Origin of the sequence: Sphingopyxis sp. LC363 (genome assembly GCF_000756385.1) — a bacterium.
In the GTDB taxonomy this organism is placed as follows: Bacteria; Pseudomonadota; Alphaproteobacteria; order Sphingomonadales; family Sphingomonadaceae; genus Sphingopyxis.
Window position 1 is genome coordinate 1 of record NZ_JNFC01000004.1, and the last position, 56906, is coordinate 56906.

Sequence of the window (56906 nt, forward strand, 5' to 3'; positions counted from 1 at the left end):
CCCTATTCCCCCGCCCTCTCCGGCGCCCATCACGCACGCGCTTTCCTCGGTGTGCAGACGGGCTGCTCGCATAGCTGCACCTTTTGCGCGACCGTGCTGGCGCGCGGGACGGCGCGGTCGGCGAGCGTCGAAGCGGTGCTCGACGCCGCGCGCACCGCGCTGACCCGCGGACAGCGCGAGATCGTCCTGACCGGGGTCGACCTTGCGAGCTATGGCGACGATAGCGGCACCAGCCTTGCGACGCTGGTCGAGGCGCTGCTGGTGCTGCCGGTCGAGCGGCTGCGCCTCTCGTCGCTCGATCCCGACCGGATCGACGATGCGCTGTTCGCGCTGCTGACGCAGGAAAAGCGCGTGATGCCGCACGTCCACCTGTCGTTGCAGGCAGGCGACGACATGGTGCTGGCGCGGATGAAGCGCCGCCACCGCCGCGCCGACGCGGTGCGCCTGATCGAACGATTGAAGGCCGCACGCCCTGAGATCGCGATCGGCGCCGACCTGATCGCGGGCTTTCCGACCGAGGATGACGCGATGTTCGTGAACTCGCTGGCGCTGATCGACGATTGCGACATCGTTTTCGGCCATATCTTTCCTTACAGCCAGCGCGCCGGTACGCCCGCCGCGCGGATGCCGCAGGTCGGACGCACGGTCGCACGCGAACGTGCGGCGACGCTGCGCGAGGCCAATGCGCGGCGGCGGCAGGGCTGGCTCGACGCTCAGGCCGGCCGCACCGCTACGATGCTCGTCGAACGCGACGGCCTGACCGGTCACGCCGAAAATTTCGCCGCTGTGACACTGGCCGCCCCCGCGGCGCCGGGCACCATCATCGACGTGCGCCTGACGGCGCGCGACGGCGATCGGATGATCGCCACCCAAATCGAAGCAAAGGATATCGCGGCATGACCGGCCAAAGCTGGAGCGAAAGGCTGCTCGGCGGATTTCGCCGCACGTCGGAGCGGCTCGGCGAAAATCTCGCCGGGCTGACCGGCAAGGCGCGGCTCGACGAGGACGACCTCGACCGCATCGAGGAAGCGCTGATCACCGCCGACCTCGGCCCGGCGATGGCCGCGCGCATCCGCGACCGCCTCGCCGAGCGCCGCGACATCGCCGCGAACGGTACCGAGGAACTGCGCAAGGTCGTCGCGGACGAAATCGCCGCTGTGCTGCGTCCGGTCGCCGAACCGCTCGACATCGACGCCTTTCCGCGCCCACAGGTCATATTGGTGATCGGGGTCAACGGGTCGGGCAAGACCACCACCATCGCCAAGCTCGCGCACCTGTTCCAGGAACAGGATTATGGCGTGATGCTCGTCGCGGGCGACACCTTCCGCGCCGCGGCTATCGGGCAATTGAAGGTCTGGGCCGAGCGGCTCGGCGTGCCGATCATGGCAGGACCCGAGGGCGGCGACAGCGCGGGCATCGTGTTCGATGCGGTCAAGCAGGCGACTGCGACCGGCATCGACGTGCTGATCGTCGACACCGCCGGACGGCTCCAGAACAAGCGCGAGCTGATGGACGAGCTGGCCAAGATCAAGCGCGTGCTTGGCCGCCTGAACCCCGCGGCGCCGCACGACGTCGTGCTCGTGCTCGACGCGACGACGGGGCAGAATGCGCTGTCGCAGATCGACGTGTTCCGCGAGGTCGCGGGGGTCACCGGGCTTGTCATGACCAAGCTCGACGGCACCGCGCGCGGCGGCGTGCTCGTTTCGGCGGCCGAGCGCCACGGCCTTCCCATCCACGCGATCGGGATCGGCGAGACCATCGACGACCTTCGCCCGTTCGATGCCGACGAGATCGCGGGCATCATTGCAGGAAATATCCGATGAGCGATCAGCTCCCGACCGGGCCCGAAACGGTCCCGGCACCGCCGCCGGCGAAACATGGCTGGCTCAATTTCGTGATCGACTTCGGGCCGCTGCTCGTCTTTTTCCTCGCCTATAAATTTTCGTCGGGCGGCGAAGGCGCCTTCGCCGCGACGACCGCGGCGATCAAGGGCACGGTCGCCTTCATGGTCGCGATCGTCATCGCGATGGCGGTGTCGAGGTGGAAGCTCGGCAAGATTTCGCCGATGCTGTGGATGTCGAGCATTCTCGTCCTCGGCTTTGGCGCGCTGACAATCTGGTTCCACGACGAGCGTTTCATCGTGATGAAACCGACGATCATCTATGCCGCCTTCGCCGTGCTGCTGCTCGGCGGATACTGGTTCAAGCGGCCGATGCTCAAATATCTGCTCCAGTCGGCGCTCGAGGGGCTGACCGAGCGCGGCTGGCTGCTGCTGTCGCGCAACTGGGGGCTGTTCTTCGCCGCGCTCGGCATCGCCAACCATGTGATGTACGAGCTGATCCAGTCCAGCCGCATGAGCTTCGACCTGTGGCTGACGATCAAAGTCTGGGGCGTCACCGCCCTCTCCTTCCTCTTCACGCTGAGCCAGGTGCCGGTGATGCTGAAGAACGGGCTCGCGGTGGCGGAGGAAGCCGCCGACAGCTAGGGCCCGTCCCCGGAGCGGCACCGGCGCGCTCAACCCATGATGAAGGCGTTCAGTTTATTGCCGTCGGGATCGCGGAAATAGCCGGCATAGAAACCTTCGCCGCGCGGTCCCGGGGGGCCTTCGCAGGTGCCGCCGTTTGCCAGCGCGATGTCGTAGAGGCGCTGGACCTGCTCCTGATCCTTCGCCGCGAGCGCGACCATCACGCCATTGCCGACCGACGCGGCATTGCCGTCGAAGGGCTTGGTGAGGCCGATCCCCGCTCCGCCGTCCGGCTTGCCCCAGGCGATGAATGTTTCATATTCCATCATCCGCGGCGTTTCGAGTTCGGCGGCGATCGCATCGTAAAAGGCGGCGGCGCGCGCCAGATCGTTCGTCCCCAGCGTCACATATCCGATCATCATCCATCTCCCGACTCGTTGGCCTTAGAACATAATAGGAACATTAGGCCGTCCGGGCAAATGAAAAGGGCGCCGCGACCAAGGCCGCGGCGCCCTTTTCGATTCGGGTCGCGCCCGGCCTATTCGGCGATGCGGATCGCGATGAACGCCGGCGGCTGGCCGCGGCGCAGGATTTCGAGCAGCACCGCGTTACGGCCCGCCTTCTTCGCCGCCGCGAGGACGCCCGAAAGCGCCTCGCTGCTCGTAACCGCGCTGCGGTTGGCGCTGAGGATGATGTCGCCGCGACGCAGCCCCTTGCGGCCCGCGTCGCTGTTGCCGCCGACGGCGGCGATCACCAGCCCCTTGGTGTCGGCTTCGACGCCGATCGAACGCGCGATGGCGGTCGTCAGCGGCTGAACCGCCATGCCGAGCTGATCCTGGATCGCCTGATCGGCGGTGCCGGTCGGATCCTCGGGCAGCGTCTGTTCGGCCTCGGGGTCGAAATTCTCGCCGGTCAGTTCGCTTTCGGGCGGGCGCGTGCCGACGACGGCCGACAGCGATAGCGTCTTGCCTTCGCGGATGACCTCGACCGGAACGCGCGTGCCCGGTTTGATGTTGGCGACGATATAGGACAGCGTCTGCTGCGGCGTGATTTCCTTGCCGTTGATCCTGGTCACCACGTCGCCGCGCTTCAGCCCGGCTTTTGCCGCCGGCTGACCGTCCTCGATACGCTGGACGATCTCGCCGCGATCCTTGGGCAGGCCGAGCGCCGCCGCCATATCCTCGCTGACCGGTACGATGCCGATACCCAGATAGCCGCGTTGCGGCGCCTCGCCGGCGCGCAGCGCGTTGATCACCGGGATCGCGGCGTCGGCGGGAATCGCGAAGTTGACGCCGATGTTCGCGCCGACGGGCGAGATCAGCATATTGTTGATGCCGACGACATTGCCCTGCAGGTCGAACAGCGGGCCGCCCGAATTGCCGCGGTTGATCGCGGTATCGGTCTGGATATAGCGGTCATAGGCGCCGCCCTGGCCGATGTTGCGCTGGACCGCCGAGATGATCCCCGCGGTCACGGTCGAACCGAGGCCGAGCGGATTGCCGATCGCGACGACCCAGTCGCCGACGCGCGCCGGGCTGCCGTCGGCGAATTTCACAAAGGGCATGCCGGTCGCATCGATCTTGAGCAGCGCAAGGTCCGACGCGGCGTCGCGGCCGATGATCTTCGCCGTATATTCCTTCTGGTTGGTGAGCGTCACGGTGACCTGATCGACGGTCTGCTCACCGCGCGGGCCGCCGGCAATCACATGGTTGTTGGTGACGATATAGCCGTCGGCCGAGATCAGGAAACCCGAGCCGCCGCCCTGCTGTTCCTGGGTGATCGGCTCGCGCGTTCCGGCAAAGGGATTGAGCCGGACGCCGAGCGTCACCTCCTGCTTGGTCGAGATGTTGACCACCGCGGGCTGCAGCTGCTCGACGAGGTCGGCGAAGCTTTCGGGCGCGCCGGCGCGCGGAACGGCCTTGGCGATCTCGCTCTTTTCGTTCTGCGCAACCTGCGCGCCGACGGGCGACTGAGTGACCAGCGCCAGCGCGGTGCCACCCGCCAGCAAGGCCGAAGTGATGCCATAAACATAACGCACGATCGAAAAATCCTCTTCGTTCTTCAAAAAATCCAATAACCCCGGCTGCGGCGGTCTGCGGCGGGCCGGCTGAACGCTGTTTGAACATGAACGGACGCTGCAGGTTCCATTCATCGCGCCCGCCGTCCGCGGCAGGCGCCTCAACCGCCGCTGAAACGCTTCAGATATTCATTGTCGGGCGACATGATGATCGACGTCCCACCTTGATTGTTTTCGCCGAGGAAGGTCTGCCGATAGCTTTGCATCGCGCGATAGAAATCATAGAATTCGGGGTCCTTGCCAAAGCTAGCGGCATAGATGCGCGCGGCTTCGCCGTCGGCGCTGCCACGGATGATCTGCGCTTCCTTCTGCCCTTCGGCGCGGATCGCGATCGCTTCCTGCTGCCGCGCGGTGCGCATGCGGTTATACGCCGCTTCGAGCGTCGCGCCTTCGGGCAGGTCGGCGCGCTTGATGCGCACATCGATGATCTCGGCGCCATATTTCTGCGCCTCGCGATTGAGCGCGACCTGGATATTGTCCATCACCGCGCCGCGCTCGGGCGACAAGAGGGTGGCGAAGGTGCGCTTGCCGAGTTCGTTGCGCAACGACGAGCCAAGGATCGTCGCAAGCTGCGTCTGCAATTTATCCTCGGTGCGGATCGCGGTGTACATGCGCACCGGATTGGTGATGCGGAAGCGCGCGAACGCGTCGACCTGCAAGCGCTGCTGGTCGGTCGACAGCACCTGCTGGCGCTCCATGTTGATGCCAAGGATGCGCTTGTCGATATATTGGATGCCGTCGGTGAACGGCACGCGCAGGACGAGCCCGGCGCCCGAGCGGCCGAAATCCTCGTTCGGTTTGTAGCGGTTCACCGTGCGCTCGATCTCGCCGAAGCGCAGGATCAGCGCCTGCTTGTCCTCGGGCACGATCGCCAGCGACTGCGACAGGATGACGAGCAGCGCGACCGCGACGACGAGCAGACGGATCGGGTTCCGGAACAGCGAGCCGAACATCATTCGCCTCCCTTCTGGGCGGCGTCGGGCGCCTTCAGCCGCTTCTGCACTTCGTTGAGCGGCAAATAGGGCGTCACCCCGCGCGCTTCGACAATCGTCTTGTCGACGTTCGACAACACCGTCTCCATCGTTTCATAATAAAGGCGCTGACGCGTCACTTCGGGGGCCAGCTGATATTGGGCGTAAATCTGGTCGAATGCTGAGGTGTCGCCGCGCGCGCGCTCGAGCACCTGCTGCTCATAGGCGCGCGCGAGGTTGATCGCCGCTTCGCGTTCCTGGCGCGCCGCGGTGACCTCCTTGAACGCCTCGTCGACCTGGCTCGGCGGATCGACCTGGCGGATCGCGATGCCCTGGATCATCACGCCCGCGCGATACTGGTCGAGCAGTTCCTGCATCCGCTGCTGAACTTGTGCTTCGATTTCGACGCGGCCCGGGCCGATCGCCTGGACGAGGTCGAAATTGGCGACCGTCGCGCGCATCGCGCTTTCGGCGACTTCGCGGATCGTGCCTTCGGGATCGGCGAGCTGGAAGAAGAACAGCTCGGGATCGCGCACCGACCAGCGGACCTCATAGGCGAGATCGACGATGCTCTGGTCGCGGGTCAGCACGAAATTCTCGTCGGTGGCGTTGGGCGAACCGATCGCCATCGTGCGGATCGCGCGGACGTCTTCCATCCGGATGCGCTCGATCGGCGCAGGCCAAGTAAATTTGACGCCCGGTCCGACGGTGCGCGAATAGCTGCCGAGGCGCGTTACCACACCTTCCTTTTCGGGCGGAACGATGTGGAAGGAGGAGAAGACCACCCACGCGACGACCACCGCGAGCACGGCCCATTTCCAGAACTTCGCCGAATCGCCCAGATTGAACTGCCCGCCGCTGCCCCCCGATCCGCCGCCGCCGAAACCGCCGCGTCCCTTGCGCAGCAGCTCGTCGAGCGCCGAGGGGCCGCGCGGCTTTGGGCCGCGCCGCTGGTCGGCGGGATCGGGGGTCACCCAGGGGTTGCGCGGCCCGGGGCGCTTGCCGTCACCTTTGCCATCGTCGCCGTCTTTGGGGCCATTGCCCCACGGGCTGTTCGCCATCTGGCTGATCTGCTGGAGAAATTGCCGCAATCCCCCCGGACGGCGGCCGGCCATGCTGGCGTCATTTTCGTTGCTCATGCTGCTTTTATAGGGGCGGCGGGCGCGATTAACAGGGGGTGCGCGCGAAAATGGCTGGCAATCGGCTTCGGCATGCCTATCTGCCGCGAGCATGACCGACACCGCTCCCCTCGCCAGCATCGCCGCCGACCTCACCGGCGGCCGCACTTCGGGCCTTCGCTTTCTCGACGACAAGGGGACGCTCGCGATGGTTCTCGACGTCACCGGGCTGGCGACCGAAGCGCGAAAACCGCTCGAGGACAAGCTGCGCGCCGGCCTGCTCGACCAGCCGGGTGTGAACGAGGTGCGCGTCGCGATGACCGCCGAGAAAAGGGCGATGACGATCATCGCGGTCGGCAGCGGCAAGGGCGGGGTCGGCAAATCGACGCTCGCCGCGAACCTCGCGGTCGCGCTGCGCCGGCTCGGCGTCAAGGTCGGGCTGGTCGACGCCGACATCTATGGCCCGTCGCAGCCCCGCCTGATGGACAGCGAAAACGTGAAGCCCGAGGCGCGCGGATCGAAGCTCGCGCCGGTCGAAAGCGCCTATGGCGTGCCGATGCTGTCGACCGGGCAGATCGCGGCCCCCGGGCAGGCGATCGCGTGGCGCGGGCCGATGGCGGGACGCGCGCTCGAACAGCTCGTCGATGCGAGCTGGGGCGACATCGACACGCTCGTCGTCGACCTGCCGCCGGGCACCGGCGACGTCCAGCTGACGATGATCCAGAAGCACAAGCCCGCGGGCGCGGTGATCGTGTCGACCCCGCAGGACCTCGCGCTGATGGACGCGACGCGCGCGATCAGCCTGTTCGAACAGGCCGACGTGCCGATCATCGGGCTGGTCGAGAATATGGCGGGTTACGCCTGCCCGCATTGCGGCGAGGTCAGCGACCCGTTCGGCAGCGGCGGCGCCGAAGCCGCGGCGGGGACGATGGGGCTCGACTTCCTCGGCCGGGTGCCGCTGTCGATGGGCATCCGCCTTGCGAGCGACGGCGGCGTCCCGCCGGCGGCGGGAACCGATCCCGCGGGTGAACCATTCCACGCGATAGCGGCGAAAGTCGCCGACTGGCTGAACGCGCGCAAGAAAGGAGGCTGACATGGCGATCAACGACGAAGGCGAAATCCGCGAACTGCTCGGCCGGCCGCGCCGCATCGCGGTGGTCGGCGCCTCGCCCAACCCGGCACGCCCGTCGAACGGCGTCCTCGCCTTTCTGGTGCGGCAGGGCCATGACGTGATCGCGGTCAATCCCGGCCACGCCGGGTCGACGATCCACGGCGCGCCCGTCGTCGCGACACTCGCCAATGTCGAGCCGCCGGCCGAGATCGTCGACATCTTTCGCAACAGCGAAGGCGCCGGCGCCGCGGTCGACGAGGCGATCGTCCATGGCGCGAAGGCGGTGTGGATGCAGATAGGCGTGATCAACGAGGCGGCCGCCAAGCGCGCCGAAGCCGCGGGGCTGGTCGTCGTGATGGACCGCTGCCCCAAGGTCGAGATTCCGCGCCTCGGCCTGCTCAAGTGAAGCCTGCGCTATCGTTGGCCGCCGCAGCCGGGCTCGCGGGATGCGCAGCGCCGGCGCCCGCCACCGCAAATCCGCAGGACGCGTTCTTCGATGCGCTCGCAGCGCGGTGCGGCAAGGCCTATGCCGGGAAGCTCGCGAGCGATCAGGAAGCCGACGCGGACATGCGCGGCAAGGCGATGGTGATGCACCTCCGTCATTGCACGCCAGACCGGATCGAAATCCCCTTTCATATCGAGGGGCTCGACCCCGATGGCGGCTGGGACCGCTCGCGCACGTGGATTGTCACCCGGACGCCGGCCGGCCTCCGCCTGAAGCACGACCATCGCCACGCCGACGGCAGCAAGGACGAGCTGACCATGTATGGCGGCGACACCGCCGGCCCCGGCACCGCGACGCGCCAGACCTTCCCCGTCGATGCCGAATCGATCGCGCTGTTCACCCGCACCGGGCGCGGCGTGTCGAACAGCAATATCTGGTCGATCGAAACGACCGCCGATGGTTTCACCTATGGCCTCGACCGCGAGGGGCGCCATTTTCGCGTGACTTTCGATTATAGTCGGCCGGTGACCCCGCCGCCCTCACCCTGGGGCTGGTAATAGCTCGTCGCCCCCGCGAAGGCGGGGGCCGCTGGAGGCGTCGCGCAACACCGATAACGGCCCCCGCCTTCGCGGGGGCGACGATCGAGGCAAAAGCCTTTGCCCTTCAGACTCGCCCCGCTTATCAGCATCGGCGATGGCGGGCATTCGCGACACGGTTGGAAAGCGCAAATCGCGGCTGCCGCAGGTCAGCCGCCGCCAGATACTCGTCGGCGCGACCGCCGCGGGCGGCCTCGCGATCGCATGGAGCCTGTGGCCGCGCGATTACCAGCCGAACCTGACTGCCGCCCCCGACGAGCATATCTTCAACGCTTTCCTGAAGATCGGCGACGACGGCCATATCAGCGCGATCGTCCCGCAATGCGAAATGGGGCAAGGCGTCACAACGCTGCTGCCGCAGATCATGGCCGACGAACTCGGCGCCGACTGGCGGACGATCGCGGTCGAAACCGCTCCGATCAGCCCGCTCTATGCCAATACGCTGCTCGTCGACGAGGATAGCGCGGTCTTTACGCCGCGGTCGGGTGTCCCCGATTTCGTGTCCGACGTGCGGAGCTGGGCGCGCCGCGAATGGGCGGTGCGTAACGCGGTGATGCTCACCGCGAACAGCTCGTCGGTCCGCATGTTCGAAGGCCCGTGCCGCGCGGCGGCGGCGCAGGCGCGTGCGCTGTTGATGATGGCGGCCGCCGATCGCTGGGACGCCGACTGGGAAGAATGCGACACACAGGACGGTTTCGTCCTTCACGGCAAGAAAAGGCTGCGTTTCGGCGAGGTCGCGGCGGCGGCGGCGCTGCTCGACCCGCCTGCCGAGCCCGTCTATCGCGCACCCGCCGCCGACCCGCTCTATGGCAAGGAATTGACGCGGCTCGACCTGCCGGCAAAGATCGACGGGTCGGCCAATTATGCCGGCGACATCCGCCTTCCCGACATGGTCTTTGCCGCGATCCGGCAGGGGCCGCTCGGCGCGACGCGGCTGAAGGGCATCGACCGCAAGCGCGGGATGGCGTCGCCCGGTCTGCTGCATGTCGTCACGCACGACCGCTGGGTCGCGACCGTCGCGCGCAACTGGTGGGCGGCGAACAACGCGCTCGACCGCTTCGCGCCGGTGTTCGAGACCGAAGGCACGCCGATTTCGACCGCGCGTGTCGATACCGCGCTGAAGGCAGCGCTGAAGGACGATGGCTATCGCATCGCGAGCGAGGGCGACGTCGCCGAGGCGATGGACGGCCGCAAAGGGATCGCCGCCGAATATGCCGTCGCCCCCGCGCTTCACGCGGCCGTAGAAACGCGCACCGCGACCGCCGCGCCCGATCGTGACGGGCTACGCCTCTGGGTCGCGACGCAGGCGCCCGCCCAGTGCCGCGACGCGGTCGCGCGCGCGACCGGGCTTGCGCCCGCCAACGTCACCTTATTCCCGATGATGGCGGGCGGGTCGTTCGACGCCTGCCTCGACCACAGCGTCGCGGTGCAGGCGGCGATCGTCGCGTTGCAGGTGAAACGCCCGGTTCAGCTCGCCTGGTCGCGCGCCGAGGAAATCATGCGCCTGCCCCCGCGCGCGCCCGCGCGGGCCAAGCTTACCGCGACACTCAACGCCGCGGGCGGGATCGACGCGCTGGTGACGCGTATCGCGGTGCCCGCGACCAATCACGAGGTGCGCGCACGGCTGTTCGACAATAGCCCCGCCGACGAGGCGCAACGCGCCGCCGCCGGCCGCGCCGACGCCGCCGCGGTCGAGGGGGCGATGACGCGCTATGCGATCCCGCACCGCGCGGTCGACCATTGCCCCGCCGACATCGGGCTGCCGACCGGGCGCTGGCGCGGCAACGCCGACAGCTACACGGCCTTTTTCACCGAATGCTTCATCGACGAAATGGCGGCGCAGGCGGGAAGCGACGCGCTTTCCTATCGCATGGCGATGCTCGGCGACGCGCCGCTGCTCGCGCGCTGCCTGCTCACCGCGACCAGCATCGGCGGCTGGGAGGGCGGCTTGCCGGGGAGCGCGCAGGGCCTTGCCTGCCACTCGATGCGCGGCAGCCATATCGCGCTGATGGCGACCGCGCGGCAGAGCGACCGGGGCCTTCAGGTCGAACAATTGGTCGCGGTCGTCGACGCGGGGCGGATCGTCAACCCGGCGATCGCACGCCAACAGGTCGAGGGCGGGCTGATCTTCGGCCTCGCCGCTGCGGTCGGCGCGACCACCGATTATGAAGGCGGTCTCGCGACCGCGCGCAAGCTCGGCCAGCTCGGCCTGCCGCGTCTGTCGCAGACGCCGCGGATATTGGTCGAACTCGTCGAGAGCGACCGCGAACCCGGCGGGCTCGGCGAGATCGGCGTTCCGGTCGTCGCCCCCGCGATCGCCAACGCGATGTTCGCCGCGACCGGGCGGCGCATCCGCCGCATCCCGCTATCGGCGCATCCGCTATGACCCGCCCGGCCGATCATCCCGCCGTCGCGGCGCCGCTTGTCGGCGTGCTGCTCGTCAACCTCGGCACCCCCGATGCGCCCGATGCGCGCTCGGTGCGGCGTTACCTCGGCCAGTTCCTGTCCGACCGCCGCGTCGTCGAGATCCCGCAGATCCTGTGGCAGCCGATCCTGCGCGGCCTCATCCTGACCACCCGGCCGAAAAAATCGGCGCACGCCTATGCGCAGGTGTGGACCGACAAGGGATCGCCGCTCGCCGCGATCACGCGCGCGCAGGGCGAGGCGTTGCAATGCGCCTTGGGCGAAGCGGCGGTGGTCTCGCATGCGATGCGCTATGGCGAGCCCGCGATCGGTCCGGCGATCGACGCGCTGGTCGCGGCGGGATGCCGCCGCATCTTGGTCGCGCCGCTCTATCCGCAATATTGCGCCGCGACGACCGCGACCGTGGTCGATGCGGTGGGCGATCATCTGAAGACGCTGCGGTGGCAACCCACGCTGCGCTTTCTGCCGCCCTATCACGACGATCCCGCCTATCTCGACGCGCTCGGGGCGTCGGTGGCGTCGGGGCTGGCCGCGCTCGATTTCGCGCCCGACGTGCTGCTCGCGAGCTTCCACGGCATGCCCGAGCGCACTTTGCAGCTGGGCGATCCCTATCATTGCCAGTGCCAAAAGACCGCTCGCCTGCTGTCCGAAAGGCTCGGGCGCCCGGTCGAGGTCGCGTTCCAGTCGCGATTCGGCCGCGCCAAATGGCTCGAACCCGCGACCGACAGCCGGCTCGAAGCACTGGCCAAGGCGGGCAAGAGCGTCACGGTCTTCGCGCCGGGCTTCGCCGCCGACTGCCTCGAAACGCTGGAGGAGCTGGCGATTCGAGGCCGACAGCAATTTGCCGGAGCGGGGGGCGGGAATTTCGCCTATCTGCCCTGCCTCAACGCCGACGCGCCGGGCATGACGATGATCGAAACGCTGGTGCGGCGCGAACTTGCGGGGTGGCTCGCCTAGGCGTGCTTACCAACTGTTTAGGACCATGTGCTAAATTGATCCGGCGCGGCGCCAAAAGGGCGCGACCCCCTGCGCATATGGAGACAGGCGATGGACCAGATTCTGACGGCGGCATTGACGCTGGCTGGAGTCACGCTGGCTTTCGTCGGACTTGCCTATGCCCTCTGGCGGTCGCGGCATCCGCGCGCCGCCACGGCCGCCCCCGGCCCTGCCCCGCGCGCCGCGCGCGAATATCGCTTGCCGAAACTGTCGCGCCGGGCCGAAGCTCCGCCCGACGACGTCGAAATCTCACCGTCGCGGCTCGCGCGAATCCGCCGCCAGACGCCGCCGGACATGGTTGATGAGAGCGGCTATGACTCCGCGCCCGACGCGGCTGCGCCCCTGGAGGCCGCATCGCCCGCCGCGATCGAAACGACGCTCGAAACGATCGCCTCCGAAGTCGCGGAGCAGGCGCACCGGATCGAGCGCGACGAGGCCGAAACCGTCGCGCTTCGCCTCCTTCCCCAAATTCCACCGCGCGATGCGATTTCAACCAACAGCTGGCTGGGCGGCCGCCCGCGACTCGTGGCGGGCATGGCGTGGCCCCGGATCGACGACCAGCCGGTCGATTTCCTCGCGCAGATCGATTGCACCGACCTGCCCGCCGACCTGTGGGGCGGGCTGGGGCCGCGCGACGGCGCGCTCGCCTTTTTCATCCATCGCCGCAAGCCCGAGGTGCGCGTCCTGCATCTTCGCGACACCGGCATGCCGACCCAGCCCCCGTTCGCGCTCAACGATGCCGAAGGCTGGTTCGGTCCCCATGGGGGTCTCGGCCAAGGCGACCTTGCGCCCTTCGCTATCCGCGCCTTTCCCGAATGGCCCGTCGATCTGGTCGCCGTGCGCGCGGGCGATCCCGATCCGCGCGACGCGGACGATGCCCAGGTGGCGGGCGGCGAGCGCGCCGATCGCGGCTATGACATCGCCGATCCCGCCTTTCATCCTTTCGACTGGGGCAGCATGACCGCGATGGTCGCGCTCCTCGAAATGCGGCTCGGCGGGCTCGAACAGGACGCGGCGACGAACATGGACGATGACGAGGCATCGAACCAGTGCGCCGCGATCAACCGCGACGCCTGCGAACGCGCGCGCGAGATCATCGCTATCGTCCACGACAGCGCGGCGCGCGACAGCTTCTCGCCCGGCGACGCGACCGCGGTGATGGCAGCGCTGCACGCGATCCGCTGGGCCAAGGCGGTTCGCACCGTCGATCCCGAAACCGGCGCCGAGCGGATCGAGATGATCACGCTGCCGCTGACGACGCATCGCCCCGACGCCGATCTTTGGGTTCAGGATTATCGGACGATCCTGTTTGACCGCGCCAAGCACGCCTGGTGCGCCAACCCCGACAATCTGTCGGCGCCGGCGCGCGCATTCTATGAACCCCGGTGGCGCGCGATGGCGGCGTCCGAGATGGCGGCGATGGGCGGCGAACCGGTTCGCCCCCTGCCCGGTTTTGACGCCGGCCGCGACGTGGTGTTGCTCGAACTGCCGAGCAGCGGACTGATGAGCCGGAAATTCGGCGAAGACGCCGATCTGGTCGTGACCATCGACCGGGCCGATTTGGCGATCGGGAATTTTTCGAAGGTGCGGGCGCAGCTCGGCAGCTAGGTCAATCTTCTTCCGGAATAGCTTTGCGATTGACGTTCCGGTCAACTTGCAGCGCTCCGTGCCGCAGCCTAATCATGATGCGATAACGCAGTGGGAGAGCTTGATTTATGGCACGCATCGCAATCGTCACCGGCGGCAGCCGCGGCATCGGGGAAGCGATTTCGCTGAAACTGAAGGAACAGGGCGTCACCGTCGTCGCCAACTATGCCGGCAATGACGAAAAGGCGCGCGAATTCACCGACCGCACCGGCATCGCCGCGCGCAAATGGGACGTCGGCGACCATCAGGCGTGCCTCGACAATTGCGCCGCCATCGCCGGGGAATTCGGCGCGATCGACATCGTCGTCAACAACGCCGGCATCACCCGCGACGGCACGCTTGCGCGCATGAGCTACGACGATTGGGACGATGTGATGCGCGTCAACCTCGGCGGCTGTTTCAACATGGCGAAGGCGACCTTTGCCGGCATGGTCGAGCGCGGCTGGGGCCGCATCGTCAACATCGGGTCGATCAACGGGCAGGCGGGCCAATATGGCCAGGTCAATTATGCCGCCGCCAAGTCGGGCATCCACGGCTTCACCAAGGCGCTCGCGCAGGAAGGCGCGAAGAAGGGCGTCACGGTGAACGCGATCGCGCCGGGCTATATCGACACCGACATGGTCGCCGCGGTGCCGGCGCCGGTGCTCGAAAAGATCGTCGCCAAGATTCCGGTCGGGCGTCTGGGGCAGGCCGACGAGATCGCGCGCGGGGTAGCGTTCCTGTGCAGCGAGGATGCGGGCTTCGTCACCGGATCGACGATGTCGATCAATGGCGGGCAGCATATGTATTGACGGGCCGAGGGCGGCGATCCGAAAGATCGCCGCCCCGTCTGACGTCTTGGCGGCGGCTTTGCCGTCGCCGCTCACTCTACCCCGTAACGCGTTCGCCCCTGGTTCCTTCTTTGCGACGTCGAAAGGAAGAACGGCGCTTCGACAAGCTCGGCACGAACGGAACAAGAGGGTGGTCTCAAATCTCTGGCCCACCCTCTCCAACCCTCACTCCACCGTCACCCCGACCACGCGCCAGCTTCCGCCCTCGCGCACCAGCGACAGCGTCTCGATCGCGCCCGTCTTGTTCGCATAGTCGGTGCGGAACTTGACCATCTGATAGCCATAGGGCGGCGCGGGCACCGACTCGTCGCTCATCAGAACCCGCGACTTAACCGGCCCCAGCGGCCTCTGCACCTGTTGCGCGACCCGCGCCCAGGTCTCGACCGAGTTGAGCGCCTTGAACGATTGGCCGGTCGCCTCCCAGCTGCCGTTCCAGTCGCCCTTCTCGACCAGCGCGAGCCAGTCGCGCGCCGCCGCGACCGCAGGGCTTTCGGCGGGCGCGGTCGACGGCATCGCCGCGGGCGTGTCGGCGGTGCCGGTCATCGAGGAAAAAGCGAACAGGGCCAAGCTAAGCGACATCAGAAGACCTCCAACGAGCCAGCCGAGCGGCCGCACCATGCGGGGCGCCTCGGCGGGTGTCGTCCGGTCTTCCACATCGGGTAGGGCAGCGGCTTCTCCCAAAGCCTTGTCCGCCAATATTTGAGGGGTCCGGTGCTCGATCTCGCGCAGCTGGCGCGCCGCCTCGCGACTGCTCGACACCGCCATCTTGCGCCGCGCGTCGCGCAGCCTTTCGTTGATCGTATGGACCGACAGCCCGAGATGCCGCGCCATCGACTTGGCGTCATAGCCGCTGACAAGCAGCCGCAGCGTCTCTTTCTCCTTTTCGGTGAGAGTGTGGATTCCAGCGGTCATCGGCGTGCCTGTTTCGCTTCCATTCGCGCGCCAATCTAGGCGCCGCCCGAATCGCGGTCACCCCCAAATAAATCGTACCCCTCGCCGGACAGGCGTTATAAATCCGGACCATGGCGCCGCCGCTTCATCCCCCGGTCAAACGTTCGGTGACGATCGCCGGCCATCCGACCTCGATCAGCCTCGAGCCCGTCTTCTGGGACGCGCTCGAAGCCGAAGCGGTGCGGCAGGCGCTGCCGGTCAACGCGCTCGTCGCGCGGATCGATGTCGAACGGATGGAGGCGGAGGACCCGCCGAACCTGACCTCGGCGATCCGGCAATGGCTGTGGCGGGGGCGACCCGATCAGATGGCGCCGTAAAGCGCCAGCCCGAACGCCGCGCCCTTGTCGGGGGCGTGATGCAGGAAGAGCGACGGCTCGATCAACTCGAGTTCCATGATGTGGAGCGTTCCCGCCGCATCGCCGACCATGTCGACGCGCGCATAGACCGGCGGTGCGGGCGCGGCCGCCCGCGCGGCGGCGGCGGGGCGCCGCGCTGCGTCGCCCGCGTCCCACACCGTCTCGCGCCCGCCGAACTGTTCCTGCACGCGAAAGTCGCCCGATGCCGGGCGCTTGACGATCGCGTGGCTGAATTTGCCGGCGAAGAAGAAGAGCGAAAATTCGCCTTCGGTGAGGATGCCCTGCATCAGCGGCTGGACGAGCCGGCGCTGGCCGAGCGCGTCGGCGGGGATCGGCGTGCCGGGCGCGACGCGGTGCGTGCCGTCGGCGCCGCCCGAAATCGCGGGCTTGATCACGACTTCGTCGACCCCGAGCTCGGCCATCGCTTCGGCGAGGCGCGCGTCGTCGAGCGCATCGACCTCGACCGTCGGCACGACCGCGACGCCCTTTGCGCCGAGCTCGGCGAGATAGGCCTTGTCGCTGTTCCAGCGCAGCACCGGCACCGGATTGACCACCGGCAGGCCTTCGCTCTCTATCCGGTCGAGCAAAGCATACCAGGCCGCGACATCGCGCTGATAACCCCAGGCAAAGAGCGGCAGCACGAGGTCATAACCGGTAAGATCGCCCGGATCGGTCCACACGCGCTGCTCGACGATCAGCCCGGCCGCGGTCAGCGCCGCCGCCTTGCGGGCGAAGGCGGGCTGCCACTTTTCTTCATAATCGGGCGCCGGGATCAGGATCGCGACGCGGGGCTGGAACGGCATGGAGGGGAAGCTTTCCTGAAGCCCCTCCCCTTCAGGGGAGGGCCTTATTTGATTACCGCGCCAACAATCCGCGCGCCTGCCCGGCGATGTGCGACAGCATCGCGCCATTGGGGTTCGGAATCATCCGCGCGCGGTCGACGGTGCTGCGGAACTGTTCGACGCGCGGGGCATGGTCGGCGAGCCATTTGGTCACCGCCGCGTCGAGATCGCCCTTCGGCAGCTGGCCAAGGAAGGCCAGCCGCATCTGCTGGAAATCGCGCGCGAGGCTGTTGACGAGCAGGCGTTCCCACGGATCGGCGGGGCTCATATGCGCCGCGAGCGTTTGCGCCCAGTCGAGCCCGAGCGCTTCGCCCAGATGGGTGAAGGCGCGCGTCACCGCGACCTCGTCGTCGCCGCGGCGTTCGGCGAGGTCGACGATGCCGATCGCGCCGTCGGTCTTGAACAGCCGGACGACCGCGGCGGTCAGCGTCTCGGGCGCCCCGGCGTCGAGCAATTGCTGCGCGAGCATATCCCACTGGCGCTTGACCGACGGGCTGAGCAGCGCGTCGACGCCCGCGGTCAGGCGATCGACGCCCGGCTCGAGCCGCGCGACGACAGGGCCCGGCTGCGACAGGCTCTGGGTGACGCGGAGGAGATCGGCCATCTGCGAGGTCATCGCCGACGACGCTTGCGCGAAGAGCGACAGGCGGACGCCCTCGTCGATCTTGGCTTCGTCGAGCGCCTCCCAGATCGCCGGCATGTCGAGCAGGCGTTCGACCGCAACGAACGCTGCGGCGATGTCGCCGAGCGCGCAGCCTTCTTCCTCGACCAGCTCGAACGGATGGACGATGCCCATGCGGTTGATGATGCGGTTCGCGATCTTGGTCGCGATGATTTCGCGGCGCAGCTGGTGATCGGCGATCGCCGGCGCGAAGTCGCGCTGCATCTCGTCAGGGAAGGCCGCAGCGAGGTCGCCGCCAAGCGCCGGATCGTCGGGCAGGTCGCTGTTCTCGATCGCGTCCTGCAGCGCGAGCTTCGCGGTCGAGAGCAGCACCGCGAGTTCGGGGCGCGTCAGCCCGCGCCCTTCGCCCGCGCGGCGGAGGAGCTCGTCGTTCGCGGCGAGCCCCTCGACCTTGCGGTCGAGCCGGCCGGCGCCCTCGAACGTCTCCATGATCCGCACCAGCGACGGCACCGCCGCAGAGCCGCCCTTTTCGGCGATCGACAGCGCGAGTGCCTGGAGCCGGTTATCCTCGAGCACGAGATCCGACACATTGTCGGTCATGCGCACGAGGAGCGCGTCGCGGTCGTCCTGGCTGAGGCGCCCTTCGGCCATCTCGCGATTGAGCGCGATCTTGATATTGACCTCGTTATCCGAGCAGTCGACGCCCGCGCTGTTGTCGATGAAGTCGGTGTTGATCCGCCCGCCCTTCGCCGCGAAGGCGATGCGCGCGGCCTGCGTCACGCCGAGGTTCGCGCCCTCGCCGACCGCCTTGACGCGCAGATCCTCGGCATCGACGCGCAACGCGTCGTTCGCGGGATCGCCGACCTCGGCATTATTCTGGCTCGCGGCCTTCACATAGGTGCCGATACCGCCGAACCAGAGCAGGTCGACTGGCGCCTTCAGGATAGCCGAGATCAGCGAGCCCGGGTCGATTTCGCTGACCGACAGGCCGAGCAGCGCCTGCACCTCGGGGGAGAGCGGTATGCTCTTCTGGCTGCGCGGGAAGACGCCGCCGCCCTTCGAGATCAGCTTCTTGTCATAATCGTCCCAGCTCGAACGCGGCAGGTTGAACATCCGGTCGCGTTCTTTCCAGCTTTTCGCCGGATCGGGATCGGGGTCGAGGAAGATATGGCGGTGGTCGAAGGCAGCGGTGAGCTGGATCGCCTTCGACAGCAGCATGCCGTTGCCGAATACGTCGCCCGACATGTCGCCGCAACCGGCGACGCGGATCGTGTCGGTCTGCACGTCGACGCCCATTTCGGCGAAGTGGCGCTGGACCGAAATCCACGCGCCCTTGGCGGTGATGCCCATCGCCTTGTGGTCATAACCCTTCGACCCGCCGCTCGCGAACGCATCGCCGAGCCAGAAATCGCGCTCCATCGCGAGCGCATTGGCGACGTCGGAGAAGGTCGCGGTCCCCTTGTCGGCGGCGACGACAAAATAAGGATCGTCGCCGTCGAGGATTGCCACGCCCTTCGGATGCACGACCTTGCCGCCGACCAGATTGTCGGTGATCGACAGGAGCGAGCGGATGAAGATGCGATAGCATTCGGTGCCCTCGGCGAACCAGGCGTCGCGGTCGAGCGACACGTCGGGCAGCGCCTTGGGATAGAAGCCGCCCTTCGCGCCGGTCGGCACGATGACGGCGTTCTTGACGCGCTGCGCCTTCATCAGGCCGAGAATTTCGGTGCGGAAGTCGTCGCGGCGATCGGACCAGCGCAGCCCGCCGCGCGCGACCGGGCCGGCGCGCAGATGGACGCCCTCGACGCGCGGCGAATAGACCCACACCTCGCGCCACGGCAGCGGCTTGGGCAGGCCGGGGACGAGGCTCGAATCGATCTTGAACGCCAGCGCTTCCTCGGCCGCAGGGGCGAAGGCGTTGGTGCGCAGCGTCGCACCGATCACCGCGTGGAACAGGCGCAGGATGCGATCCTCGTCGATCGACTTGATGTCGGCGAAGTCGGCGAGGATCTCGGCTTCGAGCGCCTCGGCGCGCTTGGCATCGCGCGCCTTGGGGTCGTGGAGAGCACGGAAACGCTCGATCAGCGCCGCCGTCAGCTTGGGCGCATGGCGCAGCGCGCTGACCACCGTGTCCATGCCATAGGCCGAGCCGCCCTGCCGCAAATAGCGGAACCAGGCGCGCAGCCACACGATCGCGCGCGGGTCGGTCTGGTTGGTGAGCACCAATTCGTTGAACGCGTCATTCTCGGCGCGGCCTCCCAGCACCGCCGTGATCGCGCCTTCGAGCACCTCGGCATAAGGAAGCAGCGCGAGCTCGTCGACATTGGCGGGCAGCCGCAGCGTGAAATCGTGGATGACGATCGCCGACTCGTCTTCGTCCTCGGCGCCCGGCGTGCGGCCTTGCAGCGTGGTCGGGATTTCCTCGAGCACTTCGAAGCCGAAATGTTCGAGCGCGGGAACGACGTCGGACAGCGCCAGCGGGCCGGCGGCGCTGTAGACCTTGAGCCGCAGCCGGTCGTCGCCGTCGAGGCTCTTCCGCGCGAGCCGCACGCTGCGCGGATTGCCCGCGTCGAGATCGCGCAGGCGCAGGATGTCGCGCGCGGCTTCCTCGGGGTTATAGAGGTTGCGGTAGTTGGGCGGGAAAGTCGGCGCAAAGCGCGCCGCGAGCGCCGCCGCGCGGCCCGGGTCGCCGCGCTTCGCCAGCGCCGCCTCGACCTCGGGCTGCCAGCCGCGCACCATCTGTTCGAGCTGCGCGTTGAGCGCCTCGGTATCGGGAACGACGCCGCCGCTCCTGAGGTCGAGCGTATAGCGCAGCAGTGCCGCACCGCCGTCTTCGAGCACCATCGTCCAGCCGATGACTCCCGCTTTGGCCTCGCGCACCAACAGGCTCTCGACCGCGAGGCGGCGGCCGGTCGAGACTTCGTCGCGCGGCAGCCAGACGAAGGCGAACAGGTGGCGGCCGAGCGCGCTCTGCACCGTCACCAGCTTGGGCCGCGGCCGATCGGTGATCGACATCGAGGTCAGCACCAAGGCTTCGAGCGAAGCCGAGTCGAACGCGATCAGCAAATCATGCGGAAGCGCGGTGAGCGCATGGGCGAGCGCCTTGCCCGCATGGCCCGTCGGATCGAAGCCGAATTTCGCCATCAGTGCTTCGAGCTGCGCGCGCAGCACCGGCACCTTTGCCGGCGGCGACGACAAGGCCTGACTGGTCCACAGGCCGGCGTGGATCGACAGGCGTTCGACCTTATTTCCCTTCAATTCTGGGACAACGACGAGGTCAAGCAGCACGCGGCGATGGACCGCCGACAGCCGGTTCGACTTGATCAGCAGCGGCGCGTGGCCTCCCCCCGCTTTTTCCCGGGCGTCGAACCAGGCAAAGGCGGCTTCGAGCGCCGCGGGCGACAGGAGCTGGCTGTCGCTGCTCTCGCTGATGCCCAGCGGATCCTGTGCCTTGCCATCGCGCGTGCGCCATTCGTGGCCGAGCTGGGTCATCGATCCGCCCTCGAACCAGCGCAGCAGCTCGGCGCCTTCGCCGTCGACGCGCATCGCGGCGTCGGCGAGCATCGCGGCGCGCATCGCTCGCCAGTCGCGCACCGCGGCGCGCACGTCGCGCAGCGCCGCTTCGAGGCCGTCGAGCAGGCGCCGACGCGCGCGCGCGTCGCCGCGCTCGAGTTCCATATAAATGACCGACTCACGCGTTCCGCCTTCGCCGGCTTCCTGCAGATGCCCCTTCGCATCGCGCTTCACCGCGACGACGGGGTGAAGGATGCGGTGAACGGCGAGCCCCTGCGCCGCGACCGCCTGCGAAGTCGAATCGACGAGGAAGGGCATGTCGTCGTTGATGATGGCAAGCCGCATCCGGCGATCGGTGCCGTCGGCGGCGATCGGTTCGAGCAGCAGCGACGGCGTTTCGGCGGTGCGGTCGAGCGCGGCGCGCGCTGCGAACTGGCTCGCGTCGGCCAGTGCGGCCTCGTCCATATCGTCGCCCTCGCCCGGCAGCGCGCTGCCGGCGAGCGCGGCCAGATAGGCGGCGGAGACTTTTGGGGGGATTTTGACGGTGGAGGGGGTCGGCGTGTCCGTTTCCGGCGTATCGGACAGTTTCTGAGACATAAAATGCAGCATCCCGAACCAAAGAGGGGGATCCCAGCCGACGATCGGCGGGGGTCCGTTCGCTGCGCCTCCTATGCGCCCGAGCGGCGCGCGGCTCAAGGCCTCGTTCGCGGCCCCGCGTAAAAATATTTCAATTTTGGGATTGTCTGTTGCGTGAACGCTATCAAGCGCCGTTCAGCCGCCGGGGGTAATCGCGACCGCCTTTTTCGCGAGTTTCGCGACCAGCGCCGGATCGTCGGCCGCCTTGGCGACGATCCCGATATGGCCGCCGGGCATCGCACGCGCGATCAGCACGACGAATTCGGCGTCGCCGGCATCATGTTCGAGGATCAGTGCGGGCTGCGCGCGGCGCAGCGCTTCGAGCTTCGCGTTCGCCCGCTCGCCGCTCTCAGCCGGCTTGCGGCGCGCACGCGCGTCCTTGACGAGACCCTTGAGCCCGCCCGGATAGCGATCGAGATAGGCGGCGAGTTCGCCGCGACCGACCGCCTGATCCTTTGCGTGGCCGAGCACGCAGGCATATTCGGCGACCCGCGTCTTGTCATAGGCGGCGCCGAAGACCAGCTTCACGATCGGCGTCATCGGCGCGCGATCCTGCACCGTCAGCCCGGCGTCGTCGAGCAGCGCGGCGAAGGCTTCGGGCTGCGCGTCGGCCGCCAGCGCGAAATCCCATGCCTTGCCGACCGCCTGATAGAGCGCACCACGGCTCCGGCTGTCGGCGGCGACGGCCCGCTCGGCGGTTTCGCGCGCGAGCGCGAGCCAGTCGGCGAGTTCGGCGTCCGCGCCCGGATCGGCCGCGACATCGTCGTCGACCGACAGGTCGACAGAAAAATCACCCTCGCCCTGCAGCGCGGCAAAGCCGGGAGCGGCGTCGACATCGTCGCCCAGATGCCCCGAGTCGGGGCCGTCGGCCCACACCGGCACCGGCGCGGTCAGCGGTGCGGCGCTGCGCAGCGCTTGTTCGACCGACAATTGCAGTTCCTCGGCCTGATCGGCGGGGGCCGCTTCCTTCCAGTTGATCACCCCCATGATGAAATCGATCGTGTCGTCGTCGGACGAAAAGGGCAGCAATATGCCGCGGTACATGATCGTGACGCCGCGATCGCTCTCATACTCGGCCTCGAAGCCGATCGGCGCGCGGTTGGCGATGATCTGCAGATAATGGTCGGTCAGGCGTGACAGCAGCGAACGGCCGGGAATCTGGCTGATATAATGGACATCCTCGTCGATCTGCGACTCGGTACGAAGGGTCTCGCCGATATAGGCCAAGCCCGGATTTTCGACGCCCGCGGTAAAGTCGAGCAGCACCGAATAAGGCCCGAAATCGGCGCTCTCGAGATCGAGGTCCTCGACCGAAGGATAAGCGCGATCGCCGAGCAGCGACGCCCAGTAATTATAGGCCCTGACCTGCATCCGCCGTTCATCGACGCCGACCGACGCGGGCGCATCGATCGCCCCATCCTCCTGGTCGTGGCTGCCCGAAAGCAGGCCGCGCATGCTGTCCATCATTTATCCCCAGCCATAAATATCGGTAAACCTTATGCACCGGGACTGGTAAAAGCGGCGTAAACGATGGTGGGGGCGCGGCGCCGGGCCCGCGCAGCCTTAACTCGACCAGCCCCCTGCAAGCGCGCGGAACAGCGCGACTTGGCGCCGCGAGATCTGTCCGTCCTGCGCCGCGAGCACCGCTTCGGTTTCGGCGAAGGTGCGTTCGGCGTCGAGCCATTCGAGCGAATCCGACGCGCCTTCCTGCCGCTTCGCGCGCACGATCCGCGCCGCGCGTTCGGCCTGGTCGCGCGCGGCGCGCAGCGCCTGCCTTTGTTCGAGCGACCGTGCGTAGGACGAGAGCGCCGTCTCGGTCTCCTCGAGCGCGCGCAGCACGGTGCCGTCGAATTCGGCGAGGGACGCCTGCGTGTCGGCCTCGGCCGCCGCGATTCGCGCCCGCGCGGGTTCCTGATTCGGGAAGGCCCAGTTGAGCAAAGGGCCGAGCAGCCAGCGCAGCGGCCCTCCGCCGAACACGTCGCCGAAACCGGTACCGGTCGAGCCCGCCGAAGCGCCGAGCGTGATGCGCGGATAGAGATCCGCCGTCGCGACGCCGATGCGCGCGGTGTCGGCGGCGAGGCGGCGCTCGGCGGCGCGAATGTCGGGACGGCGCTTCAATAGCGCCGCCCCATCACCGACCGGGATGGGATCGGTGATTTCGAGGCTGATGTTGCGGTCGCCCGCGATGGCGGGGAGCGCAGCGGGCGCGCGACCGGTCAGAGTCGCGAGGCGGAAAAGTGCAGCCTGCCGCTCGGCCTCGATGGAGGGAATGTCCGCGGCGCGCTGGTCGCGGAGCGTCGTGATGCGCGCAACGTCGAGCCCGGTCGCCATGCCGACCTCCTTGCGCCGCTCGGTGAGTTTCACCTGCTGATCGAGCAGGTCAACGATCCGCCGCGCGACGTCGAGCCGCGCGGCGCCCGATGCGGCGTCCGCATAGGCTTGCGTCGTATCGGCGGCGACGATCACGCGCACCGCGTCGGCGTTGGCTTCGGCGGCTTCGGCGTCGCCGCGCGCGGCCTCGACCGAACGGCTCACGCGGCCGAACAGGTCGGCCTCATAGGAAATATTGGCGCCGACATCGACGGTCCAATCCTCGCGGTCGGCGCCCGGAAGGCGCTGGCCCGCGGGGTTGCGGCCGTAATTGGCACCCGCGCCGATCTCGCCCTGCGGCAGCCGGTCGGCGCGCGCGCCGCGCAGCGCCGCGCGCGCCCTGGCGATGTTCGCGACCGCAACACGCACATCCGTATTGTTGGCGAGCGCATCGGCAACGAGCCCGTCGAGCACGGGATCGTCATAGAGGCGCCACCAGTCGGCCGCGACGGGCGCGAGCGACACCGCGGGACTGTTCGCCGAAACGAAGGCCCCCGTCGCGGCGGGCGCCGCCGCCGATTGCGGCGCCTTGTAATCGGGGCCGACCGCGCAGGCGGCGAGCGCGAGCGCCGAAGCGGCGGTGACGAGATTGCGGAGCGTCATTGTTTTTCTCCTTATTCCGCGGGCACGGGCAGCGCCGTGCCATGGTCGTCATCTCCGCGCTTGCGCCGCGCGGCGAACCAGTCGCCGAGCGCGCGGCAGACGACGTAGAAGGTCGGCGTGAAGATAAGGCCGAACGCCGTCACCCCGAGCATGCCGAAGAACACCGCAGTGCCGAGCGCTTGGCGCAGTTCCGCGCCCGCCCCGCTCGCGATGAGCAGCGGTACCGCGCCGAGGATGAAGGCAAAGCTCGTCATCAGGATCGGGCGCAGACGGTCGCGCGCGGCGCGCACCGCGGCGTCGATCGGCGACAGCCCGTCCTGTTCCTCGGCCTGCTTGGCGAATTCGACGATCAGGATCGCATTTTTCGCCGCAAGCGCGATGAGCACGACGAGCCCGATCTGCGTCAGGACGTTGTTGTCCATGCCGCGCAGATTCACCCCGATCATCGCCGCGAGCAGACACATCGGCACGATCAGGATGATCGCCAATGGCAGCACGAGGCTTTCATACTGGGCGGCGAGCACGAGGAAGACGAACAGCACCGCGAGCGCGAAGACGATCCCCGCGGTGTTCGCGGCCGCCTTTTGCTGGAAGGCAATGCCCGTCCATTCGGTGCCGTAACCCGCCGGGAGCGACTCGCTCGCGAGCTTTTCCATCGTCGTCAGCGATGCGCCCGACGACGAACCCGGGGCGGTGTCGCCGTCGATCTCGACCGCGGGGAAGAGGTTGTAGCGCGTGACGCGGTACGGCCCCGTGCGGTCCTCGAAGTTCGCGACCGACCCGATCGGCACCATCGCGCCCGAATCGGACCGCGTGCGCAGGTTCGCGATATCGGAGACGCTCTGGCGGAACGGTGCATCGGCCTGCGCGGTGACGCGGTAGGTGCGGCCGAGCAGGTTGAAGTCGTTCACGAAAGCCGAGCCGAGATAGACCTGCAAGGCCTCGAACACCCGCTCGGGCGGGACGCCGAGCGCATTCGCCTTCGCCCGGTCGATGTCGGCGAAAACGCGCGGATTGGTCGGGTCGAAGAAGGTGAAGACGTTCGCAAGGCCGGGGGTCTGGTTCGCCTTGCCGATCAGATTGTTCACCTTGTTCGCAAGCGCCGCATAGCCGTGGCCGCCGCGATCCTGCACGACCATCCGGTAGCCGCCCGCCGAGCCGATGCCTTGGATCAGCGGCGGCGGGATGATCACGATCTGCGCCTCGGTGATGTCGGCGGTGCGCTTGCGCGCCTCGTTGATGATGTCGTCGAACTTGACGCCCAGCTTCTTGCGCTCCTCGAAGGATTTGAGCGGGAAGTAAGCGGCGGCCGAGTTCGGCGCGAGCGTCTGTGACGGGCCGTCGAAGCCCGCGAGCATCACCGACCCGAGCACACCGTCGACGGGCAGCACGCGCCGCGCGACCTTTTGCAGCACTTCGTCGGTGCGTTCGACCGAAGCGCCCGAAGGCAGCTTGGCGACGACGAGGAAATAGCCCTGGTCCTGCGCCGGAATGAACCCTGTCGGCGTCGCCCAGAACAGCCCGGCGGTTGCGGCGATGAGGCCCGCATAGGTGACCATCATCTTTTTGGGCGCGCGCACCAGCCGTGCGGTGAGCCGCGCATAGCCGTCGCTCATCCGCTCGAACGCGCGGTTGAACGCGTCTCCCGCGCGGCGGAGCATCTGCATGCCCCTGCCCTCGTTCGCCGGCGCCGAATGGCCGCGCAGCAGGATCGCCGCGAGTGCCGGCGACAGGGTCAGCGAGAGGATCAGCGAGATGATCGTCGCGGTCGAGATCGTCACCGCGAACTGCTGATAGAAGGCGCCTGACAGGCCGGTGAGGAACAGGGTCGGGACGAACACCGCGCAGAGTACGAGCACGATCGCGACCAATGCCGCCGACACCTCGTCCATTGAGGTGCGCGCGGCTTCGAGCGCCGACATGCCCTTTTCCAGATTGCGCTCGACATTCTCAACGACGACGATCGCGTCATCGACGACGATGCCGATCGCGAGCACGAGCCCGAAGAGCGACAAATTGTTGAGGCTGTAGCCGACCGCCGCGAGCACCGCGAAGGTGCCGATCAGCGACACCGGGATCGCGAGCACCGGAATGATCGCCGCGCGCCATTTCTGCAGGAAGACAAGGATCACGATCACGACGAGCACGACGGCTTCGAGCAGCGTGTCCATCACCGCGTCGATCGACTGGGCGATGAATTCGGTGGGGTTGTAGATGACGCGATATTCGAGGCCCTTGGGGAAATTCTTTGCCGAAGCCGCCATTTCGGCCTCGACCGCTTCGGCGGCGGCGAGCGCGTTCGACCCCGGGCGCTGGAACACCGCCATGATCACGGTCGGGTCGCCCGAGAGATAGGTGTTGCTGTTATAATCCGACGCGCCGAGCTCGACGCGTGCGACGTCCGACACGCGAACCTGCCGTCCGTCGGCATCGCTGCGGATGACGATATTGGCGAAATCCTTGGGATCGGAGAGGCGGCCCTGCGTTTCGACGTTGAGCTGGAAGTCGCTGCCATTGGCATAGGGGGGCTGGCCGAGCGTACCCGCGGCAACCTGCACATTCTCGCGCCGCAGCGCCGCGACGATCTCGCCCGCGGTCAGGTCGAGCGCGGCGGCGCGGCCGGGATCGATCCACACGCGCATCGCATAGTCGCGGCTGCCGAACAGCCGCACGTCGCCGACGCCGTCGATACGGCTCAAACGGTCGCGGAGCTGGGTCAGCGCGTAGTTGGAGATATAGGCGCGATCGAGCGACTTGTCGGGAGAGACGAGGTTCACGACCATCAGGAAGTCGGGCGACGTCTTGCGCGTCACGACGCCGAGGCGCTGCACCGTTTCGGGCAGGCGCGGGGTTGCGATCGCGACGCGGTTCTGCACCAGCACCTGTGCGGCATCGAGGTCGGTGCCGATCTTGAAGGTGACGGTGATCGTGACGACACCGTCGCCGGTCGACTGGCTGCTCATATAGAGCATATTGTCGACGCCGTTGATTTCCTGCTCGATCGGTGCCGCCACCGTGTCGGCGACGGTTTCGGCCGACGCGCCCGGATAGTTGGCGGTCACGGTCACCGTCGGTGGAACGATGTCGGGATATTGCGACACGGGCAGCCCGATATAGGCGACCGCACCGATGATGGTGATGATGACAGCGAGCACGGCCGCGAAGATCGGCCGGTCGATGAAGAAGCGTGATAGGCGCATGGGAGAGCCCCTGTCTGGAAAACTGTTCTGGTCACCCCTCCCGCGTGCGGGAGGGGTAGCGAGACTTGCGAGCTTGCTCGCTTAGTCGCAGCGGGGAGGGCGCGACCACAGGCCCTCCCCCAACCCCTCCCGCAAGCGGGAGGGGAGTTGAGTCACTTCGCGAACGTCGCCTGCGCCGACACCGGTTCGTTCGGACCCGCGGGCGTCTTGTCAGGCGCGTCGGCGGCGATCTTGCCCGCCTTGGTCACCGCCTTGGTACCGGGCCGTGCGAACTGATAGCCGTTGATGACGACCTGGTCGGCGGGCGTCAGGCCCGAACGGATGACGCGCAGCCCGTCGACTTCGGGGCCGATCTCGACCGGCTTCGCCGCGACCATGCCGTCCTTACCGACGACATAGACGATCTTGCGCGCCTGATCGGTCTGCACCGCGGCGGCGGGGACGAGCAGCGCGCGCGCCGTCTGGCCCGTCGACAGGCGCATGTTGCCGAACATGCCCGGGGTCAGGAACATCTCGGGATTGTCGAAGCGGCCGCGCGCACGAATCGTGCCCGAGCGTGGATCGAGGCCATTGTCGGTGAAGTCGATCCGGCCCTTCCAGCGATAGTCATTTTCGTCCTGCAGCCGGACTTCGACGTCGGCGCCCTTCTGGCCCCCTTCGCGCTTGGTCTTGAGGAACAGCGCCTCCGACCCCTGGAAGGTGAAATAGATCGGATCGAGCGCGTTGATCGTCGTGAGCAGGGTACCGCCGGCATCGCCCGCCGATACGAGGTTACCCGCGTCGATCCGGCGATCCGCGATGCGGCCGCTCAAGGGCGCGCGCACGGTGGTGAATTCGACATCGAGCGAGCGCGCCGCGATGCGGGCGTCGGCCCCCGCGAGCGCCGCGGTCGCCGCATTGACCGTTGCCCGGAGCCGGTCGATCTCGCTCTGCGACACCGCCTCGATATCGACGAGGCGGCTGGCGCGGTCGAGCTCGAGCCTTGCGAGCGCCAGGTCGCTCCGCGCGCTCGCCGCCGACGCGCGCGCTTCGGCGAGCGCGGCGCGATAGGGACGCGGGTCGATGGTGAAGAGCGGCTGGCCCTTGCGCACGATCTGGCCGTCGGTGAAGTGGATCGCGGTGATTGCGCCCGAGACGCGCGGACGCACCTCGACCGCCTTCGACGCTTCGAAGCGGCCGATATATTCATCCCAAAGGGTCACGTCGCGCGCGATCGGTGCGGCGACGGTGAGCACCGGCGCGGGCGCGGCGGCCGCCGGCGGCGCGCCGTCGCGAAGCAGCCACCAGGCGCCGACGACCAGCACGAGGAACGCGCCGATCCACGCGGCACGCCGGCCGCGCGCGGGATGGAGGAGGGTCTTGAGTTCGCGGCGGACCTTCGCATCGGCGGGGTCGAGCTTTTCGATCGGTGTGTGGACGGTCATGGATAGCCCTCTTCTTTTCGTTGGTTTCGGCTGCCTGCGCCCCGGGGGAGGGGAGAGGAGGCGCAGGCGGCCGATGCCGGAAGCGCATGCCCCCGGCTGGTGTCACACATGGTCCTTGTTGCCGGAGCGCCTCTTCGAAGAGGAGGACCGCTCCGTCCCGTCACACGCATCCCCTGCGCGCGCGGGGTCCCTGTTTATATCTTGCGGGCAAACGCCACCGGGCGTCCGGCCGGAACAGGACTCGCTCCCGGGAAAATATTCGATGGTGAAACTTCCGGCCGCCACATGGTTTTTGCCAGGCGGCGGCCGGTCCCGGGGGAGAGCCCCTTTTGTATACTGAGTGGTATATAAGTTATGTTGCGCTGCGTCAAGCGCATTCTGTACCGGGCAGTAAAATTTTTCTTTCGAAGCCTTTACCGAAGAAGTGGGTGTCGGTTTTTCGGCGGCGCAATTCTCAGATCAACGCCCCGGCCACAGCTTCAGGCTGGTTTCGACCAGCCGTTCGAGCTCGGCGCGCGTCGCGCCCGCGCCCGCCTGCACCGACATGCCCTGATTGACCGCGGTCAGAAAGGCCGCCAGCCCTTCGGCGTCGGTGTCGGGCGGAAAGTCGCCCTCTTCCTTGGCACGCGCAAAGCGTTCGAGCATCGCGCGCTTCGCCGCCGCGCCGCGTTCGAGCACCGCCTCGCGGATGCACTCCGCCTCCGCGCCGCACGCGACCGAAGTGATCACGCCGAGACACCCGTTCGGATTCTCGGGGCAGGTGTACATGTCGAGCGCGCCGTACATCAGCCGCTCCGCGACCCCGCGCGCGGTCGGCGCGTCGAGCGCGGCGCGCATATAGTCGGCCTTTTCGCGCTCATAAAGGTCAAGCGCCTTGTTGAAGAGAGCCTCCTTGTTGCCGAAGGCGGCATAGAGGCTGGGCTTGGTAATCCCCATCGCCTCGGTCAAATCGGCCATCGAGGCGCCTTCATAGCCCTTCGACCAGAAGACGCGCAGCGCCGCCGCCAGCGCCGCATCGACGCAAAATTCGCGCGGGCGACCCTTGTGCGGGGCGGCGGCAGGGGCGGTTTCGATTTCCATAACGGCTGGTATATAAGTGAGGTGGGAAAAAATGTCCAGTGCTGCGCCGGTGAGAGTCAGGATCCTAGCCGAGGCGCGTATCGATCGGCAGCCCGCCCTTCAGCGTCAGCGTCACCGGCGTCCGCTCGGCAATGTCGGCGAGCCGCGCCTTTTGCGCTTCGTCGAGTCCGGCGATCGTCAGCACGCGGTCGATCCGCAGCCCGTCCTTGCTGACGAGCTTCAGCCCGACCTCGACCGATTCGAGCGGCCACTCCTTGCGGTCGGCGTACATGCGCAGTGTAATCGCGGTGCAGGCGCCGAGTCCGGCAAGCAGAAAATCATAGGGTGCCGGACCCAGATTCTGCCCGCCGAGCCCCGGTCCCTCGTCGCCGACCAGCGCGTGGCCGCTGACCTCGATCTCGGTGCGATAATGATCCTTGCCGATGCGGGCGGTTCCGTGGGCCATGACTTGTCCTTCCGTCGAGTTCCGGGAAGCTTCTTTCCCGCCGTGAGGTACCGAGGGCAAGGCCCGCCTTTCGCCGTCTCTTGAATCGATCGCGGAAAACCCTAGATTGCAATCATCGTCAACAAGCGAAAGGAGGTGGTCGAATGTCTCATTGTCCCACGCCGCATGCGGCAGATTTGAGCATGACCGTCCTCGCGGGGGTCAAGCTCGGCTAAGCTGTCCGCGACAGGCACGACAATGGAAGGGCTGTCCCGCAAGGGGCGGCCCTTTGTCGTTGCGGCGACCGTTCCGAAACTGCGATGAAGGCCCCCGCCGTCAGCTTGCCGTCGGGAAAGACGCTATCCCCTGTACGAGGGTGCCATGATATTTTGGGGAAATGTTGTTGGAGGCCCGAGCCGGAATCGAACCGGCGTATACGGATTTGCAGTCCGCTGCGTCACCACTCCGCCATCGGGCCTCAGGCGCTTGAAATGCGTGGAGACAGCGCCCCTAGCGGTTTCATTTGGCACTGGCAATCCGCTTGTTTCGCTATTTCGAATCCATATCGCGCGCGATCCTTGGCCGATGCGGGGTTGGCGGTCCGGCGCCGGCGGGCTATGCGCGCCGCAGCGGGTCGCTCCGCTGTATTACTATTGCAATACAGCGCCGCTTCGGCTAGAGCTGCCCCGCAAAGGCTTAACCCTCAGGGAATCGGAACACGGCTGATGGCGACAAAGTTTAGCGAAATCACGGCGGCGGAGATGCGCTCCGCCATGATCGACAGCCAGCTCAGGACGAACGACGTCATCGATCCCGCGGTGATCGGCGCGATGGCCGTCGTGCCGCGCGAGGCGCATGTGCCCGCCGCGCTCGCCGGCGTCGCCTATATGGACCGCGCGATCGCGCTCGCGAACGGCCGCGCGCTGAATGCCCCGCTCGTCGCCGGCCGCATGCTCGTCGCCGCGGCGGTGCACCCCGGGATGCGCGTCCTGCTCGTCGGCAGCGCGACCGGCTATACCGCGGCGCTGCTCGCGCGCCTCGGCGCCGAAGTCCACGCCGTCGAAGAAGATGCCGAGCTGATGACGACGGCGCAGACAGCAACCGCAGACGCCAATATCCATTGGGTCCAGGGCCCGCTCGCCGCGGGTGCACCCGATGCCGGCCCGTTCGATCGCATCATCGTCGAAGGCGCGATCGAAACGCTGCCCGCCGCGCTCGTCGCGCAGCTCGCCGAGGGGGGCCGGCTCGTGGCGGCGCGCCGCGAAGGCGCGGTCACGCGGTTGGTCGAAGGCGTCAAGGTCGGCGGCACCGTCGCGCTGCGCAGCTTCGCCGACATGGACGTCGCGCCGCTGGCCGGCTTCGCCGCGCCCGCGGGCTTTCAGTTCTGACGACCGGACCCACCCTTCCTTGCTACAGGCTGACACCACGATGACCGATACCGATAAAAAACCGTCCCTTCGTCGTGCCCGCTGGCTTGCCGGCCTTTCGGCGGGCGCGCTGCTGCTGCTGCCGACGGGTGCGCATGCGGAAACATTGCAAGGAGCGCTTGCGAAGGCGTATGAGAATAATCCGACGCTGACCGCTGCGCGGGCCGGCCAGCGCGCGAACGACGAAAATGTCCCGATCCAGAAGAGCTACGGTCTTCCCGACATCGGCACGCAGGCGAGCTATGACGAGAATCTGATCGTTCCGGGCAACAGCTTCAATTCTCCCGCGCGTTCGCTGTCGGCGGGCGCGCAGCTGACGGTGCCGCTCTATCAGGGCGGCGCGGTGCGCAATGCGCTGCGCGCCGCGAAATATCGCGTCGAGGCGGGGCAGGCGGATCTGCGCGCGACCGAGGCGAGCGTCTTCTCGCAGGTGGTCGGCGCCTATATGGACGTCATCCGCGACCAGGCGATCGTCCAGCTCAATCAGAAGAATGTCGCGGTGCTGCGCACCAATTTGCAGGCGACGAGCGACCGGTTCGAGATCGGCGATTTGACGCGCACCGACGTCGCGCAGTCCGAAGCGCGGCTCGCGCTGGCCGAGGGCGATTTGCGCACCGCCGAAGCCAATCTGATCGCCAGCCGCGAGGGCTATATCCGCCTCGTCGGGGAGGCGCCGGTCGATCTGCAGCCGCCGCCGCCGCTTCCGAACCTGCCCGCGACCGCCGAGGATGCGGTCACGGTCGCGCTCACCAGCAATCCCGACATCGAATCGGCGAACGAACTGGTCAACGCGTCGAAGGCCGACATCGGCACCGCCAAGTCGAGCCGGGCGCCCAAAGTGTCGGCGATCGTCAATGGCGGCTACAATAATTACCTCGGATCGCTGAACAGCGGCGTGCCAGGGGTCAGCGTGACGCAAGAGACGTCGAGCGCGGCGGCGGGGGTGCAAGTCACGCTGCCGATCTTCACTGGTGGCCGCCGTTCGGCGCAGGTGCGCCAGGCGCAATCGCGCAGCAGCCAGGCGATCGAGCAATATATCGAGGTCGAGCGCGGCGTCATCGCGCAGACGCGCGGCGCTTATGCCGCGTGGCAGGCGAACGAACGTATCATCGCCGCGACGCGGCAGGCGGTGAGCGCGAACGCGCTGTCGCTCGAAGGCGTGCGCGCCGAAAACAGCGTCGGCACGCGGTCGATTCTCGACATTTTGAACGCCGAACAGGAATATCTGAACACGCAGGTGCAGCTCGTCTCGGCGCAGCGTAACAGCTACGTCGCCGCTTTCTCGGTGCTCGCAGCGATGGGCAAGGCCGAGGCGCGCGACCTGGGGCTCGATGGCGGCGCGCTCTATGATCCCGAGGTCAATTACAAGCGCGTGAAGGGCGAGCTGTGGGACTGGGCCGACGATCCGGCGCCGCAACAGGTCGCGAACGATACGCGCGCGGTCCCCGCGGCAAATGCCGGTGTTCCCGAAGGCCCGCCTTCGCTCTCGCCACAATAAGGCTTGGCAAAACGCGCCCTGAATCGATAAGAGAAGGGTTAACCATCCGGTAATCGCGATGGTTTAAGGGGCTTGTTATGGGCGATATGTCGCGGGAACCGTCGATGGAAGATATCTTGTCGTCGATTCGGCGCGTGATCGCTCGCGACGAAACGCCGGGTACGGTGCGCGAAGCGCGTGTCGCCGAAGCCGACGATATTCTCGACCTTCAGGAGCAGGAAGATCGCGCCGCAGCCAAGGAGGCGCCCGAGGCCCGGGAACTGGTCTCCGAAGCGAGCGCCGATGCCGCGCGCCAGTCGCTCGAGGCGTTGACCGCCGCGGTCGCTCCGGCGGCTACCGCAGCGGCGGTCGCCGCACCGCCCACCGCCCCCGGCCGCACGATGGAAGACGTCGTTCTCGACGCGCTGCGCCCGATGCTCAAGGACTGGCTCGACGCCAACCTGCCCCCGCTCGTCGAGGCGATGGTGGCCAAGGAAATCAGCCGGATCACCGGCCGCAAATTCTAGACGCCAATTCCCAACGCGTGCAGCCTTCGGATGCGATAGCCGGATTGCGGCTGCCTTTCCCTCGCGCGGAACCCCGAGAAGAAGCGCGGAAAACGACCTAGCTGCCCCCATATCGCGCCGCGTCGACGCAAGGCTTTGCCTTGGCGCGCCAGCCTTGCTATCGGCTGCGGACAATGGCCAGCACGACAGACGATCTTCCCCCTTCAGAGCCCGGTGACAGCATTGATACCCCGTTCGACAGCGCGCTGTCCGAGCGCTATCTCGTCTATGCGCTGTCGACGATCACCGCGCGCTCGCTGCCCGATCTGCGCGACGGGCTGAAGCCCGTCCACCGCCGCCTGCTGTGGGCGATGCGCGCGATGCGGCTCGACCCGAGCCAGGGCTACAAGAAGTCCGCCCGCGTCGTCGGCGACGTCATCGGCAAGTTCCACCCGCACGGCGACACCGCGGTCTATGACGCGATGGTGCGCCTCGCGCAGGATTTTTCGCTCCGCTATCCGCTCGTCGACGGTCAGGGCAATTTCGGCAATATCGACGGCGATAACGCCGCAGCGTACCGCTATACCGAGGCGCGGCTGACGCGCGTCGCGATCGACCTGATGCAGGGACTCGACGAAGGCACGGTCGATTTCCGTCCGACCTATAATGGCGAGGATGAAGAGCCCGAGATCATGCCGGGGCTGTTCCCGAACCTGCTCGCCAATGGCGCGAGCGGGATTGCGGTCGGCATGGCGACGAACATCCCGCCGCACAATGCGGCCGAGGTGATCGGTGCCGCGCTGCTCCTGATCGAGAATCAGAATGCCGAGCTTTCAGAGCTGCTAGAACATGTGAAGGGCCCCGACTTCCCGACCGGCGGCATCGTCGTCGACAGCGCGGAGACGATCGCGCACGCCTATGAAACCGGACGCGGCGGCTTTCGCGTCCGCGCGCGTTTCTCGACCGGCAAGACTGCCGGCGGCGACTGGGAAGAGAGCGGCATCGAGAAATTATCGGGCGGCACCTGGCAACTCGTCATCAGCGAAATCCCCTATGGCGTCGCCAAGGGCAAGCTGATCGAACAGATCGCGCAGCTGATCGCCGACAAGAAACTCCCGATCCTTGAGGATGTTCGCGACGAGAGCGCCGAGGATCTGCGCATCGTCCTCGAACCCAAAAGCCGCAACGTCGACCCCGAGGTGCTAAAGGAGAGCCTGTTCCGGCTGACCGACCTCGAAAGCCGCTTCGCGCTCAACCTCAACGTCCTCGACGCGACGCGCACGCCCAAGGTGATGGGGCTGAAACAGCTGCTAGCCGAATGGCTGCAGCACCAGATCATCGTCCTCGTTCGCCGCGCGCAGCACCGGATCGACAAGATCGACGACCGGCTCGAACTCGTTGCAGGCTATATTATCGCCTTCCTCAACCTCGACCGGATCATCGAGATCATCCGCACCGAGGATGAGCCCAAGCCGGTGATGATCGAAGAGTTCATCCTGACCGACCGGCAGGCCGAAGCGATCCTCAACATGCGCCTGCGCAGCTTGCGCAAGCTCGAGGAAATGGAGCTCAAGCGCGAGCAGACCGATCTGACCGCCGAGCGTGAGGAACTCGCCAAGCTGGTCGAGAGCCCGGCGCGGCAGAAGACGCGGCTGCGCAAGGACCTCGAAAAGCTCCGCGACGTCTATGGGCTCGAGACCCTGCTCGGCGCGCGGCGCACGACAATCGCCGAAGCCGCGCCGACGCGCGAAATCCCGCTCGATGCGATGATCGAGAAGGAACCGGTGACGGTGATCCTGTCGAAACGCGGCTGGATTCGTGCCCAGCGCGGTCATGTCGCGCTCGACCAGTGGGGCGAGTTCAAGTTCAAGGAAGGCGACGAGCTGCTCTTCGCCGCGCACGCGCAGACGACCGACAAGCTGCTGATCGCCGCGAGCGACGGGCGTTTCTTCACCGTCGGCGCCGACAAATTGCCCGGCGGCCGCGGATTCGGCGAGCCGCTGCGCCTGATGGTCGATATCGACCCCGAGGCGCGAATCGTCGCGATGATCCCCGCGAGCGCCGACGGGCGCTTGCTGCTCGCCTCGACGAGCGGCCACGGTTTCGTCGCGCAGATGAGCGAAGTGGTCGCCGAGACGCGCAAGGGGCGCAACGTCGTCAATCTGAAGCCGAAGGCGGCGCTCGCCGTCGTCCGCTCGATCGGCGTGCAGGACGACAGCGTCGCGGCGGTCGGCGAGAACCGCAAGCTCGTCGTCTTCCCGCTCGCCGAGGTGCCGGTGATGGCGCGCGGCCAGGGCGTCATGCTGCAACGCTATCGCGACGGCGGCCTGTCCGACGCGGTCAGCTTCACCTTTGCCGAAGGTTTGAGCTGGGCGATGGGCGGCGACACCGGCCGGACGCGGACCGAAACCGACCTCGCGCCCTGGCGCGTCGCGCGCGGCGCGGCGGGCCGGATGCCGCCGACCGGTTTTCCGCGGAACAATCGCTTCGGCTGACCGTATTTATAGGTAGCCGTAAATCCCTTCTTTACTTCCCGTGACCTAGGCATTGGGCAATGGGGAAAGGTCGCACAAAACCCTCTGTTATGCCTATTGATCGAACCGGCGAAGACCGGCCCTTGTTGTTCGTCGGCTGGATCGACGCGTTGCCCGTCCCGGCCGCGCTGATCCGACCGATGGCGCGCGGCAATTTCCGGCTTCATGCGAGCAACGCCGCCTTTGACCGGCTCAGCTTGTCGCCCGTCGGCGTCGACGCGCCGATCGAACTGCTCCGCGCGATCGAGCGCGCGTCGCAATATCCCGACGAATCGCAGGAATTCTCGTGCCAGCTCGGCGAAGGACCCGCGGCACGAGATCTGCGCGGATCGATCGGCCCGCTGCCCACCGAATCGGGCGACGACGGGCTTTTCCTGCTGACGCTGATCGACCGGACGCAGGAGATGATGACCGAGCGCAATTTGCGCCGCGAACTCGTCTCCGACAGCCTGACCGGGCTACCCAATCGCGCCGGATTCGAGGAGCTGGTCGAACAGCGCGGCCGCACCGACGGCCCGGGGGGTGACCATGCGATCCTGCTGCTCGACCTCGCCCGGTTCAGCCGCATCAACGAACATATCGGCCCGATGGCAGGCGACGAGCTGATCATCACCGTCGCGCGGCGATTGAAATCGAGTCTGCGCAGCGGCGACATATTGGCGCGCACCGGCGGCGACGAATTCGCCATTTCGACCCGCATCGCGGGCGGCCGCGCCGATGTGCGCGAAATGGCGCGGCGCATCCGCGGCTGCTTCGACCATCCGTTCCGCATCGGTGAATTGAAAGTCAGCGTCGACTGCGCGCTCGGCTGCGCGATTCAGCCCGCGATTGACACCGATATCGCCGATCAGATCCGCCATGCGCAGATCGCGCTCAAGCGCGCCAAGCAGACCGACCGCATCGAAATCTACGAACCCGAAGCCGCGATGCTGTCGGACAATCGCTTCGGACTCGAAACCGAGCTGCGCAACGCGATCGAAGAAGACCGGCTCCACCTCGCCTTTCAGCCGCTGATCGAGCTGTCGAGCGGCCGCGTCGCCGGATTCGAGGCGCTCGCGCGCTGGGACAACAGCAGTGGCCATGCGGTGTCGCCGACCGAATTCATCCCGATCGCCGAGGATTCGGGGCTGATCGTCCCGCTCGGCCAATGGGCGATCGGCAAGGCGGCCGAGGTGCTCGCCGAATGGGACAAGCAGAATGGCGCGGTCGTCGACGCCTATTTCTCGGTCAATGTTTCGGCGATTCAGCTGGTGCGCGACGATGTCGCCGGGGTCGTCCGCCAGGCGCTCGAAAAGCACAGGATCGGCGGCGAACGGCTGATGATCGAGCTCACCGAAAGCGCGATCATCGGCGACCCCGATCTCGCGTTGTCGGTGCTGAGCGAATTGAAGGCGCTCGACGCGCGCGTCGCGATGGACGATTTCGGCACCGGCTATTCGAACCTCGCCTATCTCCAGCGCCTGCCGATCGACGTGCTCAAGATCGACCGCAGCTTCGTCGAACATATGGTCGACGACCGCGACAAGGTCGCGATCGTCCGCACGATCCAGAGCCTCGCCGAAGTGCTGGGCATGCGCACCACCGCCGAGGGGGTCGAGACGACCGACCAGGCGCGGCTGCTATCGGCGCTCGGCTGCGATTTCGGGCAGGGTTTCCTGTTCGCGCGGCCGATGGATGGCAAGGCGGCGCTCGATTATTGGCGTCAGTCGCTGGTGCGCCCGATCTTCTGATCGACGAGCTCGACGACGCGCGACGCGCCGGGAAAATCTTCCGCCACCCATTCGGCCTCGACCGCTTTCAGGATGCGCGCAACCTCGGGGCCCGCGGCGATTCCGCGCGCCACGATGTCGCCCCCCTTCAGCGGCAGCGGAGGAACCGTCCATCCGGACAGGGCTCCGATAGCCGCAGGGTCGCCGGCGAGAAGGTGGACATCGCGCGCGGCTTCGACGCCGATCGCGTGCGCGAGCTGGCGGATCGGGCGCTCGATGTCGGCACGGTGGCCGCCGAGCGCGGCTAGATGCTTGCGCTGCCGCGTCGAGAGACGGAGCCGGCTCGCGACCTGTTCGGTAATCGCCGCGTCGGTCGGCAGCAGCGCCGCGAGGCGGCGGAGCGGCGCGATGGTGGCCGCCGCCGCGCGTTCGTTGGCGATAAGACGGTCGAGCGCGGCCGCGAAACCGGCATCGAGTTCGGGGAGCAGCACTTCGAAAATACCGTCAGCCGCCATCTGGCGCACGATCGCGCGCGGGTCGGGAAGCGAGAGTATCTTGAGCAGTTCGTCGGCGATCCGCTCGCGCGACAGGCTTTTCAGCGACTGGCGCGCGGTCACCACTGCGGCGTGGCTGATCGGGTCGAGGTCGCCGCGCCCGAAACGCGCCGCGAAGCGATAGAAGCGCAGGATACGCAGATGGTCCTCGGCGATGCGCGTCGCGGCATCGCCGATAAAGGCGACCCGCCCCGCGTCGAGGTCGGCCAAGCCCCCGAACCAGTCGTCGATCGCGCCGGTGTCGGGATCGGCATAGAGCGCGTTGATCGTAAAGTCGCGGCGCGCGGCGTCGTCGCGCCAGTCGTCGGCGAAGGCAATCGTCGCACGGCGACCGTCGGTTTCGACATCACGGCGCAGCGTCGTGATCTCATGATGGTCGCCGCTGGCGATCGCGGTGACCGTGCCGTGCGCGATACCCGTCGGGATGACCTTGATATCGGCGGCCGCGAGCCGCCGCGTGACCTCTTCCGGCAACAGCGGGGTCGCGAGATCGATATCGGCGACGGGCAGGCCGAGCAAAGTGTCGCGCACCGCGCCGCCGACGGCCTTGACCGCGCCGCCGCCGGCGGTCAGCGCGGCGACGATCCGGCGCAGCCCCGGACGCTCGCGCCATTCAGCGGGGGGGAGCCGCGTCACCGGTGCCATCCTGCCGGCAAGCGCCGCGCCAGATTGATGATGATTCCCGCCGTCACGCCCCAGATCCGCCGCCCCTGCCAGTCCATGTCATAATAATGGCGGTCGTGCCCCTGAAAATTCGCGTGCTGGCGCGCATAATTGTCGGGGTCGAAGAGGATGTCGAGCGGCACCTCGAACCAGTCCTCGACCTCGTCGGGATTGGGATCGAAGGCGAGGTCGGGCGGGATCACGCCGAGCACCGGGGTGATCCGATAGCCGCTGCCCGACTGGTAGGGTTCGGTCGCGCCCGCGATCATCACGTCGCGGCGATTGAGGCCAATCTCTTCTTCGGCTTCGCGCAGCGCCGCATCGATCGCGTCGCGGTCGCCCGGATCGATCTTGCCGCCCGGAAAGGCGACCTGTCCCGCGTGGCTGCGCAGCCACTGCGGGCGCTGGGTGAGGATGACGCCGGGATCGGCGCGGTCGGTGAAGGCGATGAGCACCGCGGCGTCGCGCAGCGTCGGTGTCCCGAGATAGGCCTCGTCCTCGCCCGGATCAGGCAGCAGATTGTCGAGCGCGTCGCGCAATTTCTTCGACAGCATCAGGCGTCCACCAACGGGAAGCACGTGCCGTTCGACCAGATCGCGGGCGGCTCTCCTCCCTCGGCCAGCGCCAGCTCGACGATCTCGTAATAGAGCGCGCGGTCGATCCGCGCCTCGAGCCCGTTGCCGATCGCGCCTCGGACGTGCAGCCGCGGGTCGGGATTGTCGGCGTCGCGGCCGAAGCCCAGCGGGTGGTCGGCCCCCGCCATCACAAGGTCGTCAGTATCGAGACGGAAGACGAGCTTGCGATCTTCCTCCTCGCCTTCGCTCTTCATCTCGACGGCGCGGAAAGGCGTGTCCTCGATCGCGATCGCGAGCTTTTCGGTCGGAGTGACGAGGACGTGGCCGCCATCGGGCTCGCGGCGCAGGATCGTCGAGAAGAGCCTGACCATCGCGGGCCGGTTGATCCGTCCGCCTTCATGATACCAGCTGCCGTCGGCGCGGATTTCCATCGCGCTGTCGCCGGTGCGTTCGGGATGCCAGCTTTCGACCGGCGGCAGCTTGCGCTCGGCAAGCAGCTCGGCGGCCTCGGTCAGCGAAAGCTGCGAGAAGTCTTTGGGAAGCGATGGTGGCGGTGTGACCATCCATCCGACATAGGAATGTGGGTGCGCAAGTAAAGGCACCCCATGCCGACACGCACGGGATTCGCGGCGGGGAAGACCATCAGAAAACTGCGCAACTTCATTCGCGATTGCAATTTGTATCGACTTGCTGACGTGCTCCCCCGCGAAAGCCGCGGCCCATTTTACGGCAGACGCGACCCTCTGTCCTGGACTCCGGCTTTCGCCGGGGAGCACAATCGGGCAAATTCAGGGAAATCCCAGAAAACTGCGCAACTTTACTCGCAAATCGCAGTTCGGTGGGGCAGGCGGACAGCATCCCCGAAGGCTATGCTGCCGGAATAATGTAGGACAGCGATTTTTCCGGCTTGCCTAGCGCGGCCCGATCATCCCTGCCGCCGTCGGCAATTCATGCCCGTTCACCGCCCGTGCGAGCAGGCGGCGTTTCTCGAATGGGCCGGGCAGATCCCATTCGCCCGTGGCGTCGGCCTTAAAACCGAAAAAGCGGCCATAATATTCGGGATCGCCGATCATCATCAGCGCGCTGTCGGCGCAGGTCTCGGCGGCGTCCAGCATATGCGCCATCAGCGCGCGGCCGTGACCGCCGCGCTGGACGTCGGGATGGATCGCGACCGGGCCGACCATGACGAGCGGCGTCACGGTACCATCAGCGCCGCGATGCGCGACCGGCCAGCACTGGATCGTACCGATCAGCGCGCCGTCCTCGACGAGCGCGAAGCTGAGCGCGGGCACCGCATCCACGCCTTCGCGGATGCGGTAGGCGGTTCGTCCAAAGCGATCCGTTCCGAAAGCGGCGTCGAGGAGAGCCTCGACCGCCTGCGGCTCGATGTCGGACAATGGAAGTAACTCGACCAACGCGTACCCTTTCGCTAATGCGGCGGCGCTTTAGGGTCCGACGCCGGTGATGGAAAGCCGAATGTCACGCCCGTTCGACAGGATTTTCTTGTGACCGATATATTGTGGCTGGAAGTGACCGGGCTGACCGTCGAAGTGCTCACCGGCATCTATTCCGAAGAGACGCACCTGCCGCAGCCGCTGCGCATATCGGTGCGGGCGAAGCTGGCGATGGCCGATCATTACGAGCCGACCACCCCGCTCAGCCGCTCGAAAAATTATATGCACCTGAAATTCGCGGCGACCGAGGGCATCCCGAAGGACGTCCATTTCGTGCTGATCGAAAGCGTCGCCGACCATATCATCGACACCTTGTTCCTGCAGGACGAGAAGGTCGAGGAGGTCGAGGTCAAGATCGTCAAGCTCGCGATCGCCGAGGAGGGCGAAGAGATCGGCATCACCATGCGGCGGTCGCGCAAATGACGCAGAAGCTGGCGCTCGTCACGGGTGGGCTCCACCGCGTCGGCGCCGCGATTTCGGCGCGGCTCGCGCGCGAAGGCTATGAACTCGCGCTGCACAAGCGCAGTCCGGGCGACGCCGATCCGGTGCTGGCGGAGGCACTCGCCGAGACGGGCGCGATCAGCCACCGCTTTGCCGCGGACCTTGCCGAGCCGGCCGCGGTCGATGCACTGATCCCCGCGGTGATCGAAAAATTCGGCCGCGCGCCCAACCTGCTCGTCAACAATGCCGCGCTGTTCGCCGAGGGCGAATGGGGCGATCTGTCGGCCGCCGCGCTCGCCGAAATGATGCAGATCAACCTGTCGGCGCCGGTGATGCTGGCGAAGGCACTCGTCGCCGCGAGCGAGGGCCAGCGTCCCGCGATCGTCAACATCGTCGACCAGCGCGTCGTCCATCCGGTGCCCGATCAGATCGCCTACAGCCTCTCGAAATCGGCGCTGTGGCAGGCGACAGCCACGCTGGCGGTGGCCTTCGGAAGTCGCGCACGAATCAATGCGGTTGCGCCGGGGCTGACGATGGCGACCGACGATTATTCGAGCACGCAGGTCGAGCGGCTGGCGAAGCGTATGCCGCTGGGCGCGCTGCCGACGCCGGCGCACATCGCCGACGCGGTTATCTATCTGGCGCGCGCCGACGCGGTGACGGGGCAGACGATCTTCGTCGACGGCGGCGCGCATCTGGCGCCGATGGGGCGCGATTTCGTGGCGCTGGAGCGGGATTAAAATCCTCCCTGTCGCGAAGCGATGGGGAGGTGGCAGCCCGAAGGGCTGACGGAGGGGCTTTGACGTCACCGTCGCGGCCCCTCCACCACTCGCTTCGCGAGCGGTCCCCCTCCCCATGGCTCCGCCACAGGGAGGATCTAAATCAATAAATGTGCACCGCCTTGGTGACGAGATACCCATCCAGCCCCTCGGGCCCGCTTTCGCTGCCGAAGCCCGATTCCTTGATCCCGCCGAACGGCGTGTCGAGCGCCGAGATGACGAAGCTGTTCACCCCGACCATGCCGCTTTCGATGATGTCGACGATGCGGTTGATGCGCCGGCCATTTTCGGTGAAGGCGAACGCCGCGAGGCCATAGGGCAGCCGGTTCGCCTGTTCGAGCGCCTCTTCCTCGGTGCCGAAGGGGCGGATCAGCGCCATCGGACCGAAGGGTTCGTTGTTCATCGCGTCGGCCTCGACCGGGACATCGGCGATCGCGGTCGGCTGGAAGAAATAGCCGTCGCCGGTCGCCTCGCCGCCCGCGATGACGCGCGCACCCCTGGCTTTCGCGTCGGCAACCAGCGCTTCGAGCGCGGGTACGCGACGCGCGTTGGCGAGCGGGCCCATCTGCGTGTCGGCGTCGAGGCCGCTGCCGATCTTCACCTTTTGGGTGCGTTCGGCGAAGCCTTTGACGAAGGCGTCGTAGATGCCCTGCTGGACATAGAAGCGCGTCGGCGAGATGCAGACCTGCCCCGCGTTGCGGAACTTCTGCCACACGACCCTGTCGAGCGTCGTTTCGAGATCGCAATCGTCGAAGATCAGCACCGGGGCGTGGCCGCCGAGTTCCATCGTGATGCGCTTCACGCCGTCGGCGGCGAGCTTCATGAGATGCTTGCCGACCGTGGTAGAGCCGGTGAAACTGACCTTGCGGATCACCGGGCTCGCGAGCAAATGCCGGCTGATCATGTCGGGGTCGCCATAGACGAGTTGCGCCACGTCGCCGGGGATGCCCGCATCGGCGATGCAGCGCATCACCGCGCTGGTGCAGCCCGGCGTTTCCTCCGGCGCCTTGGCTATGACGACGCAGCCCGCAGCGAGCGCGGGGGCGATCTTCTTGACCATCAGGTTGACCGGGAAGTTCCACGGGCTGAAGCCCGCGACGGGGCCGACGGGGTGCCTGGTGACCATCGCGCGCTGGCCGAGCGGGCGCTGGAGGACGCGGCCCTCAATGCGCTTGCCCTGCTCGGCGAAATAGTCAAACAGCCCCGCCGCCGAGAGCACTTCGCCGCGCGCTTCGCCGATCGGCTTGCCCTGTTCGAGCGTCAGCAAGGTCGCGATATGGTCGACGCGTTCGCGGATGATCCCCGCGGCCTTGTGCATCAGCGCCGCGCGCTCGTCGGGGGTCTTCGCACGCCACGCGGGCCAGCCACGGTCGGCGGCAGCGAGTGCCTCGTCCAGGTCGGCCGCGGTCGCGACCGGCAGGTCGGCGATCGTGCCGGCGGTCGCGGGATTATAGACCGGCCGCTCGTCGCGCCCCTCGCCGCTCCGCCAGGCACCGTCGATGAAGAGCTGGAGGTCGGCGTCGTAGGTCGCGGTCATGGAAAATCCTTGGTCAGGAAAGGGGGATGACGGCGATATAGGAGCAGCTCAGCGATAGTTAAAGCTGATGCTGATCCGCTCGCCCTTGCCCGAATGCGGCATCACCTCGTGGCGCAGCCAGCTTTCCCACAGGAACACTCGGCCAGCGGCGGGTTCGGCGTAGATGAAGGGGTGCAGATGCTCGGGTGCATCGTCGGTGCGCCCCGGCGCGGCCATCAGCATCGGTAGGCGCGGATCTTCGAGCTTGAGCGCGCCCGATCCCGCCGGGACGGCGACGTAGAAAGTGCCCGACACAATGCTGTGCGGGTGGATATGGCCGCTGTGGGTACCGCCGGGCTTCAGGATATTGACCCACAGGCTGTCGAGCTTGAGCGGCTTGGCGAGGTCGAAGTGGCAGGCCTTGGCGAAGGCCTTCACCTGCTTGTCGAGCAACTTTTTCAGGTCGTAGAAGGCCGGATCGCGCTCGGGCAGGTCGCCGAGGCTCGCATAGCTCGTATAGCCTTTATAGCCATGCTCGCGGCTCCACGCCTTTCCCGCCCCATCCTCTGCGGCGAACAGGCGGCAGCTCTCCTCCAGCTCTTTGAGCAGGTCGGGGGTGCCGATGTCGGCCTCGTAAAAATGGGTGGCGAAGAGCGTGCGAACGGGCATGATGGCCGCAAAGCATAGGATAAGAGCAAGAGCAAGGAATACACCGCCTTCGTCACCCTCGAACAAGACAAGTGGCTCGTTCGAGGGTGACGAAGATAGAAATGCACAAAGAGGGAGATGGGGATGGCCGAGTTTGAACTGATCGCCGACGGATTGCGCTTTCCCGAGGCGCCGGTCGTGATGGACGACACAAGCGTCATCGTCACCGAGATCGAGGCGAGGCGGATCACGCGCTGCTGGCCGGGCGGCAGGAAAGAGGTCATCGCGACCCCCGGCGGCGGTCCCAACGGCCTTGCGATCGGCCCTGACGGCAACCTGTATTGCTGCAACAACGGCGGGTTCAACTATGTCGAATCGAACGGCTACCTCGCCCCCCACGGCATCGCCGACGATTATTCGGGCGGGCGGATCGAGCGGATCGATATCGAGACGGGCGCAGTCGAGGTCCTCTATAAGTCGGGCGATCATGGCGTGACGCTGCGCGGCCCGAACGACCTGATGTTCGACGCGCACGGCGGCTTCTGGTTCACCGATCACGGCAAGGTCGATTATGCGGCGCGCTGCCACGATATCGTCGGCATTTTCTATGCCAAGGCCGACGGCAGCTTCATCGAGGAAGTGATCTTCCCGAGCTATAATCCCAACGGCGTCGGCCTCTCACCCGACGGGACCAAGCTCTATGCCGCCGAAACCTACACCTGCCGCCTGACGCAGTTCAACATCGTCGCGCCGGGCAAGGTCGACGATGCCGCGGGCCCCGGCGGCCCCGGCATCCCGCTTTACCGCCCTGCGGGCTATAAATTCTTCGACAGCCTCGCGATGGAAGCGAACGGCAATATCTGCGTCGCGACGATCGGCGAGTGCGGGATCAGCGTCGTCTCGCCGCAGGGCGAGCTGGTCGAATTCGTCGCGACCGACGACATCTTCACCACCAACATCGCCTTCGGCGGGCCCGACCGGCAGGATGCCTATATCACGCTGTCGGGAACCGGCCGGCTGGTGAAGACGCGCTGGGCAAGACCCGGACTGCAACTCCAATATTAGGGGCGACAAATGCACGAGGAAACCCATGCCGTCACGCGGATCGGCTGGCTGCGCGCCGCGATCCTCGGCGCCAACGACGGGATCGTATCGACCGCGAGCCTGATCGCGGGAGTCGCGGCCGCCGGCGCGTCGGAGGCATCGATCCTGATCACCGGCAGCGCGGGACTCGTCGCGGGCGCGATGTCGATGGCGGCGGGCGAATATGTGTCGGTGAGCTCGCAGGGCGATGCCGAAAAGGCCGACGTCGAGCTGGAGAAGCGCCACCTCGCCGCCGATCCCGAGTTCGAGCTCGAGGAGCTGACGCAAATCTATCAGGAACGCGGGCTCGACCGCGCGCTCGCCGAACAGGTCGCAGCGCAGCTCACCGCGCACAATGCGCTCGATACGCACCTGCGCGACGAGCTCGGGATGACCGACGCCATGGCGGCGCGGCCGGTGCAGGCGGCGGCGGCTTCGGCGGCGAGCTTCGCAACCGGCGCTGCATTGCCGCTCGCGACGGTGCTCGTCGATCGGGGCGACACCTTGCCCTTCACCGTGTCGGCGGCATCGCTCGTTTTCCTCGCGATCCTCGGCGCGCTCGGGGCGTGGGCGGGCAATGCGCCGATGCTGCGCCCGGTCGTGCGCGTGACCTTCTGGGGTGCGATGGCGATGGCGGCGACGATCGCGATCGGCTCGCTGCTCGGGACGACGGTGGGCTAGCGCCGCTCCAGCCACTCGCGGAGCGCGACGGCGTTATTCCGGTCCGCGTCCTTCGCGGCGTAGAGCAAGGTCACGGGCCCCGTCTGCGCCGCCGCGTCGAGCGTGAAAAGCGCCGCCTGCACTTCATCGCCGCCCGCGTCGAGTTCGGCGAAATAGTCGTGGCGGAAGGCGTCCCAAGCTTCATCCGATGTGGCGGTCTCGCCATGGAAGCGCTTGCGTAAGGCATCGCTCGGCGACAGCGGCTTTAGCCACGCCGCGAGCGCCGCCTTCTCCTTCGACACCCCGCGCGGCCACAGCCGGTCGACGAGGAAGCGCGTGCCGTCCCCGGGACCAGCCGGTTCGTGGATGCGTTTGACCGCGATTGTCAGGGGCGGCGCCATCTGTATGACTATCGGCCATCCCGCACTCGCGGGCAAGCCAATCGGAGGGGTCCGAACATGAGCAGAGCTGGCTGGGCGATCGACATCGATCGCGATGATATCACGCAAGCAAAATTGGTCGCCGAAACCGCCGCGCCGCTCGCGCCCGGACAGGTGCGCGTTCATCTCGACAGCTATGCGATGACCGCGAACAACATCACTTACGCAGTGTTCGGCAAGCCCGTGGGGCTGTTCGGCAACGACCAGGGCTATTGGGATTTCTTCGCCGAGCGTGATGCGCCCGGCCGCCTGCCCGTCTGGGGTTTTGCGACGGTGACCGAAAGCAACGCCGACGGCGTCGCGGCCGGCGACCGCTTCTACGGCTATTATCCGATGGCGGAGGGCGCGGTATTGACCGTCGGAAACGCTGGATCGGGTGGCTTTACCGACGTCACCCTGCGCCGCACCACGCTGCCCCCGATCTACAACCATTACCAGCGGGTCGAGGCGCTCGAAGGCTATCGCGCGGCCGACCATGATTATTGGCCGGTCTTTCGCCCGCTTTTCCTCACCGGCTGGCTGATCGCCGACCAGTTCGAGGACGAGGGCGATTATGGCGCGAGCCAGATCCTGATCGCGAGCGCGTCGAGCAAGACCGCGATCGGTCTTGGCTTTTCGCTCGCGCGGCGCGGCGACCATCGTCCCGAAACGGTCGGCCTGACCAGCAAGGCCAATGTCGCCGACCTCGATGCGCAGCGCATCTACGACCGCGTCATCGCCTATGAGGACATATTGACGCTCAATCCCGGTACGCCGTCGGCGTTCGTCGATATGGCGGGCAATGGCGCGGTCACACGCGTCGTGCACAGCCATTTCGGAAACAATCTGAAAGCCTCCATCATCGTCGGCAAGTCGCACTGGGACGCCGATGCCGGCGGGGCCGCACTCCCCGGTCCCGAACGGCAAGGCTTTTTCGCGCCCGGCCGCAGTCAGAAACGCATCGCCGACTGGGGCGGCGCGGCGTTCGGGCAGAAGATCGCCGAGGCCTGGCTCGCCTTCATGGACGTTGCGCCGCGGCTGACTTCGGTCGATAAGCGCAGCGGCGGCGACGCGGCGCTTGCCGCCTATCGGGAGATGCTCTCGGGACAGGCCGACCCCAGAAAGGGGATCGTCGTCGTCCCATGAGGGTCGCGTGGGAGCAGTTCCTTTCCTAGCCGCACGAAAGGAAAGCTTATGCTTCGCACGATTGCTTTCATCGCCTCGCTCGCGCTCCTGCTGCCGGCAGGCGCGGCGCTCGCCGAAACACCCAAGGCCGCGCCCGCGCGCAAGGCCGACCTCGCCGACCGTGTCGCGGGCACTTACAAGGGAGCGGTCGTGTCCGACGCGCGCGGATCGTCGCGCGACAATGTCACGATCACCGTGACGCGCACCGGCCCGAACAAGGTCGAGGTCAAGTCGGACTATCCGCGCATACCGACGGTGACGATCCCGCTCGAAAAGGCGATGGACGCGATTCTCGCCGCGAGCGGGCCGTCGGTGTTCCTGCTCGACACGGTGCGTTCGCCCGACCGGCTCGACCTGACGATCGACGATGCGAGCTGGTCGGGCACGCGCGCGAAATAGCGCCGCGGCGCGGTTGACGTTAACGTCAATCTGCGCTCTAGCCGCGCCATGCCCAAATACACCCACATCATCTTCGACTTCGGCGGCGTCATCACCGCCTCGCCATTCGAAGCGTTCAACCGGCTCGAGGAAGAGCGCGGGCTGCCGCGCGACTTTGTCCGCCGCGTCAACGCCGCCGATCCCGACACCAACGCTTGGGCTAAGTTCGAGCGCGCCGAAATCGACGCCGCGGCGTTCGATGCGCTGTTCGCGGCCGAGGCGAAGGCGCTGGGCCATGATCTGGAGGGCGAAGCGGTGCTCGCGGTGCTGGCGGGGGCAGTGCGCCCTGCGATGGTCGCGGCGCTCGATACGCTGAAGGCCGAGGGCTTCGGGATCGCTTGCATCACCAATAATGTCCCCAGCGGCAAAGGCGCGGGGATGGCGCGGAGCGAAGGGCTCGCCGCCGAGGTCGCGGCGATCATGGCGCGCTTCGACCATGTGATCGAATCGAGCAAGGTCGGCGTGCGTAAGCCCGACCCGCGGATTTACGAGATGATGTGCGAAAAGCTCGGCGCCCGGCCCGCGAACTGCATCTACCTCGACGACCTCGGGATCAACTGCAAACCCGCGAGCCAGCTCGGCATGCACGCGATCAAGGTGACGAGCGGTGAACAGGCGCTCGCCGACCTGTCGGCGGCGCTGGAGATGGATTTACCCTGACGCCTCGGCGAGGTTGAGCCTTGCCGCGCGCTCGAAGATTTGCGTCAGCACCGGCTCGGTGTCGGCGACGCGCATCGCGACATGAAACTCGACCGGGGCGAGCGCGGGCATGGCCTCGATCAGCACAAGCGCGCCGCTTGCCACCTCGCCGCGCACCATCGGCCGCGGAAAGATGCCGATGCCACCGCCCGCTTTCGCGATGTCGATCATCGTGCGCGCATTGTTGCAGAGGTTGAGCGATTTCTGCGCGATGCGCGACGCCGCGATCGCCTCGCGCATCCGGCCGTGGATCGGCGAATGGCTGGCGAGCGACCAGACGGGAAGCATCGCCTCGCCGTCCGCAAAAGCTGCCGCGACCGCGGGGCTGGCGAGCCACACCAGCTCGACTTCGCCGATCGAGCTGGTCTTGAGGGCGGGATGCGCGATCGGCCCCGCGGCGAAGGCCATGTCGGTGCGCCCGGTCAGCAGCTGCTGGATCAGGTTCGCGGTGAGGTCGATTTCGATCTCGAGCCCGACATTCGGCATGTCGGCCTTCAATCCCGCGACGAAGGCGGGAAGGCAGCTCGCCGCCGCGATCTCGCCCGCGCCGATGCGCACGACGCCGCTCGCCTCGCCATAGCCGCCGCTGCCGAGCAGCGCATATTGCATGTCGCGGAGCAAGGGATCGCAGTCGCGCACCAGCTTGCGCCCCGCCGCGGTGAGCGACATCGTGCGGCCTTCGCGGCGGAAGAGCGTGGTACCCAGCCGTTGCTCAAGCTCGCGCATTCGCGCCGACACCGTCGGTTGCGTCGTGTTGAGCCGCTCCGCCGCGGCCGAAAAGGTGCCGAGCCGGTCGATCCAGAGCAGGGTTTCGAGATGGTAGAGCGCGACGCGATTGATAGACATTATCTATCTATAATCCAAAAATCGAACAATTAGAATTGATGGATCAAATGCGCCAAGGTCGCGCCCGACATACCGGCAAGGAGGCCCCTTCATGGCGAACAAGCAATATTCCGATGCAGCAGCCGCGCTCGACGGCCTCCTTTTCGACGGCATGCAGATTTGCGCGGGCGGCTTCGGCCTGTGCGGCATCCCCGAGCGGCTGATCGACGCGATCCGCGACGCGGGCACGAAAGACCTCATCATCGCGAGCAACAACGCCGGGATCGACGGTGAAGGGCTCGGCAAGCTGCTCCGCACCAAGCAGGTCAGGAAGATGATCTCGTCCTACGTCGGCGAGAACAAGGAGTTCGAACGGCAATATCTCGCGGGCGAGCTCGAGGTCGAATTCTGTCCGCAGGGCACGCTCGCCGAACGCTGCCGCGCCGGCGGCGCGGGCATCCCCGGCTTCTATACCAAGACCGGCGTCGGCACGCTCGTCGCCGAGGGCAAGGAAGTGAAGAATTTCGACGGGCAGGATTATATCCTCGAACGCGGCATCTTCGCCGATCTCGCGATCATCAAGGGGTGGAAGGCCGACGAGAGCGGCAACCTCATCTTCCGCAAGACCGCGCGCAACTTCAACCAGCCGATGGCTACCGCGGCGAAGATCTGCGTCGCCGAGGTCGAGGAAATCGTGCCGGTGGGCAGCCTAGACCCCGACGCGATCCACCTCCCCGGCATCTATGTGAAACGCCTCGTCCTCGGCGCGCCTTACGACAAGAAGATCGAATTCCGCACCGTGCGCCCGCGCGAGGCGGCGTGAGCTTCGGTCGTAAAGGCATCGGGCATAAAGGCTCGATCGACGTCAGCGGCATTCCGGCGCTGGCGGGCGGCGAAGAGTTTCTGCGTATGTGGAAACAATCGAACGGCAATGTCCTGTGCGTCATCGATCCCGCCGCGTTGGGTGCCGATCCGATGCTCTTCGGCCTCGCGATCGTCGATGCCATCCGGCATGGCGCCAAGGCTTACGCACAGGCCGTCAATGTCGATGAGGAACATGCCTTTGAGCGGATCATGGAAGGCGTAAACGCCGAGCTGGCCAACCCCACCGACACGCCGCGACCGCTCGGCCCGGAAGGAACGCACTGATGAGAAAGATGCTGATCTCGGCGTCCGCGCTGCTTTTGGCAGGCGGCGCCAGCGCGCCGGCTGAGGTTGTGGCCCTCCCCGCCGCGCCGGCCGGCACCGCCAGGCCCCCGGCCCAGCTGCAATATCTTTATGGCTCGCCCGAAGCGGCCGTAGCGGTTCGTGCGACCAATACGCGGATCGCCGACTATGGCGTGTGGCGAATCAAGGAGCGTCCAAAGGACAGCGTTGTCCTAGCGGCGGGGGCCACGATGGACGCTCCGGCCTTCGAGCCGTGCGGCGACAAGCCCTTTGCTGCGGTATTCGACGCCGACGAGACCTTGATCTGGAACCTCGGCCCGATGCGTTACTTCGCCGAGAAGGGCACCGCGTTCGATCCCAAAATCTGGGACCAGTGGGAAAAGACCGGCGCGGGCAAGGCGGTCGCGATGCCCGGCAGCGTCGAGATGGTGAACAAGCTCCGCGCCGCGGGGATCACCGTGATCGCCAACACCAACCGCAGCGCCGCCAATGCCAAGGGCAGCGAGGATACGTTGCGCGCCGCGGGGCTCGGCGCGTTCAAGCACGGCGAGACTTTGTTCCTGATGGGCGACGATGGCGGCGGGTCGAGCAAGGACGGGCGCCGCGCGACGATCGTGTCGCGTTACTGCGTGATCATCCTCGCCGGCGACCAGCTCGGCGATTTCAGCCAGCAGTTCAACGTCAAGGACTTGCCCGCCGCGCAGCGCATGGCGCTTGCCACCAGCGCCGGCGCCACCGCACTCTGGGACAAGGGCTGGTTCCTTTTCCCCAACCCCGTCTATGGCCCGTGGGAAAAGCTGGGCTGGGACGATGCCTTCCCCTCCGACAAGCAATGGGAGCCCAAGTAATGGCATGGACGCGTGATGACATGGCGGCGCGCGCCGCGAAGGAACTGCAGGACGGCTATTACGTCAATCTCGGCATCGGCATCCCGACGCTCGTCGCGAACCATATCCCCGCGGGAATGACGGTGACGCTCCAGAGCGAGAACGGCATGCTCGGCATCGGGCCCTTTCCCTATGAGGGCGAAGAGGATCCCGACCTGATCAACGCGGGCAAGCAGACGATCAGCGAGCTGCCGCAATCGGCCTATTTCAGCTCGGCTGACAGCTTTGCGATGATTCGCGGCGGGCATATCGACCTCACCGTCTTGGGCGCGATGGAGATCGCCGAGAATGGCGACATCGCGAACTGGATGATCCCGGGCAAGATGATCAAAGGCATGGGCGGCGCGATGGACCTCGTCGCCGGGGTCAAGAAAATCATCGTCGTGATGGAGCATGTGGCCAAGGACGGCAGCCCCAAATTCATCCCCGCATGCACGCTGCCGCTGACCGGCAAGAACGTCGTCGACATGATCGTCACCGACCTAGCCGTATTCAAGCGCGACGATCATAACAGCCCGTTCCGGCTGATCGAGCTCGCTCCGGGGGTAACGGCCGAAGAAGTCGCCGAAAAGACGACGGCGCATTACGTTGCCTGATGTCGCGGCCAACCCCGGCTCCACCTGGCTGATCGTCGGCGGGTGGTTGTCGGTTCTGGCCGCGCTGCTTCATATCGCCTGCATCTTCGGAGGACCCGACTGGTATAGATTCTTCGGAGCGGGCGAAGCCATGGCGCGCGCCGCGGCGCGCGGCGAGTTGTGGCCGACGCTGATCACGCTCGCGATCGGCGCGGTCCTGCTGGTCTGGGCCGCCTATGCCTTTTCGGGGGCCGGTTCGCTTCCGCGCCTGCCGCTGCTGCGAACAGGGCTGATCGTCATCACCGCGATCTATCTGCTGCGCGCGTTCCTGTTCGTGCCGCTTCATTTCTGGCGGCCGCAGCATAGCGACAGTTTCGCGATCTGGTCGTCGCTGATCGTCCTTGCCTATGGCGCGGTTTATGCGGTCGGGATATTCAAGGCTTGGCCCCATCTGGCCCCCTGAACCGCGCCGGGGGTGACGGCGGTGCAAGTCGCGGCTATGACAGCGGCCAGATAAAAGGTCGCAATCCAGTCGAGTCCATGAAGCGCGTTTTTACCATTTTGATCGCTGTTGCCGCGCTGGGATCGGCCGGCTGGTTCGGTATCCATGCCCTGGGCGGCAGCGACCCCCTTGCCAGCGTCCCGATTCCTATCAAGGCCGCCGAAAATCTGCCCGACACGCCTGCCGAATGGCGCGGCCGGATCGACTATCCCGCGCTCGACCGGCAACTCGCCGACCTGTCGCAGCGTCCCGAAATGGCGGGACTGGCGGTGGCGGTGGTCGAAGACGGCAAACTCAGCTTCGTGCGCACCTATGGCGTCGCCGACGCCGCGACCGGCGCGCCGGTGACACCGCATACGCTGTTCCGCTGGGCCTCGGTTTCCAAAACCGCGGCGGGCGCGCTGGCGGGCGCGCTCGCCGCCGACGGCACCGTCGATCTCGACCGCCCGATTGCCGCCTGGAATACCTCGCTGCGGTTGCCGGGGGGCGCCGAAGCGCGCGTTACGCTGGACGACCTGCTGGCCCAGCGCACCGGCCTGACCCGACATGCCTATGACGAGAAGCTGGAGGAAGGGCGCGATCCCGCCCTGCTGCGCGCGAGCCTTGGCGCCGCACCGCTGCAATGCGACCCCGGCACCTGCTACACCTATCAGAATGTCGCGTTCGACGCCGCAAGCGAGATATTGGGTGCGGCCGCGAACGAGCCTTTCGCCGACGTCGTCGAGGCGCGATTTTTCCGTCCGCTCGGCATGGTCAGCGCAGGATACGGGATGGCGCGGCTGACGGACGCCAAGGATTGGGCGAAACCGCACCGCGGCGCGCATGTCCATCCGATCAAGGAGGCCTATTGGCGCGTCCCCGCCGCCGCGGGCGTCGAAAGCGATATCGTCGATTTCGCGACATGGATGCAGGCGATGATGGGCAGCCGTCCCGACGTGCTGTCGGCGCCCGCGTTGCAGCTTGCCCATCGGCCGCGTGTCGGCACCGGCCGGCTCTATGGCGGCGCGCTGCGCCAGGCCACAAGCGAGGCGTCCTATGGCCTCGGCTGGCGGAGCTTCACCTATGGCGGGAGCCGGCTCGAAGGCCATTCGGGAGCGGTCGAGGGCTATCGCGCGACGATGATTTTCGAACCGGCGACGCGCACGGGCGTCGTCGTGCTGTGGAACAGCGATTGGGGTTTTCCCTTCCGCATCCCCTTCGCGGCGATCGACAGCTATCACCAGCGCGAAGACGCGGGCTGGCTCGACCTTGGAGAACTGCCCCCGGTGACGAGCGCGCGCACCGCCGCCAAAGCGATCGTCGAGCCCCCGAAGGGATAAGGCTCCTTGCTCCGGCGTCCATCGCCTGTGTATCAGGCGCGCGACCACGACCGGGAGGAGAATCATCGATGCGCGTGCTGCTGACCGGATCGTCGGGCTGGCTCGGGCGCTATCTGGCTCCTTTGCTCGCTGAAAACGGTCATAAGGTCGTCGGGCTCGATGTTGTCCCCGGCACGTATACCGAGGTCGTCGGCACCGTCACCGACCGCGCGCTCATCGACCGCACGATGGGCGAGCATGGGATCGAGGCCATCATTCATGGCGGCGCGCTGCACAAGCCCGATATCGTCCGCTATCCGCGGCAGGCGTTCGTTGACGTCAACGTCACTGGCACGCTGAACCTGATCGAAGCGGCGGTCGCGGCGGGCAACGGCCGCTTCCTCTTCACCTCGACCACCTCGCTGATGGTGCGCGCCGACGTGCGGGCGGGCGCGGGTGAAGCGGGCGCCTGGTGGATGGACGAGGATTTTGGTCCGATCGAACCACGCAACATTTATGGCATCACCAAGCTCGCCGCCGAACAGGCGGTGAAGCTGGTGCATCGCGAGCACGGGATTTCGGTCGCGATCCTGCGCACCGGGCGCTTCTTCCCCGAGGATGACGATACGCTTGGCGTGCCGAGCGGCCCGAACCTCAAGGCCAACGAGCTGCTCAATCGCCGCCTGACGGTCGAGGATGCCGCCGCCGCGCACCTCGCCGCGCTCGAGGCCGCGCCGGCGATCGGCTGCGATACCTTCATCCTCTCCGCCCAGCCGCCGTTCGCGCGCGACGAAGCCGAGGAGCTCGCCCGCGACGCGCGTGCGGTGATCGCGCGCCATCATCCCGACGCGGCCGACCTCTACGCCGCCGAAGGCTGGATGCTCCCCGAGAGAATCGACCGCGTCTATGACCCGTCGCGCGCCGAGCGACGCTTCGGCTGGCGCGCGCGGACCGACTTCGGCAGCGTGCTCGCGGCGCTTCGCGACCGGACGCCGCTGCCCTTCGCGCACGACCCCGATTACACCTCTCCCATTATCGCACAGGAGCGCGACGCATGTATGTGCTGATCACCGCCAACCGCAATTATTCGAGCTGGTCGCTCCGCCCGTGGATGCTGATGAAGGGCCTCTCCATCTCCTTCGAGGACCAGATCGAACCCTTCACCAATCCGGTCAACTACGACGAATTCCGAAGCTTTTCGCCGACCGGACAGGTGCCCGCGCTGCTCGACGAAGGCCGCACGGTTTACGATTCGCTCGGCATCACCCTCTATCTCGCCGACCGGCACGACGGCGTGTGGCCGACAGGGGCCGATGCGCGCGCCTGGGCGCAGTGCGCGGTCGCGGAGATGCACAGCGGTTTTTCGGCGCTGCGTAACGATTGCACGATGAATGTCGGCGTTCGCGTGACGCCGAAGCCGCCGTCGGGCGCACTCCGGCTCGACATCACGCGTCTTCGCGAGCTGTTCGCCGAAGGGCTGTCGCGGTTCGGCGGCCCTTATCTCGCGGGCGATCGCTTCACCGCCGCCGATGCCTTCTTTGCGCCCGTCGCCTTCCGCATCCGCACCTATGGCCTCGACGTCGGCGCCGGGCATGCGTGGGTCGACCATATGCTGACGCACCCGGCGATGCAGGACTGGGAACGGCAGGCGCTGGCCGAAAGCTGGCGCGAGGAAAGCCACGAAGCGGAGTTGATGGCAGCAGGCGCGATCACCGCCGACCATCGCACCGCCTAGTCGACGAGCGCCTCGCGCACTACCGCGATCCCTGCCTCACGCTGCGCCTTCAGTTCGACCTTGAGCTTGGCGGGATCGCGCGCGAAGACGAAGCCGAAACTCACCCCGCCTTCCTTGCCGAGCGTCGCATGGTGGAGCTTGTGCGCCTGCACGAGCCGCTTCGCATAGCCGCGGCGCGGCACCCAGCGGAAATAGCGCTGGTGGACGAGCCCGTCGTGCACCAGCGTATAGATGATGCCGTAGAGGAGGATGCCGAGTCCGATCCACGTTCCCGGCTCCCATGCTTCCATACCCATGATCATCGGGCTGCCCACGACGAACATCGAGATGCTCAGCGCGGCGCCGACGAGGCCGAACAGGTCATTCTTTTCCAGCACCTTGTCGTGCGGTTCGTGATGGTCACGGTGCCACGCCCAGCCGAAGCCGTGCATGATATATTTATGGCTCGCC

General features: G+C 66.9%; 53 protein-coding genes and 1 tRNA gene (1 of these 54 running past the window's edge). 31 read left to right on the plus strand and 23 right to left on the minus strand.

Going from position 1 to position 56906, the window contains the following annotated elements; translation table 11 throughout:
- The 3 genes from FG95_RS02370 to FG95_RS02380 form a co-directional block, all read left to right on the plus strand.
- A partial coding sequence (locus tag FG95_RS02370; RefSeq protein ID WP_037553714.1) for a radical SAM protein occupies positions 1-900 on the plus strand: 900 nt, incomplete at its 5' end.
- The gene (gene ftsY, locus FG95_RS02375) at positions 897-1823 is read left to right on the plus strand and encodes a signal recognition particle-docking protein FtsY (RefSeq protein WP_037553716.1); all 927 of its coding nucleotides are present in this window, start codon (positions 897-899) and stop codon (positions 1821-1823) included. The genes FG95_RS02370 and ftsY, both read left to right, overlap by 4 nt.
- Positions 1820-2485 carry an inner membrane-spanning protein YciB gene (locus tag FG95_RS02380; protein ID WP_037553718.1) on the plus strand — a complete coding sequence of 222 codons (666 nt, stop codon included), beginning with the start codon at positions 1820-1822 and terminating at the stop codon, positions 2483-2485. Before ftsY ends, FG95_RS02380 begins: the two co-directional genes overlap by 4 nt.
- A 29-nt stretch (positions 2486-2514) precedes the next feature.
- Here FG95_RS02380 and FG95_RS02385 read toward each other — a convergent pair whose 3' ends face one another.
- The 4 genes from FG95_RS02385 to hflK form a co-directional block, all read right to left on the minus strand.
- Positions 2515-2883, minus strand: a complete 369-nt coding sequence (locus FG95_RS02385; RefSeq protein WP_037553822.1) for a VOC family protein — start codon at positions 2881-2883, stop codon at positions 2515-2517.
- A 119-nt stretch (positions 2884-3002) separates the two neighbouring features.
- Entirely contained in the window at positions 3003-4502 is a 1500-nt protein-coding gene (locus tag FG95_RS02390; RefSeq protein WP_037553823.1) for a trypsin-like peptidase domain-containing protein, read from the minus strand.
- A gap of 140 nt (positions 4503-4642) precedes the next feature.
- Positions 4643-5494: a protease modulator HflC gene (gene hflC, locus FG95_RS02395; RefSeq protein ID WP_037553720.1), complete on the minus strand. Its 852-nt coding sequence runs from the start codon at positions 5492-5494 to the stop codon at positions 4643-4645.
- Positions 5494-6651 (minus strand): protease modulator HflK, encoded by a 1158-nt coding sequence (gene hflK, locus FG95_RS02400; protein ID WP_081932969.1) that lies wholly within the window; start codon positions 6649-6651, stop codon positions 5494-5496. Before hflK ends, hflC begins: the two co-directional genes overlap by 1 nt.
- Before the next feature lie 91 nt (positions 6652-6742).
- Between hflK and FG95_RS02405 the strand changes: the two genes are divergently transcribed.
- The 7 genes from FG95_RS02405 (at position 6743) to phbB (ending at position 14640) form a co-directional block, all read left to right on the plus strand.
- Positions 6743-7723: an Mrp/NBP35 family ATP-binding protein gene (locus FG95_RS02405; RefSeq protein WP_037553722.1), complete on the plus strand. Its 981-nt coding sequence runs from the start codon at positions 6743-6745 to the stop codon at positions 7721-7723.
- A 1-nt stretch (position 7724) separates the two neighbouring features.
- Positions 7725-8147: a CoA-binding protein gene (locus FG95_RS02410; protein ID WP_037553724.1), complete on the plus strand. Its 423-nt coding sequence runs from the start codon at positions 7725-7727 to the stop codon at positions 8145-8147.
- A 14-nt stretch (positions 8148-8161) separates the two neighbouring features.
- Complete coding sequence (locus tag FG95_RS02415; RefSeq protein WP_235211428.1) at positions 8162-8743, plus strand: hypothetical protein; 582 nt, start codon at positions 8162-8164, stop codon at positions 8741-8743.
- 136 nt (positions 8744-8879) lie between these two features.
- Entirely contained in the window at positions 8880-11168 is a 2289-nt protein-coding gene (locus tag FG95_RS02420) for a xanthine dehydrogenase family protein molybdopterin-binding subunit (RefSeq protein WP_052182015.1), read from the plus strand.
- Positions 11165-12163, plus strand: coding sequence for a ferrochelatase (gene hemH / locus FG95_RS02425; RefSeq protein WP_037553726.1), 999 nt, complete (start codon positions 11165-11167; stop codon positions 12161-12163). Before FG95_RS02420 ends, hemH begins: the two co-directional genes overlap by 4 nt.
- 90 nt (positions 12164-12253) lie before the next feature.
- Positions 12254-13810 carry a DUF1963 domain-containing protein gene (locus FG95_RS02430; RefSeq protein ID WP_037553727.1) on the plus strand — a complete coding sequence of 519 codons (1557 nt, stop codon included), beginning with the start codon at positions 12254-12256 and terminating at the stop codon, positions 13808-13810.
- A gap of 107 nt (positions 13811-13917) precedes the next feature.
- A complete protein-coding gene (gene phbB, locus FG95_RS02435; protein ID WP_037553728.1) occupies positions 13918-14640 on the plus strand; it encodes an acetoacetyl-CoA reductase in 723 nt (240 codons plus the stop codon).
- A gap of 204 nt (positions 14641-14844) precedes the next feature.
- Here the strand turns inward: phbB and FG95_RS02440 are convergent, their stop codons facing one another.
- Positions 14845-15591: a helix-turn-helix domain-containing protein gene (locus tag FG95_RS02440; RefSeq protein ID WP_037553730.1), complete on the minus strand. Its 747-nt coding sequence runs from the start codon at positions 15589-15591 to the stop codon at positions 14845-14847.
- A gap of 110 nt (positions 15592-15701) precedes the next feature.
- Here FG95_RS02440 and FG95_RS02445 point away from each other — a divergent pair, with 110 nt between their 5' ends.
- Positions 15702-15947: a ribbon-helix-helix domain-containing protein gene (locus tag FG95_RS02445; RefSeq protein ID WP_052182016.1), complete on the plus strand. Its 246-nt coding sequence runs from the start codon at positions 15702-15704 to the stop codon at positions 15945-15947.
- On the opposite strand, the gene FG95_RS02450 is transcribed toward FG95_RS02445, so the two are convergent.
- The 9 genes from FG95_RS02450 to FG95_RS02490 all read right to left on the minus strand — a co-directional run bounded on the left by FG95_RS02450 (position 15932) and on the right by FG95_RS02490 (position 31178).
- Entirely contained in the window at positions 15932-16789 is an 858-nt protein-coding gene (locus FG95_RS02450) for an ATP-grasp domain-containing protein (protein ID WP_037553733.1), read from the minus strand. The two genes, FG95_RS02445 and FG95_RS02450, sit on opposite strands and share 16 nt — an antisense overlap.
- A gap of 52 nt (positions 16790-16841) precedes the next feature.
- Complete coding sequence (locus FG95_RS02455) at positions 16842-21560, minus strand: NAD-glutamate dehydrogenase (protein WP_052182025.1); 4719 nt, start codon at positions 21558-21560, stop codon at positions 16842-16844.
- Positions 21561-21734: 174 nt separating this feature from the next.
- Positions 21735-23063, minus strand: a complete 1329-nt coding sequence (locus FG95_RS02460) for a PAS domain-containing protein (RefSeq protein WP_037553734.1) — start codon at positions 23061-23063, stop codon at positions 21735-21737.
- A gap of 99 nt (positions 23064-23162) precedes the next feature.
- On the minus strand, positions 23163-24572 hold the full coding sequence (locus FG95_RS02465) for an efflux transporter outer membrane subunit (RefSeq protein WP_037553736.1): 1410 nt from the start codon (positions 24570-24572) through the stop codon (positions 23163-23165).
- An 11-nt stretch (positions 24573-24583) separates the two neighbouring features.
- Positions 24584-27772: an efflux RND transporter permease subunit gene (locus FG95_RS02470; RefSeq protein ID WP_037553737.1), complete on the minus strand. Its 3189-nt coding sequence runs from the start codon at positions 27770-27772 to the stop codon at positions 24584-24586.
- 152 nt (positions 27773-27924) lie between these two features.
- Entirely contained in the window at positions 27925-29196 is a 1272-nt protein-coding gene (locus FG95_RS02475; protein ID WP_037553738.1) for an efflux RND transporter periplasmic adaptor subunit, read from the minus strand.
- A gap of 459 nt (positions 29197-29655) precedes the next feature.
- The gene (locus tag FG95_RS02480; protein WP_052182017.1) at positions 29656-30276 is read right to left on the minus strand and encodes a TetR/AcrR family transcriptional regulator; all 621 of its coding nucleotides are present in this window, start codon (positions 30274-30276) and stop codon (positions 29656-29658) included.
- A gap of 64 nt (positions 30277-30340) precedes the next feature.
- Positions 30341-30721 (minus strand): OsmC family protein, encoded by a 381-nt coding sequence (locus tag FG95_RS02485; RefSeq protein ID WP_037553740.1) that lies wholly within the window; start codon positions 30719-30721, stop codon positions 30341-30343.
- A 383-nt stretch (positions 30722-31104) separates the two neighbouring features.
- A tRNA-Cys gene (locus tag FG95_RS02490) sits at positions 31105-31178 on the minus strand.
- 247 nt (positions 31179-31425) lie between these two features.
- Here FG95_RS02490 and FG95_RS02495 point away from each other — a divergent pair.
- From FG95_RS02495 to FG95_RS02515, 5 genes are all read left to right on the plus strand, one after another.
- Positions 31426-32088 (plus strand): protein-L-isoaspartate O-methyltransferase family protein, encoded by a 663-nt coding sequence (locus FG95_RS02495; RefSeq protein WP_037553742.1) that lies wholly within the window; start codon positions 31426-31428, stop codon positions 32086-32088.
- 40 nt (positions 32089-32128) lie between these two features.
- A complete protein-coding gene (locus FG95_RS02500) occupies positions 32129-33625 on the plus strand; it encodes a TolC family outer membrane protein (RefSeq protein ID WP_037553832.1) in 1497 nt (498 codons plus the stop codon).
- A 104-nt stretch (positions 33626-33729) separates the two neighbouring features.
- Positions 33730-34131 (plus strand): DUF2497 domain-containing protein, encoded by a 402-nt coding sequence (locus FG95_RS02505; protein WP_235211430.1) that lies wholly within the window; start codon positions 33730-33732, stop codon positions 34129-34131.
- 173 nt (positions 34132-34304) lie between these two features.
- Complete coding sequence (gene parC, locus FG95_RS02510; RefSeq protein ID WP_037553746.1) at positions 34305-36605, plus strand: DNA topoisomerase IV subunit A; 2301 nt, start codon at positions 34305-34307, stop codon at positions 36603-36605.
- An 89-nt stretch (positions 36606-36694) separates the two neighbouring features.
- A complete protein-coding gene (locus tag FG95_RS02515; RefSeq protein WP_235211431.1) occupies positions 36695-38374 on the plus strand; it encodes a putative bifunctional diguanylate cyclase/phosphodiesterase in 1680 nt (559 codons plus the stop codon).
- On the opposite strand, the gene FG95_RS02520 is transcribed toward FG95_RS02515, so the two are convergent.
- From FG95_RS02520 to FG95_RS02535, 4 genes are all read right to left on the minus strand, one after another.
- On the minus strand, positions 38347-39543 hold the full coding sequence (locus tag FG95_RS02520; RefSeq protein WP_037553836.1) for a CCA tRNA nucleotidyltransferase: 1197 nt from the start codon (positions 39541-39543) through the stop codon (positions 38347-38349). The two genes, FG95_RS02515 and FG95_RS02520, sit on opposite strands and share 28 nt — an antisense overlap.
- Complete coding sequence (locus tag FG95_RS02525) at positions 39540-40124, minus strand: CoA pyrophosphatase (protein ID WP_152567556.1); 585 nt, start codon at positions 40122-40124, stop codon at positions 39540-39542. The genes FG95_RS02520 and FG95_RS02525 overlap by 4 nt, the downstream gene beginning before the upstream one ends.
- Positions 40124-40708, minus strand: coding sequence for a DUF1285 domain-containing protein (locus FG95_RS02530; protein WP_037553748.1), 585 nt, complete (start codon positions 40706-40708; stop codon positions 40124-40126). The genes FG95_RS02525 and FG95_RS02530 overlap by 1 nt, the downstream gene beginning before the upstream one ends.
- 348 nt (positions 40709-41056) lie before the next feature.
- Positions 41057-41560, minus strand: a complete 504-nt coding sequence (locus FG95_RS02535; protein WP_037553750.1) for a GNAT family N-acetyltransferase — start codon at positions 41558-41560, stop codon at positions 41057-41059.
- A gap of 90 nt (positions 41561-41650) precedes the next feature.
- Between FG95_RS02535 and FG95_RS02540 the strand changes: the two genes are divergently transcribed.
- Together FG95_RS02540 and FG95_RS02545 are read left to right on the plus strand one after the other, a co-directional pair.
- Entirely contained in the window at positions 41651-42022 is a 372-nt protein-coding gene (locus FG95_RS02540) for a dihydroneopterin aldolase (RefSeq protein ID WP_037553752.1), read from the plus strand.
- Complete coding sequence (locus tag FG95_RS02545) at positions 42019-42780, plus strand: SDR family oxidoreductase (RefSeq protein WP_037553753.1); 762 nt, start codon at positions 42019-42021, stop codon at positions 42778-42780. Before FG95_RS02540 ends, FG95_RS02545 begins: the two co-directional genes overlap by 4 nt.
- Positions 42781-42922: 142 nt before the next feature.
- Here FG95_RS02545 and FG95_RS02550 read toward each other — a convergent pair whose 3' ends face one another.
- Both FG95_RS02550 and FG95_RS02555 read right to left on the minus strand, forming a co-directional pair.
- Positions 42923-44356 (minus strand): NAD-dependent succinate-semialdehyde dehydrogenase, encoded by a 1434-nt coding sequence (locus tag FG95_RS02550; RefSeq protein WP_037553755.1) that lies wholly within the window; start codon positions 44354-44356, stop codon positions 42923-42925.
- Between the two features lie 48 nt (positions 44357-44404).
- Complete coding sequence (locus tag FG95_RS02555; RefSeq protein ID WP_037553757.1) at positions 44405-45004, minus strand: TIGR02466 family protein; 600 nt, start codon at positions 45002-45004, stop codon at positions 44405-44407.
- A gap of 123 nt (positions 45005-45127) precedes the next feature.
- On the opposite strand from FG95_RS02555, the gene FG95_RS02560 reads away from it, so the two are divergent.
- Together FG95_RS02560 and FG95_RS02565 are read left to right on the plus strand one after the other, a co-directional pair.
- Positions 45128-46048 (plus strand): SMP-30/gluconolactonase/LRE family protein, encoded by a 921-nt coding sequence (locus tag FG95_RS02560; protein ID WP_037553760.1) that lies wholly within the window; start codon positions 45128-45130, stop codon positions 46046-46048.
- Between the two features lie 9 nt (positions 46049-46057).
- The gene (locus tag FG95_RS02565; RefSeq protein WP_037553762.1) at positions 46058-46747 is read left to right on the plus strand and encodes a VIT1/CCC1 transporter family protein; all 690 of its coding nucleotides are present in this window, start codon (positions 46058-46060) and stop codon (positions 46745-46747) included.
- Here the strand turns inward: FG95_RS02565 and FG95_RS02570 are convergent.
- Positions 46744-47127, minus strand: a complete 384-nt coding sequence (locus tag FG95_RS02570; RefSeq protein ID WP_037553764.1) for a DUF488 domain-containing protein — start codon at positions 47125-47127, stop codon at positions 46744-46746. The genes FG95_RS02565 and FG95_RS02570 overlap by 4 nt on opposite strands.
- 57 nt (positions 47128-47184) lie before the next feature.
- Here FG95_RS02570 and FG95_RS02575 point away from each other — a divergent pair, with 57 nt between their 5' ends.
- The 3 genes from FG95_RS02575 to FG95_RS02585 are packed head-to-tail and all read left to right on the plus strand — an operon-like array spanning position 47185 to position 49428.
- Positions 47185-48291, plus strand: a complete 1107-nt coding sequence (locus tag FG95_RS02575) for a DUF2855 family protein (protein ID WP_037553766.1) — start codon at positions 47185-47187, stop codon at positions 48289-48291.
- A 48-nt stretch (positions 48292-48339) separates the two neighbouring features.
- Entirely contained in the window at positions 48340-48729 is a 390-nt protein-coding gene (locus FG95_RS02580; RefSeq protein ID WP_037553767.1) for a hypothetical protein, read from the plus strand.
- Positions 48730-48777: 48 nt separating this feature from the next.
- Positions 48778-49428, plus strand: a complete 651-nt coding sequence (locus FG95_RS02585; RefSeq protein WP_037553768.1) for an HAD-IA family hydrolase — start codon at positions 48778-48780, stop codon at positions 49426-49428.
- Here the strand turns inward: FG95_RS02585 and FG95_RS02590 are convergent.
- Positions 49420-50313, minus strand: a complete 894-nt coding sequence (locus FG95_RS02590; RefSeq protein WP_037553769.1) for a LysR family transcriptional regulator — start codon at positions 50311-50313, stop codon at positions 49420-49422. The two genes, FG95_RS02585 and FG95_RS02590, sit on opposite strands and share 9 nt — an antisense overlap.
- A gap of 91 nt (positions 50314-50404) precedes the next feature.
- On the opposite strand from FG95_RS02590, the gene FG95_RS02595 reads away from it, so the two are divergent.
- The 8 genes from FG95_RS02595 (at position 50405) to FG95_RS02630 (ending at position 56456) form a co-directional block, all read left to right on the plus strand.
- Positions 50405-51115 (plus strand): CoA transferase subunit A, encoded by a 711-nt coding sequence (locus FG95_RS02595; protein ID WP_037553770.1) that lies wholly within the window; start codon positions 50405-50407, stop codon positions 51113-51115.
- Complete coding sequence (locus FG95_RS19770; protein ID WP_235211432.1) at positions 51112-51441, plus strand: DUF5076 domain-containing protein; 330 nt, start codon at positions 51112-51114, stop codon at positions 51439-51441. The genes FG95_RS02595 and FG95_RS19770 overlap by 4 nt, the downstream gene beginning before the upstream one ends.
- Positions 51441-52307, plus strand: coding sequence for an HAD family acid phosphatase (locus FG95_RS02605; RefSeq protein WP_037553771.1), 867 nt, complete (start codon positions 51441-51443; stop codon positions 52305-52307). The genes FG95_RS19770 and FG95_RS02605 overlap by 1 nt, the downstream gene beginning before the upstream one ends.
- Positions 52307-52942, plus strand: a complete 636-nt coding sequence (locus tag FG95_RS02610) for a CoA transferase subunit B (protein ID WP_037553772.1) — start codon at positions 52307-52309, stop codon at positions 52940-52942. Before FG95_RS02605 ends, FG95_RS02610 begins: the two co-directional genes overlap by 1 nt.
- The gene (locus tag FG95_RS02615) at positions 52935-53384 is read left to right on the plus strand and encodes a hypothetical protein (RefSeq protein ID WP_037553773.1); all 450 of its coding nucleotides are present in this window, start codon (positions 52935-52937) and stop codon (positions 53382-53384) included. Before FG95_RS02610 ends, FG95_RS02615 begins: the two co-directional genes overlap by 8 nt.
- Before the next feature lie 77 nt (positions 53385-53461).
- Positions 53462-54742: a serine hydrolase domain-containing protein gene (locus FG95_RS02620; protein ID WP_037553774.1), complete on the plus strand. Its 1281-nt coding sequence runs from the start codon at positions 53462-53464 to the stop codon at positions 54740-54742.
- Between the two features lie 68 nt (positions 54743-54810).
- Entirely contained in the window at positions 54811-55788 is a 978-nt protein-coding gene (locus FG95_RS02625) for an NAD-dependent epimerase/dehydratase family protein (protein WP_037553776.1), read from the plus strand.
- The gene (locus FG95_RS02630) at positions 55776-56456 is read left to right on the plus strand and encodes a glutathione S-transferase family protein (RefSeq protein WP_037553778.1); all 681 of its coding nucleotides are present in this window, start codon (positions 55776-55778) and stop codon (positions 56454-56456) included. The genes FG95_RS02625 and FG95_RS02630 overlap by 13 nt, the downstream gene beginning before the upstream one ends.
- Here the strand turns inward: FG95_RS02630 and FG95_RS02635 are convergent.
- Positions 56453-56906, minus strand: the 3' portion of a protein-coding gene (locus tag FG95_RS02635) for a sterol desaturase family protein (RefSeq protein WP_037553779.1). Its footprint extends 65 nt past the window's final position; only the last 454 of its 519 coding nucleotides appear in the window; the start codon falls outside the window, past its right edge — the gene reads right to left on this strand; it ends in the stop codon at positions 56453-56455. The two genes, FG95_RS02630 and FG95_RS02635, sit on opposite strands and share 4 nt — an antisense overlap.

Excerpts from the sequence above, each read along its gene's own strand:
- FG95_RS02595 (WP_037553770.1), top strand. The coding sequence starts at position 50,405 with ATGGCGAACAAGCAATATTCCGATGCAGCAGCCGCGCTCGACGGCCTC.
- FG95_RS02495 (WP_037553742.1), top strand. The coding sequence starts at position 31,426 with ATGGCGACAAAGTTTAGCGAAATCACGGCGGCGGAGATGCGCTCCGCC.
- FG95_RS02550 (WP_037553755.1), bottom strand. The coding sequence starts at position 44,356 with ATGACCGCGACCTACGACGCCGACCTCCAGCTCTTCATCGACGGTGCC.
- FG95_RS02385 (WP_037553822.1), bottom strand. The coding sequence starts at position 2,883 with ATGATCGGATATGTGACGCTGGGGACGAACGATCTGGCGCGCGCCGCC.
- FG95_RS02620 (WP_037553774.1), top strand. The coding sequence starts at position 53,462 with ATGAAGCGCGTTTTTACCATTTTGATCGCTGTTGCCGCGCTGGGATCG.
- parC (WP_037553746.1), top strand. The coding sequence starts at position 34,305 with ATGGCCAGCACGACAGACGATCTTCCCCCTTCAGAGCCCGGTGACAGC.
- phbB (WP_037553728.1), top strand. The coding sequence starts at position 13,918 with ATGGCACGCATCGCAATCGTCACCGGCGGCAGCCGCGGCATCGGGGAA.
- FG95_RS02525 (WP_152567556.1), bottom strand. The coding sequence starts at position 40,124 with ATGCTGTCGAAGAAATTGCGCGACGCGCTCGACAATCTGCTGCCTGAT.
- FG95_RS02475 (WP_037553738.1), bottom strand. The coding sequence starts at position 29,196 with ATGACCGTCCACACACCGATCGAAAAGCTCGACCCCGCCGATGCGAAG.
- FG95_RS02570 (WP_037553764.1), bottom strand. The coding sequence starts at position 47,127 with ATGGCGCCGCCCCTGACAATCGCGGTCAAACGCATCCACGAACCGGCT.
- FG95_RS02455 (WP_052182025.1), bottom strand. The coding sequence starts at position 21,560 with ATGTCTCAGAAACTGTCCGATACGCCGGAAACGGACACGCCGACCCCC.
- FG95_RS02605 (WP_037553771.1), top strand. The coding sequence starts at position 51,441 with ATGAGAAAGATGCTGATCTCGGCGTCCGCGCTGCTTTTGGCAGGCGGC.
- FG95_RS02530 (WP_037553748.1), bottom strand. The coding sequence starts at position 40,708 with ATGGTCACACCGCCACCATCGCTTCCCAAAGACTTCTCGCAGCTTTCG.
- FG95_RS02515 (WP_235211431.1), top strand. The coding sequence starts at position 36,695 with ATGCCTATTGATCGAACCGGCGAAGACCGGCCCTTGTTGTTCGTCGGC.
- FG95_RS02545 (WP_037553753.1), top strand. The coding sequence starts at position 42,019 with ATGACGCAGAAGCTGGCGCTCGTCACGGGTGGGCTCCACCGCGTCGGC.
- FG95_RS02630 (WP_037553778.1), top strand. The coding sequence starts at position 55,776 with ATGTATGTGCTGATCACCGCCAACCGCAATTATTCGAGCTGGTCGCTC.
- hflK (WP_081932969.1), bottom strand. The coding sequence starts at position 6,651 with ATGAGCAACGAAAATGACGCCAGCATGGCCGGCCGCCGTCCGGGGGGA.
- FG95_RS02470 (WP_037553737.1), bottom strand. The coding sequence starts at position 27,772 with ATGCGCCTATCACGCTTCTTCATCGACCGGCCGATCTTCGCGGCCGTG.
- FG95_RS02460 (WP_037553734.1), bottom strand. The coding sequence starts at position 23,063 with ATGGACAGCATGCGCGGCCTGCTTTCGGGCAGCCACGACCAGGAGGAT.
- hflC (WP_037553720.1), bottom strand. The coding sequence starts at position 5,494 with ATGTTCGGCTCGCTGTTCCGGAACCCGATCCGTCTGCTCGTCGTCGCG.
- FG95_RS02420 (WP_052182015.1), top strand. The coding sequence starts at position 8,880 with ATGGCGGGCATTCGCGACACGGTTGGAAAGCGCAAATCGCGGCTGCCG.
- FG95_RS02590 (WP_037553769.1), bottom strand. The coding sequence starts at position 50,313 with ATGTCTATCAATCGCGTCGCGCTCTACCATCTCGAAACCCTGCTCTGG.
- FG95_RS02610 (WP_037553772.1), top strand. The coding sequence starts at position 52,307 with ATGGCATGGACGCGTGATGACATGGCGGCGCGCGCCGCGAAGGAACTG.
- FG95_RS02445 (WP_052182016.1), top strand. The coding sequence starts at position 15,702 with ATGGCGCCGCCGCTTCATCCCCCGGTCAAACGTTCGGTGACGATCGCC.
- FG95_RS02430 (WP_037553727.1), top strand. The coding sequence starts at position 12,254 with ATGGACCAGATTCTGACGGCGGCATTGACGCTGGCTGGAGTCACGCTG.
- FG95_RS02560 (WP_037553760.1), top strand. The coding sequence starts at position 45,128 with ATGGCCGAGTTTGAACTGATCGCCGACGGATTGCGCTTTCCCGAGGCG.
- ftsY (WP_037553716.1), top strand. The coding sequence starts at position 897 with ATGACCGGCCAAAGCTGGAGCGAAAGGCTGCTCGGCGGATTTCGCCGC.
- FG95_RS02485 (WP_037553740.1), bottom strand. The coding sequence starts at position 30,721 with ATGGCCCACGGAACCGCCCGCATCGGCAAGGATCATTATCGCACCGAG.
- FG95_RS02480 (WP_052182017.1), bottom strand. The coding sequence starts at position 30,276 with ATGGAAATCGAAACCGCCCCTGCCGCCGCCCCGCACAAGGGTCGCCCG.
- FG95_RS02505 (WP_235211430.1), top strand. The coding sequence starts at position 33,730 with ATGGAAGATATCTTGTCGTCGATTCGGCGCGTGATCGCTCGCGACGAA.
- FG95_RS02585 (WP_037553768.1), top strand. The coding sequence starts at position 48,778 with ATGCCCAAATACACCCACATCATCTTCGACTTCGGCGGCGTCATCACC.
- FG95_RS02565 (WP_037553762.1), top strand. The coding sequence starts at position 46,058 with ATGCACGAGGAAACCCATGCCGTCACGCGGATCGGCTGGCTGCGCGCC.
- FG95_RS02405 (WP_037553722.1), top strand. The coding sequence starts at position 6,743 with ATGACCGACACCGCTCCCCTCGCCAGCATCGCCGCCGACCTCACCGGC.
- FG95_RS02580 (WP_037553767.1), top strand. The coding sequence starts at position 48,340 with ATGCTTCGCACGATTGCTTTCATCGCCTCGCTCGCGCTCCTGCTGCCG.
- FG95_RS02500 (WP_037553832.1), top strand. The coding sequence starts at position 32,129 with ATGACCGATACCGATAAAAAACCGTCCCTTCGTCGTGCCCGCTGGCTT.
- FG95_RS02465 (WP_037553736.1), bottom strand. The coding sequence starts at position 24,572 with ATGACGCTCCGCAATCTCGTCACCGCCGCTTCGGCGCTCGCGCTCGCC.
- FG95_RS02410 (WP_037553724.1), top strand. The coding sequence starts at position 7,725 with ATGGCGATCAACGACGAAGGCGAAATCCGCGAACTGCTCGGCCGGCCG.
- FG95_RS02555 (WP_037553757.1), bottom strand. The coding sequence starts at position 45,004 with ATGCCCGTTCGCACGCTCTTCGCCACCCATTTTTACGAGGCCGACATC.
- FG95_RS02440 (WP_037553730.1), bottom strand. The coding sequence starts at position 15,591 with ATGACCGCTGGAATCCACACTCTCACCGAAAAGGAGAAAGAGACGCTG.
- FG95_RS02575 (WP_037553766.1), top strand. The coding sequence starts at position 47,185 with ATGAGCAGAGCTGGCTGGGCGATCGACATCGATCGCGATGATATCACG.
- FG95_RS02450 (WP_037553733.1), bottom strand. The coding sequence starts at position 16,789 with ATGCCGTTCCAGCCCCGCGTCGCGATCCTGATCCCGGCGCCCGATTAT.
- FG95_RS02625 (WP_037553776.1), top strand. The coding sequence starts at position 54,811 with ATGCGCGTGCTGCTGACCGGATCGTCGGGCTGGCTCGGGCGCTATCTG.
- hemH (WP_037553726.1), top strand. The coding sequence starts at position 11,165 with ATGACCCGCCCGGCCGATCATCCCGCCGTCGCGGCGCCGCTTGTCGGC.
- FG95_RS02380 (WP_037553718.1), top strand. The coding sequence starts at position 1,820 with ATGAGCGATCAGCTCCCGACCGGGCCCGAAACGGTCCCGGCACCGCCG.